The sequence below is a fragment of the Rhodanobacter sp. MP1X3 genome, assembly GCF_014207165.1.
Classification (GTDB): Bacteria; Pseudomonadota; Gammaproteobacteria; order Xanthomonadales; family Rhodanobacteraceae; genus Rhodanobacter.
Genome location: NZ_JACHCO010000002.1, coordinates 401,357 through 457,882 on the forward strand (window position 1 = coordinate 401,357; position 56,526 = coordinate 457,882).

The window sequence follows — 56,526 nt, forward strand, 5'->3', positions numbered from 1 at the left end:
TCTGTCTGGAAATGCAGGGTAGTCCAATGCCCATACCTTCGAGCTCGCCAGCCCTGACTCAACACCCCTTTTCGAAGTGGGCGTTTCAGAGGTGCGTCCGATCGCGCCGCGCACAAAGTCCGTTAAATGCTTTTGCATTCCGAGCTTCGATCATGGCGCTTTAAATAAGGTCGACGCGCCTGCACATGTCGATCCACCGGACACAATCCATCGAGCAATGCCAGTCATTGATGACGTCGCCACCAGTTGCCTTAGCGTGCTGAAACCCAGCCAAGCCCGAGGCTCTTTTGCAGTGACACGAAATCTTTCAGCAGATCGGCGCGTCCCTGGACGAGGTTTTGCTGTGCGGAGAATTGTGTACGTTGCGTATCCAGCAGATCGATCAGCGAGGAGGCACCCGCGTTGTAACGTTGGCGCATCAACGTCGCGGAGCGATCGGCTGATGCTTCGATCTGCTGCAAGCGAGCGACGCTTTCGCGTTGATGACCATAACGGGATAGCGCGTTGTTGGCGTCCTGCAACGCAGCGAGCACGGTTTGCGCATAGCGGGCGTTGGCTTCGTCGCGGCTCGCTTCGGCTTGACGAATACTGCTGCGCGTGCGTCCAAAGTCAAACACATTCCATTGCAGATAGGGCACGCCGAGCCAGGTGAGTGAGCTCCTTCGTGTCAGGTGTCCGGGATCGGCGGCGTTGGAGCCGACGAAACCCAACATCGTCACCCTGGGAAACAAATCGGCGGTGCGTTCGCCGATCTGCGCGTTGCTCGCGGCAAGCCGACGTTCGGCGGCGCGAATATCCGGGCGCTGCTGCAACATTCTTGCCGGATCGTCGATCGGCACAGTCGCGGGCATAACAGGCAAAGGTGCCGGTGCCGATAATTGGCGATCGAGTGCGCCGGGAGCTTGGCCGGTGAGCACGGCGAGTTGGTCGAGCGACTCGGTGATCTGCTGGTCCAGCGGAATGAGTGTCGCGCGGGTGTTTTCCACTTGCGTGGTTTGACGTTCGACATCGGCATCGCCGGCGACACCGCGCGCGCGTCGCTGCTGAATCAAGACGAGCGTTTGTTGTTGAAGTTCGGCCGATTGATTGGCCAACGTCAGGCGTTGCTGTTGGTCGCGCAGACCGATGTATGCCTGTGCCACTTCGGCAGCCAGCGACACCTGCGTATCGGCGAGATCGGCGTCGACGGCATCAGCCTGGGCCGAGGCAGCCTCGATCGCGCGGCGCGTGCCGCCGAACAGGTCCAACTCCCATGACGCGTCGAAGCCGGCGGTGTACAGCTGCAACGGACCTTGCCCCTGCGACGTGCGGATGGATTGCCCTGCTGGCGTCGTTTGGTTCGTATTGGTCTGCGATGTCTGCAGGCCGGACACATCTGGTTCCCGTGCACGTAGCGCGGCCGCATCGGCCGACACAGTCGGCAACGCTTCGGCACGCTGCTGTTGCAGCTGTGCACGCGACTCGCGCAAACGTGCCTGCGCCGCTTGCAAATCCTGGTTGTGCGCCAACGCCGCGTCGATCAATGCGCTCAGTTGCGCATCACCGAGCGTGTTCCACCATTGGCCTGGCGCATGCGCCGATGTGATGCCCGTCGCCGGTGTACGAACAAAAGTGTTGGCGTGCCCTGCGCCACCCGCCACGTCCGGCGCGCCGCGATAATCGGGGCCAACGGTGCAGCCTGGCAACGCCGCGAGCGAGGCGAGCAGCGCGAAGAACAGGACGCGTGAAACATATGAGTCGCTTGTATGCATGACTAAAATCCTTAGTGACCAGCGGCGGCTGGCGCGCCATAGCTGGGCGTCTTCAGCAGCAACGCGAGTGGAATACAGCACAGCAGTGCGATGCCCAGCACGTAGAAGACTTCGGAAAAGGTGATCACCATCGCTTGCTGCTGGATCTGCGCAGCAAGCTGGCCGAGCACGCGCATCTTTGCGTAAGCCATATCACCGGTTCGCGCAAACCAGCCGGCTGCGTTGGCGGCGAGACGATCCTGGCCCAACACCGAATTCGCCGTCAGCGATTCGCGGATGGTCGCCACATGAAACGTATTGCGCCGGTCGATCACGGTGCCGATGACGGCCAAGCCGATCGAGCCTCCGAGGTTGCGCGCCATGTTGTAAACACCGGCTGCGTCGCCGGCTTCCTCCCGGGTTACCGCTGCCATTGAGGCCTGGTTCAACGGCATGAACACCAGCATTTGGCCCGCGCCGCGAATCAACTGCGACCAGAAGAAATCATGACCGACGCTTTGCGCCGTCAAATGGATGTCCAACATGCAGCTCACCACGAAACACATCAGGCCGGTGATCACCATGATTCGAAAATCGACCTTGCCCAGCAGGCGCGGCAGCATCGGCATCATCAGAAAGGCCGGCACGCCGGAGACCAGCATCACCCAGCCCGATTGCTCTGCGTTGTATCCGGCGATCAAACCAAGGAATTGCGGTATCAGATAGATGACCGAATAGAACACCGCACCGACCACCAGCACGATAAGAATGACGCTGGCATAACGCGGATTGCGTAGCAGGCTCAAGCGCATTACCGGTCTCTTGGCGGTGAACTGCGAGATCGCGATCAGCACCATGCCGGCCAGCGACAACAGACTTAGCCAGACGATCATGTTGGACTCGAACCAACGTTCGCGCTGGCCTTCCTCCAACACCACCGTCAATGAGCTAAGGCCGGCCGAGAGTCCGGCGATACCCAGCCAGTCCGCCTGTTTAAGCGCATCCCATTGCGGATGATCCGGCGGCAGACCAAGCAACAGCAACGCGATCAGACCGATGCACACAGGCAAGTTGATGAAAAAGCACCAGCTCCAGCTGATGTTTTCCGTAAGCCAACCGCCTAGCACCGGGCCCAGCAATGGTCCGAGCAACACGATCAAACCAAAGAGCGTCATGCCGATCGGCAGCTGCGACATCGGCAGACGGCTGCGGATGATGGTTTGGCCGGTCGGAATCATCGCGCCACCGGTCAGGCCCTGGCCGATGCGGCCAATGATCATGGCCGTCAACGTGTGCGACAAGCCGCACATCATCGAGAACAGGATAAACAGCACCGCGGCGCCCAGCAGAAATTTGCGCAAACCGAATACGCGCGTCAACCAGGCGGCCAGCGGGATAATCACGATTTCCGACATCAGGTAACCAGTCGAAATCCAGGTGCCTTCCGTACCCGTGGCACCGATTTCACCCTGGATCTGCGGCAACGCGGAATTGGTGATGGAGATGTCGAGCGTGGCCATCAACGCGCCGAGCGAACCAGCGGCCACGGCGATCCAATCCGCGGCACTGGCACGTTCGGGGTGACTGGCCGGCATGGCTGCCGTCTCAGCCATGACTATTGCCTGCTGTCGTCACCGACTGATCGTCGTGCGCAGGGCGTGTATCCACGTCTACCGTCACCGACAAACCGGGAACCAGCAATTTCCGCGTATTCGCATCAGCATCGATGCGGATGCGCACCGGTACACGCTGCACGATCTTGGTGAAATTGCCGGTCGCGTTTTCAGGTGGCAGCAACGCAAACTGCGAACCGGTGCCCGGCGCGAAGCTGTCGACCACACCGTGCAGATCGGCGCCCGCCAACGCATCCACATGCAGACTCGCACGTTGACCTGCGCGCATCCGGCCGACCTGGGTCTCCTTGAAGTTGGCCGTGAGATAAATGCTCTGCACCGGCACGACGGTCATCATCCGCGTACCGGGTTGCGCGTACTGCCCCACGCGTACCGTGCGGTCACCGATGCGACCGGCCAGCGAACTGCGAATCAAGGTGTCTTGCATATCGAGCTGCGCCTGACGCGCCGATGCCTGCGCCACTTCCAGTTGCGCCTGCGCTTGCATGAGCTGAGCGTTGAGATCAGCCATTCGCGCTTGCGCCTGATCAAGCGCCGCAGCGTCGGCGGTCAGCGTTGCGCGCGCCTGATCACGGTTGGTGGTCAACACCGATAGCTGATCGCCGCTTTCGGCACCGGTTGTCGCCAGCGGTCCGTAGCGACGCACTTCGTCTTCGGCATGGCGGCTGTTGACCACTGCAACTTGTTGTTGCGCCTTTGCCTGTTCGATAGCAGCACGCTGCTGCGGAACGCCAGCCTGCGCGCGCAGGATATCCGCCTTGCGCGCATCGATCGTGGCCTGGGCTTGATCCAGCGCGGCCTGATATTGGCGACTATCGAGCCTCACCAATGGATCGCCGACCTTTACCGGAACGCTGTCGCCGACGTAGACGTCGGTGACATAGCCACTGACCTTCGGGGCGACAGTGACGCTGTCGGCCTGCAGGTAGGCATCGTCCGTGCTCTGGATAAAGCGGCCCACCAGCCACCAGTAAGCGAGGGCCAACACCGCCGCGAGGGCCAACACGACGCCGGCTGGCATGAGGAAGCGGCGTATTTTCGACGGGCGCGCGAGCGGAGCAGCACCTTTCGAGGCATCGGCGTCCGATGCAGATCCAGTCGTAGTGGGCATGGGGAGTCGTCCAAAAGTATTCCAAGTGGAATATTTATTCCGATTGGAATACTTTTGTCAAATGTTATTGTTGGAGCGCCAGCAGGAGAAAACTCGCATGAGAGCCAGCGCATGAGTCCAACCAAGCGTCCCCGTCGCCCCACGGCGGGCGGTTACGCACGTGGCGACGAAACGCGCCAGCGAATCATCGCCGCGGCTATCAAGCTGTTCGGCGAGCATGGTTTCGCCGGTGCTTCGACACGCGACATCGCCGCCGCCGCCGGGGTCAACGCGCCGGCACTGCAGTACTACTTCGAAAACAAGGAAGGCGTGTATCAGGCGTGCGCCGAATACATCACGAACGATCTCAGGGACCGCTTCGCGCCAGCCATGCGGCAAGCCAATGACATATTGAAGGGTAATGGCAACATGGATGCCCTGATCGATGCGTTCATCGGTATCCAGGCAGTGACCCTGGACAGCGTGCTTTTGCAACCGCATGTGTCGAAAAGACGACTCTTCGTTGCTCGAGAGCTCGCCGACGAAGAAGCCAATGTCGCTTCCAAACTGCTCCATCGACGATTGAAGCAGCCACTGAACAAGGTGACCCTGGCCTTGCTTTCGCGCATTACGGGCGCCAGCGTCAACGACTCCGTCACACGCATCCGGATGCTCACGCTCAAAGGCCAGATCATGCCGTTCTACCATCCTCCAGGGGCTTGCCTCGATCTGCTCGGATGGAAGGAGATCGACACGGCCAAGGGCGCATTGCTGAAAGCGACCGTACTGGAACAGACACGCACCTTGCTCAATAGCTGGCGTGTTGTATCGAGCGATTGAATCCGCAGAAAAGCGGACTCTAATCCACGTTCTTCTAAGTATCGAGACAGTGCAATTTGTAAAAGAATCGCGGACAGAAGCACAGCACCAATCCTTTAGCGCAGAATCAGCTTTTATGGCGGAACTCTCTTCCTATGGGGCTAATGATGATCAGGGCTTGGCTGACGTGCCTGGTGCTTCTTTGTTCAATAGTTCCACTCAGCACACTGGCTGCCGACTCTCCGACTGAAGCCATCGTTGCGCGATCAGACATAGCCATTTATCAGCCAAATATTCTTCCCTCTCAGGCCATGGGTCTCGGCAACGGGAAGCTGGGCGCAGCGTTCTGGGCGAAGGATGGCTTGACCGTACAGCTCAATCGGGCGGACACACTGCCGTACCGGCGATCATCTGGTCAGGTGAGCTTTCCCGATCTGCAACGACTCACCAGCGACAGAAGCTTTCGCGGCCGGGTGAATCTATACGACGGTGCGTTGGAAGAAAATGGTGGCGGCGTATCGCTACGCACATGGGTCGATCATTCGGCGGATCGGGTCATCGTCGACGTGCGCGGGCTGCCTCCCTCGTCTTTGCAACACATCCGCCTGCATCTGTGGGAGCCAAGAAATCCGATCGCTTCGACGCAGGGCGACATGGCTGTGCTGGCAGAGACATGGCTCGATGACAAGCTACCGGGCGCCTCGAATCGGCGTTTTGGTTCGGTCGCTGCCATTGAGGTCGCTAACGGGCGCGATTCAACGGCGAACGTCATCGACTCACGCACGGTTGAAGTCACAGCTCGCCCAACGATAGACGGCGCTTTGCGAGTCATCATTGCCGCACCCGCCTTTGATGAGCATCGAGCGTCCGCCGATGTCGTGCACGACGCACTCGGAGTACCCATTGATGCAAGCAGTACAACCGTTTGGTGGCACACTTTCTGGTCACATGCGCTGCTGATCCGGGCCGAATCCAGAGACGGCACGGCGCGCTATGCAGAAACCATGCGCATGCTTTATTTGTTTGCATCAGCCGCACATAACGGCGACAGCATTCCCGGATCACAGGCAGGTATAGCTGATCTGTTTTCTTCTGCCAAAGACGATCATTTTTGGGACCCTGCTGCGTTCTGGTTCTGGAATCTGCGCATGCAAGTCGGCGCCAACCTGGCATCGGGCGTCCCGCAACTCAATGCACCGGTATTCGCGTTGTATCGCAACAACCTGGATGCTATCCATCGCTGGACACTGGAACACATGGGCGGCCGTCCCGGCATATGTGTTCCGGAAACGATGCGATTCAATGGAAAGGGCGTGGAATACGAGAGCGATGGCTTGCGGCCATTCCCCATCACCACACATAGCTGCGATCTCAGTTGGTCCGCCAGTTCGAATGCGCGCACGCTATCGAGTGGTGCGGAGATCGGCCTTTGGGTATGGCGAACCTATTTGCAGACACGTGACCTGGCGTTTCTGCATGCAAACTATCCGCTGATGGCAGAGTCTGCGCGGTTTCTGCTCAGCTATCAGAAAGACGGTAAAGACGGGCAACTGCACACCTCACCATCGAACGCCCATGAAACGCAGATGGACGTCACCGATCCAACCACCGATCTGGCAGCCATCCATGCGCTTTACCCGGCTACGATTGCCGCAGCGCAGCTGCTACAACGAGATGCTGATCTCTCGGCGCAACTGAAGACTGCGTTGCAGAAAACACCTCCGCTACCTCTGGTAGGTGCATCTATCGTCGCCTCACCTTCCGCCGACGCGTTGCCCGCAGACAAGGTGATCGCCGCCAGTTATGAACCGACTGTGCCGTACAGCAATGGCGAAAATATCGGTCTGGAACCGGTATGGCCGTACGACCTGATCGGCATCGACAGCCCGCTGTTCAAGCTCGCACAACGTACTTATGCGCTACGCCCGTTTGTCCACGCCGCGGACTGGAGTCTGGATCCCATTCAAGCCGCGCGCCTTGGGCTGGGGACCGAAGTAGCCGACGCGATTTTCCAATTGGTGCAGCTATATCAGGTTTTTCCGAACGGCATGTCGGCCCTGGTACCCGGTGCGCCCGACGAGTTCTATATCGAGCAGTCCGGGGTGGTCGCACTCACCCTGTCAGAAGTGCTGGCCATACAGGACAGCGACGGACTGATACGCGTGGGACCGGCGATACCGCCTGGGTGGACGATCGCCGGATCGACGGCATTGCAAGGCGGTGCCATCGTTGATGTGCAGGCAATTGATGGCCAGGTAACAGCTTTCAGCCTGCGTGCCGGAGAGGACTCAACGCTGCATTTCCTGACGCCGTGGGAGGGACGTAAGCTGCAGATATTTGATAACGGCAAACCGGACAAGATCATCGATGGTGGCCGATTCACTCTCGCTGCTGCCGCCGGGCACGACTATCGTTTTGAGCTCGTCGGAAGCCATGTAAAACCCGCCTTCCATGGCGAACTGTCTGCCACTGTCAAAATACTCGGTCGGGCAAGCATCGGCCTGGGTCCACCCTGTTGCGCACCGCCCGCGGGGTACGACGGCTCATCCGATCAATGAGGTGAGACTCAACGCAAGTGTCGTGAATGTTTTGCGCCGGTCCAAGGCCGCGGCCCAGAGGGCGGAAACGCTTGTTCCGGAAAAACACCCGCCAGCCGCATCCTGCATGGAGTGATGCAAGACGTAGGCTTAAGCTGCCGCGTAGCGTTCCAGCCAATGCGCGTAAGGCGCCGGCAGCGTCCATGACGGACGTTCGATACCCAATGCGCGCGCGGCCTGGTACGGCCAGTGAGGATCGGCCAGATGCGCGCGGCCAACCATGACGAGATCGAGCTGACCGTCCTGAAGGACACGCTCGGCAAGTTCGGGTGTGCCGATGCCCCATGCCGAAGAAACAGGAAGATTCGCTTCACGACGAATCCGCTCTGCGATCGGCGCAAGGAACGCAGGTGCCCAGGGAATATTGGCCGAGGGTGTGGAGAAGCCGACACTGACACTGAGCATGTCCAGCCCACCCTGCTTGAAGCCTTTCGCCAGCTCGATGGATTCAGCCAGCGTCTCGTCGTCCCGTCCGTCGTACTCGATCACGCCAAAGCGGGCCGTGAGCGGCAGATGTCCAGGCCATACTTCCCTCACCGCAGCCAGCGTTTCAAGCAGAAAGCGGCTGCGATTTTCCAGGCTGCCACCATAAATGTCATCGCGCTGGTTGGAGTGCACGGAGAAGAAGCTTTGGCCCAGGTAGCCATGCGCGAAATGCAGCTCCAGCCATTCGAAGCCGGCATCGCGGGCACGCTTGGCTGCCGCGACGAAATCTGCACGTACGCGTGCAATGTCTTGCAGCGTCATGGCCTTTGGAACCTTCGGCAAATTGCCACCGAAGGCAATCGCCGAAGGCGCGATAGTCTCCCAGCCGCGCGGATCGTCAGCAACGATATGATCGTCGCCCTCCCAAGGCCGATTCGCGCTGGCTTTGCGGCCGGCGTGAGCGATCTGGATGCCAGGCACGGCACCGGCAGCCTTGATCGCCTCGACGACCGGTACAAACGCTCGCGCCTGCTCGTCGGTCCAGATGCCTGTGCATCCAGGGGTAATACGCCCCTCCGGTGAAACTGCTGTTGCTTCCACGATCACCAGACCGGCGCCGCCGCGCGCCAGCCCCGTCAGGTGCGCGCGATGCCAGTCGTTGATCAACCCGTCTTCGGCCGAGTATTGGCACATGGGCGGCACGGCAATGCGATTGCGCAAGGTGACGTCCTTGAGCTTGAACGGTTCGAACAATGAAGGCATCTGGAGGCTCCGAAAGTAATCTACGAATGTTCGATAATAGTCGAACTATCGAGTAATGGTCAAAAGCCGTACCATTTACCTTATGCGTCCGTACAAACACCCTACTGCTGACCAGTTCACGCTTGAGCGGATTTTTCACGCGCTCAGCGATCCCGCCCGACTGGAGATCGTTCGGCATCTGGCGCGCGTGGAAGCAGCCACCTGTGGGGAATTGGACGGGGGCCGCCCCAAGTCGAGCATGTCTCACCACTTCCGTATCCTGCGCGACGCAGGGCTGGTGCACACGCGCGCGGCCGGCGCTATCCACCAGAACACACTACGTCTTGCGGACCTGAATACCCGTTTTCCAGGATTGTTGAAAGCGATCCTCGCGCAGGCCCCCGAAAGCGGAATGGTTACCGCTGAGCGAAAACACAGTCTCTGATTCAGATGGCCGACGGAAGTGTGTTTAAGCGCACGCTGTTGTGCGAGCCTCAGAGAACATGGCTGTCGACGGCGTTGACCATCAGGCCAGCCAGGTCTTCGATGGCCATGTCGCCGCGAGTTGACGAACGAACGAGATGCAGCGGCGCTGCATTTAGTTTTGGAAGGCCAAACCGGCCGTCGAGACAAGCAACGCCGTCAGGGATATGGATCGCCGTGCGAGCCACCAAGCCGAGTCCCGCTTTCGCCGCGGCCCAGAGAGCAGAGACACTGGTACCGGACAAAACGATCCGCCAGCTACATCCGGCACGGTCAAGCGCATCAATGGCGCTCTGGCGAAACATACAAGGCTGCTCAAGCACGAGTAGCGGAAGCGGTTCGCGCTCGGGAAACTCCCATGTCGCGTTCGCGTACCAGTACACAGGAAGCGTGGCGATCAATTGACTACTCAGTCCGCCGTCATCGCCGAAGGTCAGAGCGAGGTCCAACGCGCCGTTTCGCAGAAGTTGCAGGAGGCGGTCGCTCTGCCCGACAAGAATATCGAGCTGCACCTTGGGATGTGCCGACGTGAACAGCGCGAGCGTTTGCGGCAGCCAGCTGTCGGCAAAGTCCTGCGGAACGCCAAGGCGAACTTTCCCGTGCAGCCCGGTACCACGGACTGTCAAAACGGCCTCGTCATTGAGTTCCAGCATCCGTCGCGCAAAGCCAAGCAGCTGTTCGCCCGACTCCGTTAGCTCCTGGCGTCGGCCGTTTTTTCGAAACAGCGGCTTCCCCAATCGTTCCTCCAGCGCACGCATCTGAATACTGACGGCGGATGGCGATCGATGGAGAAGCTCTGCGGCGCGGCCGAAACCGTCAAGGTCAACCGCTGCAACGAGCGTGCGCAGGGCGGCCAGATCAAGAATCATCGTTTAGCAAACCTCATCAATGACTTTAAAACCGCTCACTTTTATGGCGCAGCGGAACTGCACAGACTAGACCCTAGTTCAGCGGTCACGGAAGCCATTATGTTGCTAATGCAGTACCGATTCGATTTGGACAATGATCACGATATGGCCGCTCTACGTGAGCGAATTGCGGTGATCGGCTCCGGCTTCAATTCGCTCGACGGCCTAGTGCAAAAGGCTTTCCTCGTATCAAGTGTCACGCAAGGACGCCCCAATCGATACTCGCCGTTCTATGTCTGGCAGAACGCCGAAGCCATGCGTGCCTTCCTGCTCTCGGATGCATTCGCCCGCGTCTGTGCCAAGTATGGTCGCCCTGAGGTACCCACATGGATCGCCATCCATTCCAAAATGGGCGACCCATCCAAGCTACCGCAACACGCCACCCAGGAGTTCATATCGGTAGATCCGTCCACCGATCTCATGACGCTCATTTTGGATGAGCGTGTCAGGGCAGATGCCGCAGGACATGAGGCGGCTTTGCACTCGATCCATATCGGACTCGATACGACGACATGGCAACTGATCCGCACCTGCTTTTGGCATCAATCTCCCGACACCAAACCGGACGTGGACACCTACGACGTGGAATACCTCGCCTTCCCCCGCAACGAGTGCCGCAACCCATGAAACCAATCCGTGTCTATCTCAGCATGCTGGCAATCAGTCTGATCGGGGCGAACCTGACCGTGGCGTCTTCTCCCCTGCCCGTCAGTTCAAGCGACAATGCCGACCGGCAGGCGATCGAGGCATTGCTGGGAAACTACACCCGCTGTTTGACGGAGCGCGACGAGGCCGGTTTCCGGGCCCTACTTCTCGACGAGGAGATTCCATTTACCTCAGTGCAAGAGTCGACAGCTCCAGAGAAATCAGCAGACCTTCGTCATTACGAAAACTTTCGCCAGGCCGTCTTTGGCGGTAGTCAGCGGTATCGGCAAACGTTCTATAACGTCCGCATCGACCAGCATGGCCCGCTGGCCCAGGTCTCGCTCAACTTCCTGACTGAGCCGGTTACCCGTGATGGCAAGTCGTCGAAGTCTTTGCCTGGATGGAAAGTGCTGCAACTCCTGAAGATTGGCGATCGCTGGAAAATCGCCAGCGAGCTCTACACGTTCGAGGGTTAGCCGGCAAATGCCCTACAACGGCGCCAGTCAGTCACCTCGACTGGGCAACACCGTATTGCCAGGACCAAGCTGTGCTTGACTGCTGAATCTTGCATTGGCAAGTTGGGATGCACGAACGCGAACCTGGACATCTCAGTTGTCCTGCGTAGCCCAGTCCGCGTTCGACGAGCAGCTATCGAGAAGCAGCCACTATGACTTCCGCCGATACGTCCCCGTCAGCACCGGCTCCCAGTTGACGCCACCATCGAATGAGCTTTCCAGTGTCAGCTCATAGCTGCCATCTTCATGCAGCGCATAAATGTGCCGTGTCTGCCCGCGCAGCGAACTGCGCAGAAAGGACAACCGGTGGCCATCCCATTGCCCAGGCGCCGGCTCGGTCGGAACGAAGCCATAACTGTCGAACCAATACAAACTGTATTGATCGTGCGCCTGGCCCGCCACGAAAACCGCGTGCGCTGCCAGCGACGGTTTCCCTTCGCGTTCCTCGCGATAATCTTGTATCAACACGTTGCCACCCAGCACCAAGCGGGATTCCACCGCGCTGGCCGCCACCCCACCTGGACCCCAGCGCGTCTGCGCAATCTGTTCCTCGCCCGTCCATTCGCCGGCGAGTGCCTGCAAGACCTCTGACACCATTCTTCCTCCTTCAGCGATGCTTCGGACATCACATGTGCCGAAGCGACAGGCTTACACCATTGCGGTCAAAACCACGCCTCTATTCGATCAGGCAGCGATCGCGGGACAAATCAAGTAAGCCATTAAACCGCGAGTAATCAAACGTCCGAAGCCACCTTCAACAACAGCTTGCCCTTGTGGCTGCCGTCAAACAGTCGGTTGAGTACGACCGGCGCGTTCTCCAGACCATCGGCAACGGTTTCCTCAGCTTTGAGTTTGCCTTCGCGAATCCAGCCAGCAAGCGCATGGACGGCTTCCTTGGTTTTCGTGTAATCGAGAATCAGGAAACCTCGGACGATCAAGCGCTTCATCACGATCACGCCGAAATTGTCGCCGGGGCGACCGTCACTGTTATAGCCGGAGATCAGGCCGCACAGGGCCACGCGACCACCGATAACCATGCGTGACAACACGCTGGCCATGATCTCGCCACCCACGTTTTCGAAGTTGACGTGGATACCGTCAGGCGTGGCTTCTTTCAGCACCTGCTTCCAGCCCTCGGCCTTGTAGTCGACGGCGGCATCGAAGCCAAGCTCATCGACCAGATAACGGCATTTGTCCGCGCCACCGGCGATGCCGACCACACGTGCGCCCATGATCTTGCCGATCTGCCCGGCGATGGAACCGACGGAACCCGCCGCTGCCGACACGACCATCGTTTCGCCGGCCTGCACCGGCGCGATATCGGTCATGCCGTAATACGCGGTCACGCCGCTCATACCGCAGGCACCAAGCAAGGTCGGCAGCGGAATACCCGGGTCGGCAGGCAGGCGCACATAGCCCTTGGCGCTGTCATGGAAGACCAGAAAATCCTGCCAGCCGGTGATGCCTTGCACCAGATCGCCCTCGCTGTAGCGTGAGGAGCGCGACTTCACCACGCGGCCGATGCCAAGCCCGCGCATTACTTCGCCAATAGCCACCGGCGGCATGTACTGCGGGATATCACGCATCCACACGCGGTTGGTCGGGTCCATCGAGATGTACAGCACACGGACCTGTACCTCGCCGTCTTTCAGCTCGTCGAGCGACTGCTCGACCAGGTCGAAATTTTCGCGCTGCACGAGTCCCTCGGGGCGGGTTTTCAGGCGGAGCTGGCGGTTGATCGTGGACATGGGGATTACCTGTGTGGTGAATGGAGTAAACGCGGTGCGCTATTCAAACCGCTGAGGCACCACCGTCGATGCGGAACTCGGCGGCAGTGATATAGCGGCTTTCGTTGGAGGCGAGATACAGCACGGCATAGGCAACATCATCGACTTCGCCGAGCCGGCGCAAAGGCACGCCACGGGTGAGTTTCTTGATCGCCTCTTCCTCGCCAAGCTGCTCGAAGAACGGCTCGACGATGCCGGTACGGATAAACGATGGATGGATCGAGTTGCAGCGCACGTCCATCTTCTGGCGCGCACAGTCGAGCGCCACCGACTTGCTCAGCGATGCCACCGCCGCCTTGGATGCGTTGTAGACGGTGTAGTCGGGATCGATCTTGTACGCCGCCATCGATGAGATATTGATGATCGAGCCGGGCTGATGCTGGCGTAGCAGCGGCAGCGCGTACTTGCAGCCGAGGTAGACGGCATCGACATTGACGCCCATCACCCGATGCCACTCTTTCGGCTGCAGCGCTTCCACACCGCCGATCGCGCCGATACCGGCGTTATTGACGAGCACCGAGATACCGTCCATCGCTGAGTCAGCCTCCGCCAGTGCGCTTTGCCAGCGCTCTTCGTCGCGTACGTTCTGCGCAGCGGACCATGCCACGGTCTTGCCGTGCTCGGCATTGATGGCAGTCGCGACGGCGTACACCGCTTCCTCGTTGATATCGGTGAGAAAGACCTTGGCGCCGTGTCGTGCCAACAGGTGCGCCATCGCCGCACCAAGACCACCGGCTGCACCGGTGATAAAAGCCTTTTTCCCGGCAACGCGTTGTTCAATAAAAGATGTCATTAGGTTCCTTGATCTGGATGCGCATCAGAATTCGATCAACCAGCCGGCAGTTGCGCGCGGCTCAAAAAGTCATCGATGATTTCATCGACGATTCGGGGACATTCCAGCCCAGCCAGATGGGCCACGCCGGTAACCACACGAAACTCCGCACCGGGTATCGCAGCCGCCATGGCGCGGGTTTCTTCCACCGGGAAGGTGCGATCTTCAACACCTGCAAGCACCAGCACCGGCGTGCGGATCGTTCCGAACAAATCGATCTGACTGGGACGCTCAGGTACAACGCTGCGAATAGCCCAGTGCACCGAACGTCCATTGACACGCGCAACCGCCTCGCGGATGGCAAGAATGACTTCCGGACGTTCACGCTCCGTCGTCGGGCCCGCAAAAGCACGCAGCGGCACAAAAGATAGCCAGGACGGTATGCCGCCCAGTGTACGAACAAGCCGCACGAGCACCGCGTACTCGATCTTCTGGCGAAAGCCTGCCGCTGAGCCCGTGCAATTCATCAGCACTGCTGCACCCACACGATCCGGGTAAAGCGCCGCAAATGTGCCGCCAATCATGCCGCCCCATGAGTTACCGACGAAGTGGGCACGTGTGATGTTCAACGTGTCCAGTATCTGCTCAATGCACCGGGCACATTCTTCGAAAGTGAAGGTTCGCTGCAGGGCTTCGCTATCCCCATGTCCTGGCGGATCGATCAAAACCACCTGGAAGCGGTCCTTGAAATGCTCGGCCTGTGCGGCCCACATCGGCGCACTCATCAACAGACTCGGCCAGAATAGAATCGCCGGCCCGACACCGCCCACGGTCACCCGCAACCGTCCGAGACAAGTGGAGACATCCCTACTCTGAAAGGAGGCCATCGGATCAGACCGACAGGTAACCGCCATCCACATTCAGGATGGCACCGGTGGTGTAGGACGCCGCCGCTGAGGCGAGATACAGCACCGCACCAGCCATTTCGGATGGCTGTGCCACGCGGCGCATCGGCACGTGCGCCATCGCCTGCTTGAGGATCGCCGGCGTATTGACCAACACCGAGGCAAACTTGGTATCGGTCAGGCCTGGCAACAGCGCGTTGCAGCGCACGCTGCCCTCGGCACATTCCACCGCGAACGCCTTGGTCATCGAGATCACCGCGGCCTTGGTGATCGAATAGATGCCCTGCAGGTGGCCAGGCACCACGCCGTTGATCGAGGCGACGTTGACGATGGAGCCACCGCCGTTCTTCATCATCAGCCTGGCGCCGTGCGTGCACATGTAGAAATAGCCGCGAATGTTCACGTCGACGGTCTTCTGGAAAATCGACGGCTCGGTATCCAGAATGCTGCCAAAGTACGGATTCGTCGCCGCGTTGTTGACCAGTACATCGAGACGCCCGTGCTTTTCTTCAATCGCGGCGAACAGCGCCGTGATCTGATCCATCTCGCCGATATGGCAGGCCATCGCCTCGGCCGAACCACCGGCGGCCACGATCTGATCGACCACTGTCTGGCAGTCTGCCTGGCGTCGGCTGGAGACGATGGCATGCGCACCCTGTGCGGCCAGCAGCTTGACGATTTCCTCGCCGATACCGCGGCTGGCACCGGTAACAAGGGCAATCTTGCCGGAGAGGTCGAACAGTTCGGTGGCGCTCATGAGCAGGTGTCCTTGCGGTTGAAATACATTGTTTGTTGTCTGGACGTCTATCTGAATATCTGATGCGACTATCGATACGTGACCAGATCCCTGGAATCGGCACCTTCGAGATGCGGCCAACCGTTATAGCTGATCAAACTATGACGTTGCGCTCCGATGGAAATGCGACTGGTCGACGTGTTGGCCAGCGGCCAGCTCAGCGCAAAAGTATCCGCTACGGGCGCGCCGACCAGCGCATTGATGATGACGGCAATCGGACCGCCTGAAGTAAATGCCCAAATCGTGCGTGCCTCCTGTGCGGCCAGTGCTTGCAGGCCTTCCAACACTGCGCCGCGAAACACGGTCCAGCTGCGTACGTACTCGTGATCAAATTCGCCACTCGTCCAGCGCGCGGCGGCCTCGGCAAACATGTGCTGAAACGCGCGATGAGGGTTTTCAAATCGCGCCAGCTCGGCCAGCAGTGCGTCGTGCGAAGCGAGATCCGGACGATGGCGCGCCAGCATCTCTTCATGATCGAACTCGTCGAGCCCGGTGATCGTGATACGCGGTGCCGTAACACCGGCGGCCTCGACGCAAAGATCGGCCGTATGCGCGTGCCGACGCAGCGGCCCTACGACAACGAGATCAGGCACCTTGCCGGCTTGCTTCAACCAGCGGCCCAGCCGGCGCGACTGCTCTTCGCCCAGCGTCGACAGCCGATCGTAATCAGCGGTGCCAAAGCTGGCCTGGCCGTGACGAATAAGCAGCACATTCGCCATACTCAGAGACTCGATGCGGCGATGAGCTTGCGACAGCGCTGGCTCATATAGGCGACGGCCTGGCCGAAGCCGGCGAACTGCGGATTGGTGGTCTGGCCGAGCACGAAGCGGCGATAGATCTGCTGGATGATTACCGTGACGCGGAACAGACCGAACACTTCGTAGTACTCGAAGTTGTCCACGTTCCAGCCGGTGCGCTCGCCGTAATACGCCACCAGTTCGCGCCGTGTGAGCATGCCCGGCGCGTTGGTGGGCTGGCGCCGGAACGACTGAAATACCGGGTCGTCATCGGCCTCTATCCAGTAGCCCAGTGAGCAGCCCAGATCCATTAGCGGGTCGCCCAACGTGCTCAGCTCCCAGTCCAGCACGCCGACGATATCCAGCGGGTGTTCGGGATCGAGTACGACGTTGTCGAAACGGTAATCGTTGTGGATGACGCAGATGGCGGTTTCGCGTGCTGGCTGCTTTTCGGCGAGCCAGGCGAGCACGTCTTCACAGGAGTCGGTGTCGTCGTTCAGGGCCTTGCGCCAGCGATCGCTCCAGCCGCTGATCTGCCGGGCGATATAGCCTTCGCCCTTGCCCAGGCTGGCCAGCTCGGGCTGCGATGCATCGACCTGATGCAGTTCCACCAGCCGATCGATAAAGCCCTTGCATAGCTGGCGTACACCATCGGCATCCAGCCCGAATTCGGCCGGCAGGTCGCGGCGCAGGATGATGCCGCGCAGGCGTTCCATCACGTAGAAATCGTAGCCCAGCGTTGCCGGATCATCACTGATCGCCAGGATGGTCGGCACCTGCGGATAGTGCGGCTTCAGCGCCGCCATGACGCGCGCCTCGCGTAACATGTCATGCGCAGATTTGGCCTTCACTCCTGCTGGCGGGCGGCGCAGCACCAGCTCGCGCTCGCCGTACTTGATGAGATAGGTCAGGTTGGACGCGCCGCCGGAAAACTGCGAGATCGACGGCTCGCCGTGCAAGCCGTCGATGTGCTGCTTGAGAAACGCGTCAACCTTGCCGATATCCAGCTGGTCTTCATCGCGCACGCCGCGTGCCTGGTCGACCGCCGCCGTCATGCCCGGCTCCCCGATAACGAATGCCTTCCGGCCATCGCTGCACCCTGCGCACGCATTTCCAGCTTGGCGATCAGGCCGCGGTGCACTTCATCGGGACCATCGGCGAGACGGAGGATTCGCGCATTGGCGAATAGTGCGGTGATCGGAAAATCGTTCGACAGACCGGCTGCACCGTGGATCTGGATGGCGGCATCGGCGGCCTTTTGCGCCAGGTTCGGTACGATCACCTTGATCTGCGATATCTCGCTCATTGCCGCCTTGACCCCTTGCGTATCGATCAACCACGCCGCTTTCAGTGTCAGCAAACGTGCCTGTTCGATCGCCATGCGCAGATCGGCCACGATTTCCTTGTTGCCGCCCAGCTCGATCAACGGCTGGCCAAACGCCACGCGCGCACTGGCACGCTCGCACAGCAGCGAAAGTGCACGCTCGGATGCACCGATCGCACGCATGCAGTGGTGGATGCGGCCCGGTCCAAGGCGACCCTGCGCGATCTCGAAGCCGCGACCAGTGCCGAGAATCACGTGATCCAACGGCAGCCGTACATTCGTGAAGCTGACCTCGCCATGGCCGGACGGCTCGTCGTAGGCGTGAAATACCGGCAACATGCGCTCGACTTTCACACCTGGCGCATCGAGTGGGCAGACCACCATCGTATGGCGCTGGTGCGGCGGCGCATCGGGATGGCTGAGGCCCATGAAAATCACTACGCGGCAGTGCGGATGACCGATACCGGTCGACCACCATTTACGTCCATTGAGCACGATATGGTCGCCGTCAATCGTCGCCGTCGCCTGCATATTGGTGGCGTCTGACGACGCCACATCCGGCTCGGTCATGCAGAAGGCCGAGCGGATCTCGCCATCGAGCAAGGGTTTCAGCCAGCGCGACTTGTGCATGTCCGAACCGTAGCGCAGCAGCACCTCCATATTGCCGGTGTCCGGCGCACCACAGTTGAAGATTTCCGGCGCAATAAACGAGTGGCCCATGATCTCGGCCAACGGCGCGTAGTCGACGTTGCTGAGGCCGGCGCCGTACTCGGGCTCGGAGAGAAACAGATTCCACAGACCAGCCTCTTTCGCCTTGGCCTTGAGCGTCTCCATCACCGCAGGCTGTCGCCACTGGCGCCAGTCGCCGCTACCGGTCAACGCATTGGCGACGATGCTTTCGGCGGGGCCGACCTCGTCGCGCATGAAGCGATTGAGCGCCTCGGCCAGCGCGCGCGAACGCTCGGAATGTGCGAAATCCATCAAGCTTCTCCTGCCAACCTGCGTGAGTTATCAGCCAAGCGTACGCCGGTCGGCATCAATCAGTGATATGAATATCTTTTATATCCATCCATCAGCTCAGTTAATATGCTTGCTCGTGCAATGCAGCATGCCTGGATATCTCGCGAGCCACCCATGAATCGCCCCGACCTGCGGATGGATCTGAACTTGTTTCGGGTGCTGGATGCCATCCATACCCATGGCGGCATCAGCGCGGCAGCGCGCGCGTTGCACCTCACGCAGCCGGCGATCACCCATTCGCTCAACCGGCTGCGTGAGCTGTTCGGTGATCCGTTATTCGTGCGTCAGGGGAATCGGGTAGTGCCTACGCACAAGGCGCGCAGCGTGATGGCCGAAGTGCAGCTCCATCTACGCGGATTGCAGGCCACGACACAGATGCACGCGACCTTTCGCGCCGATGAGCTGGACATGACCTTCACCGTCGGCTTTCGCGACGTGCTGGAGTCCATCGTGTTTCCGCCGCTGCTGGCGCAGATCGCCACGCACGCGCCCAACGTTTTGATTGTCAGCCGCCGCATCCCCGCCACGAATGTCGATCGCGAACTCAGCGCGGGCACGATTGACCTGGTCGTCGACCGGCGCCTGCAAGCGGGTTCGCGTATTTGCAGCCAGCATCTGCTGGACGAGTCGATGGTGGTGGCGACACGCAAAGGCCATCCTTTAACGACCGGCGTGCTGCGCAAGAGTGACTATCTTGGCGCGCGACATGTCTCCGTCTCGCAACTGGGTGAAGCCGTGCCGCTCGATGTGCTGATGGCCCAGGACGGTCGGTCGCGTGATGTACGGCTGGTGTGCCAGCACTACTTTTCCGCCTGCCAGATCGCCTCGACCAGCGACCTCCTGCTGACTATGCCGAGCTCCTACGCCGACAGTTTCTCGCGACTGCTACCGATCACGATTCATCCCCTGCCGATCAAGCTCAAACCGATTCCGATACTCGCTTACTGGCATCAATCAAAAACCGACGACCGGGCACACCAATGGTTTCGTGAACTGGTGATCGCAACGATCAGCAGCTCATCGGAATTCCGTGACCGCTGACGAATGCACTCAGCGACTTATGAACCGTTGCCGGCTTTCGCCGGCAGCGGCTGACCGTTTCGGGTTTGTACCTGCTGCAACGGCTCGACCGTGACGTGACCGTGCCAGTCCTCGAAAACATCGGCGGCCTTTTTATCGACCTGCTCGGCGACCACGGTCGTCGGCGGACATTGCGACGCCTGATCCGGACCTATCGAACTACCAGCCAGATCAGCGGCATCAAACATGCCCTGCATGCAGTAGTTTGATCCGACACCTTTGTCTCGCAGCATGCGCATGCCATCGCGATAGCGCTCTTCGGCGCGGTTAGCCGCAGTGGCGTCGGCATAGGTTGGCCGCAAACTTTGCAGCAGCTTCTCTGAAGCGGCGATCTCCCGCGGTGACATGTGCTTTCGCAGCGTCGCGTAAGCCTCACTGAAGCGTTCGGTATGACGCTCGGCCGACAACTCTATCCAGGCCAGCGCCAACGGCCGATTCACCGGCTGATGATCGCCATTCAATGCCATCACGCCGAGCACGTACTGCGCCGGCTTGCTGGCCCAGGACGCTGCGGTCTGGAAAAACTTCTGTGCTTCGCCGTAGTTCTGCTCGCCGTAACTCTGCGAGGCAAGGCAGTAGTAGTAATCGGCGGGAAGAAATTTCTCCAGACCGATGATGCAACGCGCGCTCGCCAGTTGCGCATCCGTGACCGGTGGCTTTTCCGCATCCTGTGCGCCAGCTGCGCCAATCAAACCGAAGGCAAGCACGCCAATACTCAACCAGGCCATCAGGATTTTTCCGGCCTTGCCACTTCCATATCTGCGCGACATCACGGCTCCCCTCTTCTTTATCATTGGGTTTCGACCAGCCTCCCACGTTATAGGAGCATGATGAAGCTTTGAAGCTCCAGACCATGGACTGGTCAGATTCGGGACAGCGTGGGACAAGCAGCGCAAGCTCTTGCATCAAGCGACAGCAGGATCAAACGGCAGTCTGAAGGCCACCTATCGCATCGAAACTTGCTACGGTTATTCCGCTAATCTTGCTCAGACTCGTCTTCTGGACCAGGACTATAGAGTGATGAAGATCTGCGTCGCGGCAATGCTTGTCTCTTGCGTTTGGGCCGCCTGGCCAAACGTTTCGCTCGCACAGACAGCACCCCGCGTTGAGAATGCCGCTTTATTTGTAGCCGAGCATCTTGATGTCCTGTCCATTCCCAGTTCGATCTATACACGCAGGCGCCCAGGGGCCAACACTCTGAAGGATTACGGCTTCGTCCAGTTTGAAAAAGCTGACGGAGGAGTGAGATCCGTCGATCAGGAAAAGCAGAGGCTTTTCGGGATAAGAATCGTCGAGGACAACGGCGGCATCAAGGTGCTTTGCATCCAGGATGAAGCGCTGAACGAAGGCAGCTTTATCAGCCAAAACACGGTCGAGGTCAAACTTGGGCGAGACGGATTGTTCCATGGAACCGGCAGGGTGTCGCAAAGCGATCAGTGCCCTCCTTACCAGCACTGAGCGTCTGCGAAAGATCGAAAATCAAGCCAGCAATCGTTCGCACACGGCCTGATAGATCGCCGGCAATTGCTCGAGCTCCTGCACAGCCACGCACTCATCCACCTTGTGAATCGTCGCATTGATCGGCCCGACCTCAACGACTTCGGTGCCGAGCAGCGCGATGAAGCGGCCATCGGAAGTGCCGCCGCCAGTGCTTTGGTCGGGATCGAGCTGGCAGAGATCACGACACACGGCAACGACGGTCTCGCGCAGCTTCCCGCCGGGCGGCGTGAGAAACGGCTGACCGGAGAGTTGCCAGTCGATATGAAAGTCCAGACCGTGTCTGTGCAAAATCGCCTCGCTGCGCGCCTGCAGATCTTCGGCGCGGCTGGCGGTGCTGTAGCGGAAGTTGAATAGCGCGGTAAGCGTGCCGGGGATTACGTTGTTGGCGCCAGTGCCAGCGTTGAGGTTGGACACCTGCATCGAGGTCGGCGGAAAGTCGGCGTTGCCTTCATCCCAACGCTCGGCCGCCAGCTCCGCGAGCGCGGGGCCGAAGGCATGAATCGGGTTAAGCGCCTTTTCCGGATAGGCGACGTGGCCCTGAATACCGCGCACGGTCAGCGTGGCCGATAGCGAGCCTCGGCGACCCACACGGATCAGATCGCCCAGCTTTTCCTTCGCCGACGGCTCGCCCACAACACAGAATTCGATCCGTTCGTCATTGGCACGAAAATGCTCGATCACCTTGCGCACGCCGTCGATGGCTACTCCCTCTTCATCGCTGGTGATCAGCAGGCCAACGCGACCCAGGTGATCGGGATGCGCCACCACGAACTGCTCCAGCGCTACCACCATCGCTGCCACCGAGCCTTTCATGTCGGCGGCACCACGGCCATATAGACGGCCATCGACGATGGTCGGCTCGAATGGCGGACTCTGCCAGGATGTCTCCGGGCCGCTGGGCACCACGTCGGTGTGGCCAAGGAACATCAGCGTTGGACCCGATGCATCCGATCCGCGATGCGTGGCCCACAGATTGTCCACTTCGCCGTAACGCAGATTTTCAATAGTGAAGCCGACGCGGGCGAGCCGCTCGGCAATCAGCGCCTGACAACCGGCATCGTCGGGAGTTACCGAGCGGCGGCGGATGAGTTCGCAGGTGAGGTCCAGCACGTCGCTCATGTTTGTTTGATCGTTCATCATGAATGGTCAGTGTTTCGCTTTGCCCTTGCCAAGCAGGCGTTCGTAAATACCGCCGGTGAAACCGACGGCCACGCGACCGTCAGGAGCCACCGTAATCGGCTGCCGCAGGATCTCGGGGTGTTCGCGGATCAGCAAGGTCCACTCCGGATCACTGCCCGGATTGCGCCGCTGCTGCAGCAAACCTTTCCAGCCGTTGCCACCTCGATCGACCAGCGCATCCCAGCTACCCAGCGACGCAGCCCATGCCTTGAGCACAGGAGGCTCGGGACGCTCACGCTTAAGATCGACGAAGCGGTAATCCGGCCCGAAGCGATCGAGCCAGTGCCGTGCCTTGCCGCAGATGTCGGTGCCGTCGATGCCATAGAGCACAACGATGGCATCGGGCATCACTTCAGCCACCGAACAGCTCCTTGAACTTTTTCTCGGTGAAACCCGCGCTGACGCTGTCGCCTTTCACCACCACCGGACGCTTGACCAGCGCGGGGTAGTCCTTGATCAGCTTGAGCCAGTCGGCGTCGGTGCTGGCCGATTTCTGTGTGTCGGTAAGATCGCGCCAGGTATAACTGGCGCGATTGACCAGCTTCTCCCAGCCCAGCTGCTTGGCCCAGGCCTTCAGCGAAGCCGGCGCCACGGGATGCTCGCGGTAATCGGTAAAACTGTATTTGACCTTGTGCTGATCAAGCCAGGCGCGGGCCTTGCCGCAGGTGCTGCACTTTTCCAGGCCATAGAGTTCGACGCTCATTCGACACTCCTCAGAAGTTCATTGATACCCGTCTTGCTGCGGGTTTTCTCGTCCACTTGTTTGACGATGATGGCCGCGTACAGGCTGTGGCTACCGTCCTTCGCAGGCAGGCTGCCGGCCACCACGACGCTACCGGCCGGTACGCGGCCGTAGCTCACCTCGCCGGTGGCGCGGTTGTAGATGCGGGTGGACTGGCCGAGGAATACGCCCATGCCTATCACGCTGCCCTTCTCCACCACCACGCCCTCGACCACCTCGGAGCGCGCGCCCACAAAGCAGTTGTCCTCGATAATGGTGGGATTGGCCTGCAGCGGTTCCAGCACGCCGCCAATGCCAACACCGCCAGACAAATGCACGTGCGCACCGATCTGTGCGCAGGAGCCCACCGTCGCCCAGGTATCGATCATGCTGCCAGCACCCACGTAGGCGCCGATATTCACGTAGCTGGGCATCAGCACCGCATCTTTTGCGATGTGTGCGCCACGGCGTACCAATGCGCCCGGTACCACGCGCGCGCCCAGGCTCTGCAGTTCAGCATCATTGCCCTGCATGAAGCGCAGCGGCACCTTGTCGAATGCCATGGCCGCACCACCATCGACCACCACGTTGTCATTCAGGCGGAAGTACAACAACACGGCTTTCTTGATCCACTGATTGACCGTCCAGCCACCCTTGCCATCCGGCTCCGCAACACGCCGTTCGCCGGATTCGAGCAGGTCGATCACCTGACCGACGGCAGGGCGCAAATGGGTTTCGATTTCGGTTGTACCGAGTTCATTGCGACGCTCGAAGGCGTCATTGATCAGCGTTTCTATGGATTGCATATACGGAATTCACCGGCAGACGAAATAGAGTGACGATGCGGCGACCGTTCAGCAGTGAACGACTCCCAATCGACAGGCTTTCAAGAGTACACGCACCACCGGCGGCTTCCGCAAGAGCCAAGGCGAGGGGATTCAGCTGTACAGGCCAAATATTGCGGTGCATCGTCAAAAGCGCCCCGCTTACCCGGCTTGGCTAGCGCGGTCACGGGTATTCGCATCAACTCGGAGGGTAGTCCCACACACCCAAACAGCAACGGCGCGGACTGTGAAGTCCGCGCCGTTGCTGTTTTTCGAATTGGTGGGCGGTACAAGGATCGAACTTGTGACCCCTTCCATGTCAAGGAAGTGCTCTACCGCTGAGCTAACTGCCCGTTTCGCCGCGGCTGGCCGGGCGAGTTGCGTATTGTACGGTAGTGACGGACGCCCGACAACATCCTGATAGATGGCGCTCCATAGCCATCGGCCGGCTCAGCGCAGGGTCTTTTCGCGCAGCTTGTGGATCTGATCCCGTAGCTGGGCCGCGCTCTCGAACTCCAGATTCTGCGCATGTTTGTACATCTGCGCCTCGAGCTTCTTGAGCAGGGCCGAGGCCTGCTGTGCGCTCAGCGCGGCATAGTCGGCCGCTGGCTCGGCCACCGCACGTGCACGGGTAGCCGATTTGCTGCCGCGGCGATTGCCGGCCTCGCTGCGCGCACCCTCCATGATGTCCGCGATGCGCCGCACGATCGTGGTCGGCGTAATACCTTGTGACAGGTTCCATGCCACCTGCTTCTCGCGGCGACGGGCAGTTTCATCGATCGCCGCCTGCATCGAGCGGGTGATTGTGTCACCGTAGAGAATCGCCTTGCCACGCACGTTGCGCGCTGCTCGGCCGATGGTCTGGATCAGCGAACCGGTCGAACGCAGGAAGCCTTCCTTGTCCGCGTCGAGAATCGCCACCAGCGATACCTCGGGCATATCCAGGCCTTCGCGCAACAGGTTGATGCCGACCAGCACGTCGAACTCGCCCAGGCGCAGATCACGGATGATCTCGCTGCGCTCGACCGTCTCGATATCCGAATGCAGATAGCGCACGCGTACGTTCTGCTCGCTGAGGTATTCGGTGAGATTTTCGGCCATGCGCTTGGTCAGCGTGGTCACCAGGATACGATCGCCCAGCGCCACACGCTTGTGCACTTCGCCCAGCAGATCATCGACCTGCGTGCGCACCGGGCGCACCTCCACTTCCGGATCGACCAGACCGGTCGGGCGTACCAGCAGCTCGACCACCGCATCGCCGGATTTTTCCAGTTCGTAGGTGCGCGGCGTGGCGGACACATAGATGGCACGGGGCACGCGCTGCTCCCACTCCTCGAAGCGCAGCGGGCGATTGTCCATCGCCGACGGCATGCGGAAACCGAACTCGACCAGGGTCTCCTTGCGCGAACGGTCACCTTTGAACATCGCGCCGATCTGCGGCACGGAGACATGCGACTCATCCACCACCAGCAGACCATCGGCCGGCAAGTAATCGAACAGCGTCGGCGGCGGCTCGCCCGGCGCGCGACGGGTGAGGTGGCGCGAATAGTTTTCGATGCCCTGGCAGTAACCCACCTCGGTCATCATCTCGATGTCGAAGCGGGTGCGTTGGTCGAGCCGCTGCGCCTCGACCAACTTGTTGTCCCGATAGAGCTGCTCCAGCCGATCCTTCAGTTCGAGCTTGATCGTCTCGATCGCATTGAGCACGCTCTCGCGCGTGCTGGCGTAATGTGTACGTGGATAAACCGTATAACGCTGCACCTTACGGATCGTTTCGCCGGTCAGCGGATCGAACAGCGCCATGTTTTCCACTTCGCCATCGAACAGCTCGATGCGCAGCGCCTCGATTTCCGATTCAGCCGGAAACACGTCGATGATTTCGCCGCGCACACGATAAGTGCCGCGACGCAGCTCCATCTCGTTGCGGGTGTATTGCAGCTCGGTCAGCTGATGGATCAGCTTGCGCTGGTCGATCCGCTCGCCCTTGGCCAGGATCAACCGCAACGACAGATAATCTTCCGGATTACCCAGACCATAAATCGCCGACACCGTGGCAACGATGATGGAATCCTTGCGCGATAGCAGCGCCTTGGTCGCCGACAGTCGCATCTGCTCGATATGCTCATTGATCGAGGCATCCTTCTCGATGAAGGTATCCGACGCCACCACGTAAGCTTCCGGCTGGTAGTAGTCGTAATAGCTGACGAAATATTCCACCGCGTTGTTCGGGAAGAACTCCTTGAACTCGCCATACAGCTGCGCCGCCAGCGTCTTGTTCGGCGCCATCACGATGGTCGGCTTCTGCACCCGCTCGATCACGTTGGCAATGGTGTAGGTCTTGCCCGACCCGGTCACGCCCAGGAGCGTCTGCGCCGCGAGTCCGGCTTCGAAGCCCTCGCTCAATAGCTGGATGGCCTGTGGCTGGTCGCCGGCAGGCTGGTAGGGAGAAACGAGCTGGAAGCGATCAGTCATGGACTACACATAAGGGCCAGAGGGCACATTTTAAATTGGCCCTGCTGACACATGTTGTCAGTAGATGCCCACAGCATCGGGATTGTTTGGCTGCTTGGTGCCATTTTCCTGACCGATAGCATGGCTGACTCGGGCAACGCAGGAGCGACGCCATGTCTACACACTGGCATTTTTGTTGGCGCGACGGAAAAAATCGCCACGGGCAGCGTGGCGCCACGTTGATCGAGCAAATCATGGTGCTCGTCATCATCGCGTCACTGGCCGGCATGGCCACACCTCCCTTGCGCAGAATGCTGACCCGCAATCAGCTTCAGACCGCCCAGATCGATTTCATCGCAGCGCTGCAGTACGCCCGCGAAACAGCAGTCACCAGCGGCAAGCAAACGCTGTTCTGCCCAACGATCGACGGCGCGCACTGCAGCGACACGATCCGATGGGACAGCGGCTGGCTACTCGCACACGACGCCAACCTGGACAATCAGCCCGATGACGCGCTGATTTACAGCAGCCGTGGCTATGCCGGCAAACTGGCCATCCTGAGTAGCACGGGGCGACGCTTTGTGCGCTTTCACGCGGACGGCAGCGCCAGCGGGAGCAATCTCACGCTGCTGTTCTGCAGCCCGGCCAGTACCGAGAACGTGCTGAGCGTGGTGATCGCCAACTCCGGGCGCGTGCGAGGGGCTCCCGCCACGCCGACGCAGGCTGCCAGCTGCGCGCAGATGCATTGACGGGCAACGTCCCTGGACAACAAAAAAACGGCTTGTGCGCCGGCTTTCTGAAAATATATGGCGATACTGGCTGCGTATCGGCAGCACTTCGGGCATCAGAGTTTTCTGCGGTCCGCGACATACTTCGGCGTCACCGTTTCCTTCTTATCCGAACACTACCCCTCATTAGGTCAGATCGTTGAACAACGATGTGCGACGTATAGCGAACTGTTTGTCGATGCGATTGGGCAAGACCGACTCGATGAGATACGCGCTTACGTACAGCAGCAGCGGGCATGGAGCTCTACTCGATTCCAGTCGGCGATCGAAACAGAGCTACAGCGGGCAACAACCATCAGGCCACACGGTCGTCCCCCAAGGAATTCGCAGAATGCATGATGTCTCTGACCCCTTTGTTGCTCCAACTGCTCCGGCTGGTGTCGACGGGTACGACCGGTTTCGGGTCGGTGACTCCGGCAGCTCAAGTGTTCGCGGTCAATGAACTGCAACCGCTGCAGACGCGCTCCCTGCAGCTCAACGAGTGGATAGGACAGCAGGCGGTGACGTTCGACGGCTACAAAGTTGCCGGTTTGCCTGTCAATGGAATGGTCGCGACCAGCTAGCGCAGATGTTGTCAACGAGCCTACCGACCATTTTTCTCCTACGCTTCAGCCATATTTACTTACATGGATTCGATGGAGACGTGAAAATTTGATTGGTTGGTAAAACTTGAATCATGCCCCCGACATAGTTTGAAGAACTGTGATCAAGAAGACCCTTGTCGTAGACCCAAAATATTACGACATCTTTCATATATTTGTAGCCGGATAATTTAGGGAAAAGACGGCTTAAATTAATTTCATTAGTCACGGATGAATTGGTGGGTATTAGAACGTCTTTTCCTGGAAAATCCTCTATGTAAGTTACTTGACTGAAAGCCTGGCCACTCATTTGCCCAGCCGCATAGGCGATCAAGCCTATGGCGTGTTCGCCCCAGGGAAGATATGCAAGCTGTGTATTTACTGGCGATTCTGAACAGTTCCAAACACTCATTTTTAAGCGAACGTTATCGTGTTCTATTCGCACGCTATCTGCGCGGACGTAAAATTTTTCTCCAGCGCTAGCAGTCATCGATATAGTAAAAATTATTAAAATAAGCGCTGACCTAAATGCGCTAATATTCATAAAATCCTCTCTGAAGCGTAAGTGCTGATACCGCCTAAAAGTCCAATCGGATCGCTATGTAGATATCGCCCTATCGCCTGCTCGTACATACGGGACATGTTGTAGTTCGTGCCCGTCTCTGCGTCATACCACTGGCCGGGGTGGCGCAGGTTGAGTGCGTATCCCGTCGATGTCGGCGACTGCTCCCCAAACAGATTACGCTGATAGGCTATGAATAGCGGCCAACAGGTGTCAAATTATCCACGTGACGCTTTGCTTTATTGTTATCTCGCGCTGTCGTTTTCTGAATATCTATTTGGCCAATTTTTTCAAATTACGAAGCTGCTCTTTTGCATCTTCATCGCCCATAGCTTGAGCGATTGAAAGCCAATATGCGCTCCAACGAACGTTTTTTCTATTTTTATAGCTTATTCCGAGATTGTAAGCGGCTTCGGCGCTACCCGATGAGGTCGCTTTTTTATACCAAAATCGAGCCTTTTCAAAATTCTTTCTCAGCCCGTCGCCTTCATCGTAAATATTTGCCAAATTGACCTGCGCTTGTATATTGCCTAGGCGAGCCGCTTCTAAAAAAAGATGCACTGACTTAGTTCTCTCACCGGTCTCGTATAAGAGACAAGCGCTTTCTAATTTTTCGCGAGCCTCTTCTATTTTCATATTCATAGCAAATATTCCTTCGTCACTGAGTATCGACTTAATTTGCGAGCGCCGCCGCAGCCGCGACAATTGCCGCCACCACTAGGGCCGTTAGGCCCGCTTTTTCTGCCGGCACCGGATCAAATTTTTGGCCATTGCCTTCAGAGCCGTCGTTTGGAGGACAGACGTAAGGCGGGCGCTTCTTATAGGTTTTTTTCCCTGTTTGAGGATTTTTTTGCCATCCCCATCCCGGATTTGCGGGGTCATCCTTCCAGTGTTTCCCCGGGTTGCTGGTGCCACCTGGCCCACCAGACCAACCGCGCTCACCGCCGTTGTTGGCTAATCCCATTGGATCGAAGCCATCCAGCGGTTCATTTTCCACATACGCATACGTGCTGATACCGCCATCCAAGCCGATCGGATCGCTCTGCAAATAGCGCCCTGTCGCCGACTCATACGTGCGGAACATGTTGTAATTCGTCCCGCTCTCCGCGTCGTAGTACTGCCCAGCAAAGCGCAGATTCAACACATAGCCGGTACTGCTGATCGGTTGCTGCTCACCAAAGGGGTTACCCGCATAGGCCCAAGACCAGATGACCGTACCCGCGCTGTTGGTCACGGCTCTGGGCGTAGCGAGTTGGTCAGCCACCACATAGTTGACCGTGCTAGACGTGACGCTACCGCTGCCAGTGGTGTCCACGGTGGCCACCGGCAGATCGCCCAGCCAAATGTAGTCGCGGCTGCTCGCACCATAGTTGGCGAGGACGTGTCCGGCTTGGTCGTAGTCGAAGCGCAGACTGGCGGCCGATGTGTACACCCGCTGCCCGAGGGCGTTGTAGAGGTAGGTACCGACCGTCGCGCCGTTAGCCTGGGCGAGCGCGATGCGTTGACGTGAGTCGTAAGCAAAACCGTAGGTCTGGCCGCCTATCACGCTGCCGGTGGTGTTGCCGTTGGCGTCGTTGGCGCGGGGGGCGCTGCCGATACTGGCGAGTTGATGCGTGCCGCTGGTGTAGCTGTACGTCCCCGTCGCCAGACCGGAAGCGGTCTTGCTCAGCCGGTCGCCGGTTGGATTGTAGGTATAGCTCTCCAGTACACCGCTGCTGTTGGTGATGCTGGTGATGCTGGTGAGGTGATACAGCGGGTCGTATTGATAGCTCTCGGTCGCCGGATTGGCACCGGGGGCGTTGCCCAGGGCGGTGATATCGCCCATCGCATCCCGAGCAAAATGCAGCGCCAAGGCGGGACTCGTCAGATCGGTGAGTCGGTAGTTGGCATCGTAGGCACGCGTCACAACCTGGCCGTTGCCCAGCGTGTAGCCGCTGATCGGACCGAACGGCAGCCAGCTGACACTGCTGACCACGGTGGGCGATGCGGACGTGCTGCCGCTGGGCGTGACCTGGACACCGCTGATGCGGCCATTGGTGTTGTAGGCGTAGCTGATCGCCGTGCCATCGGGCGTGGTCTCGCCGCTCAGTCGGTCCGCCGCGGTGTAACGGTACGACGTGCTGTCGGCCTTCCCCGAGACCACCTGCGTCTTCTGGATGATATTGCCGCGCGCGTCGTAGCAGTAGGTGGTACTGACGGCGTTCTCCACCACGCGAGTTGGCCGACCGATGTATGCAGAGGTCGCACAGCCTGTGACGCTGTTGGCCTCGTCGTAGGTGTAGGTGACGTTGGCCGTGGTGTCCGTGTAGCTGGTGCCAGTTTTACGGTCGAGGGCATCGTAGGTGGATGTCGCCACCACGCCCTTAGCATCCGTATGGGTCAGTGCATTGCCGGCTGCGTCGAAGGTCGATGAACTAGCGCCGCTGTCCGGACTTTGCAGCGCAGTGAGGTTGCTGAGTCCGTCATGGGTATAGCTGGTGACCAGACTCGAGGGATCGGTGACGCTGGTGACGCGGTCCAACGCATCCTGGCTCACCGTCGTGGTGGTGTTCGCCGTCGCGGTGTCGGTGCCGTTGTAGTTATCGATGGTACTTTTCAGACGATTGAGCGCGTCGTAGCTCTGCTGGCGCTGGATACTTAGGCCATCCGCGCTGTGCGTCAGGTTGCCGTTGGCGTCGTAGCTATCGCTGTAGCCCGCGTTGAAGACGGTCTGGCTCAGCCCATCGATCACCGCCGTGAGCTGACCCAGCGCGTTGTAGCTGCGCGACAGGCTATGCACGACGGTGCCAGAGGCGGTACTGATCTGTTCCGCGATTTTGTTACCGGCCGCATCCAGCGTGTAGTGGATATCGTTGCCCTGCGCGTCGGTGATGTCGGTCAGTCGGTGCGCGCTGTCATAGCCGAAGGTGGTGACCACCCCATCGGGATCGGTAATGGTCTGCACCTCGCCGTAAGGCATGTACGTGAACGTGGCGGCCGAGCCGCCCACGCTGCGCGAGGCCAGCCAGCCGCGCGGCGTGTAGGTCATATCGGTGTTGACCCCGTTGGGGTCGGTGACGCGCGTCACGCGACCCGCACCGTCGTAGGAGGCGTAAGTGGTGACGTGGCCTAGCGCATCGGTGATCTGATACAGATCGCCCGCCTGATAACAGGCACTGCCCGGCGTACCGCAGTTCGTTGCACTGCTGGTCGTGTAATAGCTGTAGATCGTGGTCTGGCTCAGGTCGGTGCGCGGGCCGGTCGCGGTGAGTTGCAGGCCGATCAGCGGACACTGGCTGCTGACCGCGGTGCAGTAGGTGTAGGTCCAATGACGCACCCCGGCAGGAACAGTCCCCGTGGCGGCACAGGTATAGGAGGAGGAGGCAGAATTGGTTGGATCGACCTCGCATCGCGCCAGCGTCTGGCCGAGCGCGTTGTAGACCCAACTCGTGGCAGCAACGGCAGACCCGCTGGCGTTCTGAACCGTGCGCGTCAGAGGGACGCGATTCACATCATCCCAGCCGGTAGTAATGGTCCGTTGATTGGGTGACCCGGAGGCATCGACTTCGACATCAAGCAAACCGTCGTTGTCGTAAGTGGTGGTGGTGAGATTACCGTTGAAGTCAGTGGTTGAGGCGGGATAGCCGTTCGTGTCGAAAGTCGCCGCGGCGTTGGGTTGACCGCAGTCGTATCCGCAAGCCGCACTGACCGCGCTGGTGTGTATCGAGTTGTTGATGGTGGCGAAGTTCAACGTGGCCTGGGCGCCGGTCGGATAGGTCACCGTCGCGGCGTTGCTACCGTAGCTGACTTGCGTTAGTTCGACGCTGGTTCCCAAGCGCGACATCGTCGCGCGTCCTTGCGCGTCATAACCAATGCTGGTCAGGCGTGTTTGGGATTCGTCGATATCGCCGGTGAGCGCGTTGGGCTGGCTAACATCGCTTGTCAGTGCACTTTCGTTGTAGACGTATTGCTTGTACGTCGTATCTGGGTAGGTGACTTTATTCAGATTACCGATGCCGTCATAGCCATAGGTGAGCACGCCAGTGTCGGGCATGGTCACGGTGGTCATGTTGCCTTGGGTGTTATACGTGAAGTTCAGCGAACGTCCACGGGGATCGGTCACCATCAGCAACAAGCCAGCTCGAGGCGCAACGCTCGCTGGTGTGGAGGATGTGCTGTAAGTCAGCGTAGTGACCTGTCCATCCGGAGTGGTGATGGACACCAGGTTGCCGTTGGCATCGTAGCTTTCCAGATTACGCGTTGCGGCCACGAAATAGGTCCATGCGCTCGGGTTGCCAGACGCATCCGTTTGCTCAGTCAGACGATCAGCGACGTCAAGATCGGCGACCCATTGGCTCCCCTGAAGCGTAAAAAAGAGCGCCCGCCCATCGGGGCGCAGGATTGTTACACCGGCGAAGCTTCCGTTCTGCAGATATTGGAGGCTCCGATCAAAGCTGTGCCGCCAGTTCATGCCGATATGGGAAGGAGTTACATTAACGTTGCTGTTGTAATAGCGGTGAAAACTGAGTGCGCCGAGCGATGCATCGTTTTCGTCGCGATACTCGTTGCCTGTCCCGAGGTTAATGGGGTCGCCAGCACAATTGCATGGCGGTCCCAAGCTCTTTTGGCCGCTGGTCTGAGACGGTAAGCCAATGAAATCAAGGTAAGAGTGGTCGTACAGTCCAAAGGGAGCTGTATAGAGAAATATGTACCCGTAATAACCAAAACTGGGGTCTCTAGATACAGTGCACGGTTCAACAAGCATGCCACCGTCATTGACACCATAGGTAGCCTGATCTTCTGAAATCTCTGATTGACACGCAGATAACGCTGCAGCTTGTGGGCCGATCAGGTTTTGGGCGCGAGACGCAGAAGGGAAAAAACCAAAACAACACCAACAGATCAGGATGAGTGTGAATCGTCGAACCCGGGACCACGAATCGCGCGTACGTCGATAGAGCGAGGCTAGTTGCATAAAGAAAACCATGTTTATTCTTTGTCCCAAAGTGAATGCCTGTGCCGGGTCTGCGTGAAGTCGTTTGCGATAACGCCAACTGCCAGGCAACTTCCTTGCTTGTTACATGACCTTCGTCTCTTCATATAAGACCAGCCATAAGCCCGCTGTAAGTCATCGCCGAGGTGGCATGCATCGCGGCACACAGAAACAGGCCAAACGGCAGTCCCCAACGCGTCCACTTGCGTGACATACAGCCCTTCCTTGCGCGATCGTTTTTGGTCAATGGATTGTGTTCGACAGAGTTTTATCACGCGGGCGTCGACTCACTGAACCCTCGTCGAGTCATGATGCCTCTGCGCTGCCCCGTCCCTTTGGTTGCCTGTCAATAGTGACATCGCGCTGCGCAAAAGTCTGTGGTGCCCACTCATAAGGGGCAAATTATCCAGAGGTGCCACGCCCGACTTCTTGTAGGCACTGGCAACACTCTTGCATTGATCCCTTTGTCCGAACAAAAGGGGGGATCCACATGTTCAAGCACATCAGCCTCTCTCTATCCCTATGCCTGCTCGCCATGGGGCTCAACAGCCTTCTCGTCACACCGAGTGACGCGCAGCAACAGCCTCAACAAAGCGCACAGAACGTCACAAATGGCTCGACCACGCTCATCGAGCAAGGCAGCTACGTTAACCGCGAGGGGTATTCAGTCCATAAGCCGGCGCACACCGTATCGGGCGCAGTGCCTGCCGGTGCGTCTGCTCAATGCCGCGATGGCAGCTACAGCTCCTGCCGGTGCGTCTGCTCAATGCCGCGATGGCAGCTACAGCTTCAGCATGAACCATCGCGGGACGTGTTCGCATCATGGTGGGGTGGCGCGTTGGCTGTGAGCTCTTGATCAATAGACGCGCGCGATATGGTGTTGCTGGTCGTCAGCACGACGCAATCCAACGAACGCCCCATATGGGCTGCATGTTCGCGTGCCTGCGCTTCGGTGTTGAAGTGATGAGGCTTCAGCTTGCGCCCTTGATGAAAACCGCACACCACAAACGTTGTTCCATCCATTGCCATCTCCCGTGATCTGGTTCGAGCTTGCACGGCGAATGTGTCAGGAGATGCGACAGCGACGAGCCCGGTCAATAGACGCTGCATACGGAACCCGTTGCAGGAGTGGGTTCAAGATCTTCCCATTCAAACCGTGTGGCCAGATACAACCCGACCGTACAGACGTCCGTGCTGTGGGTGACTCGTATGGCATCGAACAAATCGCGCTCACTGCAACTGAAGTGGCCACACCAGTGCGCGAGGCTCAGGGGATTACCATGGTTGATCGGCGCATCCATCAAGCCGCTACAAGCTTGAGCATGGGTGCAGGCTTGGCGTATCGCGCCAGCAGGATACTCGAATAAGGCGTCTCCAGAGCGACGGTGACCGCCTCGCCCGATTGTCCGTGAATCAACCGCGCCAGCTCTCGACCATCTTTGATGGCCGCGGCCGCGGTGAGCTGCTTTATCAGCAGTTCGCAGTCGCGATAAACGCCCCACAATCCGTTCGATTCTTCTTTGATGGTGAAGATGACGCTCATCTGCGGCAACCTCGCTGGCGGCCTTGTCTCAGGATCGCATCACATTGCGCCGTGGCAACGAACCGGACTAGCAGCGGATAGCCTGATGTCGTGTAGGGGAAACCTGATTCCGGGCATGAAAATGGTGCCCTTCCCTAGGCACCATTGCGCTTCCCTCTGCATAAGCGCCCCGCTAGTCCTTACGCCTGACATCGCCAATTGGCGATGTGCCTGACATCCCAGTCAGCGGGTCTTGCGAGACGTGACTAGATTGCGCGCACTCCGCGTCTCCGTGAATCAGCAGATAACGCGAAAGTTTGTAGGGTTTTGCTGACGCGTCGAATCAGGAGCACTCGAGTAAGCGAAATGAGCGACATGGATCTTGCCGAACTTGCAATGCCAGTCATCCTGACGGCGCAGCCGTGCTGTTTTCTTCCGACTCACAATCCAACAGAGGGCCTGTCTGATCGTTGCACTTCGTGCGTAAGCCGTTCGGCCGTCACGAAGTGACCCGGTATATCGACAAAGCTTTCGCGCTTGCGATCGAAAAACAAACGTATCGGGTGGCTAGATCAAGTACCTCGCGCCAACCTCACACGAGACGCAAGAAATTGCGCTATATTCCAGCGAACCATCGGACGCATACCTCCGATGGATTCCGGGGGAATCGTGAGAATAGCTCTGTTGCTGGTCGCTTTCGCGATCGGTCTGTTTTGGTACTTCGTGCCCGCACTCGTCGCAACAAGTCGAAGAAATCCAAACGCATCAGCCATCTTTATACTCAATTTGTGTTTTGGCTGGAGCCTCATCGGCTGGGCCATTGCATTGAGACGGGCATGTGCTGCAACGCCAAGTCAGCTTGCCCCGTCACTCACCATGAAACGACCCGCTGCCAACTCATGTTGCCAGATGAACAGGTTGATCGAATTACGCACTCGGGAAGGGCCGGTATTGATGGGCTCTCGTCCTGATGTGGGACGCGTAGACTTGTCTCATGAAGCGCAAACGTAACCTGGCATTCCTCGTCCTGATCGCCGCAACGATTGCGATATTGGCTGTGGGCTTTTATCTGGGCATCACGCATCAAGAAGCGCGGCCGTCTGATAACTCGGCGCCCGGTGCGGGCCCCTGATGTAGTGCGCGTTATTTCGTGAGACTAGCGGTATCCGTCCTGCCGCCTTGCCCCGACAGCTCTAACGCAGCAAATCCTTTTCTTTTGATCTGCTGACCGACTGGTCACCAGTCGCAGCGCCGCTACGTGTAGATGACAACCGGCGAGAGGCAGGCTTGAGCGCCATATGGCGTGTCATACACAATACGCGCGGGGAACAATAATGCGATGAGGTGTGCCGGTGGACGCTCCGCTGAAGGCGCTTTTTATCGACCGCGATCCGACGTTGTCAGCAGCGGTCGCGGACTCGCTAGCCGGATTAAAGAGCATTGCATTGCTCCAGGCCGGCAGCTTCGATCTCGCGGAAAGCCATCTAGATCAGGGCAATTTGGATGTCTTGATTATCGATATTCGAGTGCGCAGGACCGGCACAGGTGCAGATTTCATTGCGCGCTTTGCTGAGCTCCACCCGCACGCCGGCATTGTTCTGGTTTCGGCGGACCCAAAATATTACACGCACTACTATCCGCCCTATTCCGTATGCCTGCAGAAGCCTTACGGCGTCGACGACTTGGTAGATGCCATTGTGTCGGCTATCGATCGAGCGCCGCGCGTGTAACTAGAGATTGCCTCGATAGTCGGCTCCAGCAGACGTTACAGCGTCGCTTGCGCCTGTCCTGTGCGGACCTTGTAGCGCCAGATGCCAAACGGCTGGCGTGAGCATGTGCCATCAGTTCACTGGCGCCCATTCACGACGCGCATAAACTGTCTGGACCAACCCCTAGTCGCCGTGAGGCGATCGCTGTCCCGCGAAGCTTCCCCAAGCATGCACAGATGGATAAGGACCCGCTTCGGCGGGTCTTTTTTGTTGGGTCGATCAATAGCTGCGTCGGCAGATAGCTGACGTCTGCATAGCGCGCAGAGAGCCTGGTTAATACTGCTCTGGCCCCCCCCATAAGGTGAGCGGCGATGATGCAACGGGCCGGTGATTTAGGCGACTCTTGCGATGAAAGTCGAATGGATTTACACCGTGATTTACACAAACGTGCAAAGAAAAGGCCCTGCATTTCTGCAAGGCCTTGATTTTCTTGGCGCCCGAAGCTGGACTCGAACCAGCGACCCCCTGATTAACAGTCAAGTGCTCTAACCAGCTGAGCTATTCGGGCGTGAGCTGCGTAGTTTGTAGATCGTGCGGCGAGCTGTCAAGCCATGATGACCGGATCGCCGCATACTTTCAGGCCGTGCGCACGTGATAACACGGCACGTAAGCCGCCCCGCCCGGCAGCTTCATGCGGTGTTGCTCGACGAACGCCTGCAGCAACTTGTCCAGCGCCCGCATGATGTCGGCATCGCCGTCGATATCGAATGGGCCGAACTGCTCGATCGCCTTGACGCCCTCTTCTTTGACGTTGCCCGCGACAATGCCGGAAAAGGCGCGTCGTAGGTCCGCCGCCAGCTCGTGGCGTGGTCGATCGCGATGGATCTGCAGCGCGCGCATGGCTTCGTGGGTGGGACGAAACGGAATCTGGAATGCGAACGGAATCTGCAGCGCCCAGTTGAAGAAAAACGCATCCTTCGTATCCAGACGATGCTTGCGTACCTTATCGATGCCCTTGACCATCGCGCGCGCCACGGCCGGTGGATCATCCACGATGATCTGGTAGTGCTGCGCCACCTCGTCACCGAGCGCCAGCCGCAGGAAACGGTCGATCTGCTCGAAATACGCGGCCGACTGACGCGGTCCGGTGAAGATCAGCGGAAACGGCACGCCGGCATTGTCCGGATGCAACAGGATGCCCAGCAGATAAAGAATTTCCTCCGCCGTACCAACGCCACCAGGAAACACAATGATGCCGTGGCCCATGCGGACGAACGCTTCGAGGCGCTTCTCGATATCCGGCATGATCACCAGATGGTTGACGATCGGGTTGGGCGATTCGGCGGCGATGATGCCTGGCTCGGTGATGCCGATATAGCGGTTGTGCCGGCGACGCTGCTTGGCATGCGCAATGGTCGCGCCCTTCATCGGCCCCTTCATGGCGCCGGGGCCGCAGCCGGTGCAGATATCCAGCCCGCGCAGGCCAAGCTGGTAACCCACCAGCTTGGTGTAGTCGTACTCTTCGCGCGAAATCGAATGGCCGCCCCAGCAGACCACCAGATTGGGATCGACATGCGGCTTCAGGATGCGCGCGTTGCGCAGGATCTCGAACACGCCCTGGGTCAATCCGGCAGTACCGTCCAGATCGACGCCGGTCTGTTCCAGTTGGGTCGACACATAGACGATGTCGCGCACCACCGCCACCAGCAATTCGTTGATGCCGCGGATGATCTGGCCATCCACGAACGATTGCGCGGGCGCGTTGCTGAGCTCGATCTTGATGCCGCGATCCTGCTGCAACACCTGGATGTCGAAATCCGGGTACTGCTCCAGAATCGCCCGCGGGTCGTCACTGATGCTGCCGGATGTCAGCACCGCCAGAGCACAACGACGCAGCAGTGCATGCAGGCCCGAATCGCTGACGCCGCGCAACCGTGCCACTTCGTTACGGGAAAGAATATCCAGCCCGCCTATCGGCGAAATACGCGCGCTGACGGTATTGCCGGCGCCCACGGCACTGGGTTGAACTGTATTCATCACATCGCTCCTTTACGGCTGAACACCTCAGCCTGACTCCGATTGCGGAGCCGACCGCGTAGCATCCCGCGTCAATTGATTGTGGTCAAGAACAACGCCGGAAGCTGCTGCACCATCAACAAAGGCTGACTGCCCACAAGGTCTGCCGATCAAAAGCGATCAACGGACAGTTGCGCTGTACCGCAATCGTTTAGAACTATTCGAACCACCAAAACGACAATGCCCCCGCGTTAGCGAGGGCATTGTGCGATTACTGCATCAGCCAAGCGGTTGACTTGACTCTTAGAACGATGCGCCGAACGTCACAAAGAACGTACGACCTTCCAGCAGCGAGTAGTAAGGCTCCGAGGCATACAACGTCGTACCGTTCACGTCCTTGATCTTGTCCGGATTGGACGCGAGGAATGCACTGATGTTGTTGGCATTGGTGAGTGCCTGGCGATCCGTGATGTTGAACAAGTTGAGTTTGATGTATGGCTTGTGGATGAAGGACGAAAAGTCGTCGAAGTTCCAGCCTGCATTGAAATTGAGCGTGGCATAACCGCCGACTTTCTGCGTGTTGGACCAGTCGCCCCAGATCGGGCCACGATATTTCTCATCCAGGCTTGCCCAGAACGGTCCCTGGTTATAGCTGACGCGAACGTAGCCGATGTTTTTCGGCGTATTCAGCAGCGTCTTACCCTCGGTGTTATAGATACCGTCACCGGACGTGTTGAGGTTGGCTTCCAGCGTCGACTTGGTATAGGTATAGGAACCGTACAACGTCCAGTTCGGCGTGACCTTGTAGCTGGCTTCGGTATTGAGCCCTCGGTTGTGGACTACGGGCAAGGACAGGTAAACGGTCGCGAAGGTAACCTCATCGAAGCCGGAAATCTGCTTGTTATTGAGATTGGACGCATAGGCATCCACGTTGGCCGAGAACTTATCGTCGTAGTAGCGCCAGCCAAGATCAGCCGTGGTTGCGGTTTCAGGCTTGTTGACGAGGTTGCTGGCCGGAGTGGTTTGACCAGGCGCATTCGCCACGGCGGCGTTTTGCAGAATGGCACCATTGATCGGTGCACGGAACGTTTTGCCGATACCGAAATAAAATTGGTTCTGCTCGTTCAGCTGATACTTCACACCCGCCGTCGGGCTCCATTTGTGATACGTCGCGTTGGCATCGTCCACACCGTATTGCGTGTAGCCACTTCGCACCGAGCCCGGATACTCATAGTCAAAACCAGTGCGCTTTTCTGACAGGAAAGACGTGCCGGCAGTGAATGTCCAGAAATCATTCGGCGTCCATGTGTCCGTGGCAAAAGCCTTGCGGGTTTCCGTTGTCGTGTATTCGTTGTAGAGCTTCTGGATGCTGCCATTCGGGTAGCGAATCAGGTCGGTCAACCCCTGGATATCAGAGGGCACACCTGTGGTCGGATTCACCGGGGTGAAGGCTTCACTCTGCTCCTGGCGCGGACGCTCGTACCAGAAGCCGTACTCAAGGCTATTGTTCTCGCCGAAGTCCTGGTTGAACTTGGCGATGACGCCGGGGCGCAAGGTGTACGTGTTGCTGATCGAATACGCCAAGGCCTTGTTGTTCTTGCCACCCACAACGCCGTTGCCGTTCAGATCCTGATTGCTGTACTGGTACAAATTGAGCGGCGACGTCGATTCCGTGAAAACGGAACCGCCGCCGGCGCCGCCGTTGCCATACTGGAAGTAAGGCACTACGGACAGGTGCAGGCTGTCACTCAGCTTGAACTCACCGTCCAGACTCACCAACCAGTTGCTGAAAGGATTGGTATGCAACTTGTAGAAGTTGGTGTCGGTCGCCGTCAGCAGCGTCGCGTCATAGTTCTGGTGATAGTTCTGCTGAGCCTGTGCCTTGGTCAGGCTTGCGTACTCGATATTGGATTCACGGTTGTACTGGAAAGACCCCGATAGGGAGTTGTTGTCATCGATGGTCCATATGGATTTGCCATCCACCTTGGTTACGTTCTGGTAGCCGGGGCCACGCCACATATCGGCCTGGTTGTTGGAATAGGACAACCACGAGCGCACGGGGCCGGTATCACCGGTATTCAGACGAACGAAAGTGCGACGGTAATCGTTGCTGCCAAACGTCTGCGTCACGTCCAGACCAGCCTTGTGCGACGGGTCGATGGTGGCCCAGGCGATGGAACCGCCTGCGGCGCCGCTGATCGGCGTATCCACATCGGGATAACCCTGCAGCACGGTGATGTCGCCGATGTTTTCGGTGTCGCCGTACTCGGTCGAATAGATTTTGTAGTTACCGCTGTCGTTGATCGGTGCACCGTTGACGGTGGTACCGATTTCGTCACTGGTGAAGCCGCGAATGCTGTAGTTGCCGTTGGCCAGACCACTGAAGTCGTCAGTGGACGCATTGACGCCCGGAATGCTGTCGATCAACTGCACGAACGTGGCGCCTGGCGCCGCATGAACGATGGCATCACGGGTAATCGTCGAAACAGCCTTCGGCGCTGTCTGCACCGACATCAAGCCACCACCAAGCGACAGAGATTTCCCCTCCACCTGCACCGCCGACAATTGCTGCACGCGCTTGGTGTCGTTGGACGTTGTGGTGTTCGACGTGCTGGAGACACCGACGCGCTGCGCGGACTGGGTGGTGGTATCAGTGTTTGCAGCCTGATCAGTGGCTGTTTGCGCCATCACAGCGCCAGCAGTCATGAAACAGGCAAGCGCAATCGCTGCGGAAAGGTGGTTTCGCTTCATTGAATTTATCCCTTATTGAGTCATTAATTAGTTGGTGCGGGGCGTGAATCGCGCGATGACCGTTGCCAGCGATTGCCCATTTCTCACAAAAACACGCGTCACTCGCCATGCTGAATTTGCGCAGTTAAAAAACGTATTCGTCTGGTATCACCAGCGCTTGCGCATTTTCTTGAAGCTCGTAACGACGTTCCCCAGAATCTTTAGAAGTGCAATCACGCCATAATCACATGCAAATTTTACAACGTCTTTACAAAACTTTCAGTCTGCTTATGATCGTAAAATATTGCGAATCCGCCATCCGCCCTTTCTCCTGGCGCAGGCGCACAACCGCCCCATCAAGCCTTCGGCCAAGTCAAATTCAGGAGAGATGCGTCAGGTCCGCGTCGGCGGGTTTCGCATGAACTTGCTAGAAGCAACTCAGGCCGAGTGTGTGACTCGGCTATCGATCAGCGAATGCGAGCACTTAATAGCGAGGCGAATAGCTAGGCCGTCTTGCCCAAGTAGCGTGTCCGCTTGGCGGGCTTGAGCTTGGCCAGATCCAGCATGACCAGACCGTCGACGCATCCGGAAAAGCCGGGGTCCTCGCCGAAATCGAGAAACTGGACGCCATCGGCGTCGACCAGATCGACGTATTGGCGATACAGCACCGGCAGGCTGACGCCAAGCGCATCCAGATGATGTTTGAGCTTGCCCAGACCAGCCGATGCATCGAGGCCGTGCAACGCCTGCTGCACGCCTTGAGTGACATCGGTCGAGATGACAAACGGCTGACGTGCCTCGGCCAGGCCCGGCGCACCAAAATAATGCCGATGCGCGGCCACAATCCACTCGCGCGCTTCGCGCGGCATGCTGACTGACATGCTGACCGGGCCGAACATGTAACGCAGATCCGGATGGCGTTGAAGGTAGAGCCCGATGCCTTGCCATAACTGATCGAGCGCGCGCGATCGCCAGTAAGCCGGTGCCACGAAGCTGCGGCCCAACTCCAGTCCCTGCGTCAGGCGTGACTCCAGCGCCGGCGAATAATGGAACAGGCTGGATGTATACAGCCCGGCCATGCCGCGCTCGGCTAACAGTCGGCCACCGTGACCGAAGCGATAGGAGCCGACGATGCGCAGCGCCTTGGTATCCCACAGCACCAGATGCTCGTAATGCGGATCGTAGGCATCCAGATCACGACGCGTGCCGGTGCCCTCACCAACCTTGCGAAACGTCAATTCGCGCAACCGGCCGATTTCACGCATCACCGCGCTATTGAGGGCGCCCTTGAACAACCACGCCTGTTTGCCATCGGCAAGATCGGCGAGCTTTTCCGACTGCATCAATTCGGCAGCGACTTGATCCACCGGTTCCGGATGCGCCAGCGGTACCTGACCGCCAAAGATCAGCCCGCGATGCTGGCCGACGCGATACACATGCCGACGCATCAGTTTCGCGGCTTGCTCGGATGAGCCGCCACTGCGCAGCTCCAGCTCGTCGGCGCTCACCAGCGCGCCGATACTGAATCCGATGCGTCGACTACCCGCGGCCACCGCCTCGCGCGGCAGCATGGCGGTGCTCAGTGGCTTGGCCAGCATCGACAAGCCATAGAACATGGCTGAATTGCGTGCAGCGACGTGAATCGGCAATACCGGCACCTTGCGGCGCATCGCCAGCTTCGCGAACCCGTCCGACCAGCGGCCATCACGTACGCCGCCAGCACGCACTCGCGATACTTCGCCGGCAGGAAATACAATCAGCGCCTGACCTTCATCGAGCGCGCGATAAATGCCGCGCAGTCGAGATGTCGCCCCCTTGCCGAAAACATCGACGGGCAACAGCAATTTTTTCAGCTGCGGAACAACGGCTAGCCAGTCATTGCCGAGGATGCGCACATCGCTGCGCACCGAGCCCACCAGTTGCAGCACCGCCAGTGCGTCCTGCATACCCAGCGGATGATTGGCCACTACCAGCAAGCCACCGTCCACCGGAATATTTTCGCGCTCGCGCGGGCTCACGTGATAACTGGTGCCAAGCATATCCAGCACGCGCTCGACGAAATCAAAACCTTCAGCGGCACCGACTTTGTCGAGGACCCGATTGAAACCGTCCTCGTCGGCCAGTCGCCCGAGCATGTCTGCCATCGGGCGGCGAATTCTGGGGTGCAACGCGAGCCAGGGCAACCGCTCGGTAAGGGTCTGTTCGATAGAGAGCATGACCGTGTCCTCAGGTTTTCGCACATCCTGAAGATCAATTGTTACAAGAGCCGGTCACGCTGATGCGAATCGGAAGTTAATTCGCTGTTTCGGTCACAAACTTACGTGCATGAAGGACGCGACACCGGACATGAACATCTGCACCGATAGCGCAATCAGCAGCATGCCCATCACCCGCTCCAGTGCCGTGAGCACGCTCTCGCCCAGCCATCGGAAAAGATAGGTGGCACTCAGCAAAATCAGCGAAGTGGCCAGCCACGCCAGCACCAGAGCGGTAACCCAGTCGGCGGTACGGCCTGGCTGCGTATTGGTCAGCAGCAGCAACGCCGCCATCGCCGACGGACCAGCCACGCCGGGAATCGCCATCGGCACGATAAACGGCTCACCCTCACCCGGCTTGCCAAAGATGCCGCCGCCATCGGCCGGAGGAAACACCATGCGAATACCGATGAGGAACAGCACAATGCCACCGGCGATGCTGATCGAATCAGGCTTCAGCTGCAGCAGCTTGAGGATGTGCTGGCCGCCAAACAGGAATACCAGCAGCACGCCCAGCGCAATCAGCAGTTCGCGCACCATCACTGCGCGCCGACGCTTGGGCGGCACGTCCTTCAGCAAGCTCAAAAAGAACGGGATATTGCCCAGCGGGTCCATGATCAGAAACAGCATGATCCCCGCCGACAACGTGGTCATCTCCGTTTCCATCGTGAATCATCCCCCTTGAGGTCATCACAGGATAACCGTTACCGCATCGATCACACCGATGGGTGTTTCAGTCGGCGCGCATGTCCAGCATCGAACCACGCGATTCAACAGACTGTGCGCTTAGTAGATAGACGGCGGCCGCCGCCGCGGCATCGGGCAGCGGCCGCTGCATGATGTCTTCGCCAAAATACGCCTGTCGCCGCAACGCCGTGCGCATCGGCGGTGGGAGCAAGGCATTCACGCGCATCGGGCTGGCATCCGTCTCCTGATGAAGAATGGCCACAAACCGTTCCAGCGCCGCCTTCGACACGCCGTACGCACCCCAGTGTGCGCGCTGCAGCAGCTCGGGATCGTCCAGCACGAACACCACCGAACTATCGCTTGCCTGCGTCAGCAACGGCATACAAGCCTGAGTCAGCGCAAACGGCGCGGAGACGTTGACGTGCATCGCGCGCAGCCAGTCGTCCGGTTTGTGCATCGCAATCGGGCTCAGACCGGCAAAGCTGGCCGCCGCGTGGACAATGCCGTCGAGCCGACCAAAGTCACGCTGCAGCCCATCGGCCAGGGCTTCGTATTCACGCGGCGTGGCCGATTCCATATCGAGCGGATGAATCACCGGCTCGCTCAGACCTTCGGCAAGCATGGCGTCGTAGAGCTGCTCCAACTGGCGCTTGCGCTTGCCGGTGATGACCACCGTGGCGCCCGCACGCGCTGCCGCGCGCGATACCGCTGCGCCAAGACCACCGTAGGCACCGGTGACCACCACCACGCGATCGCTCAACACATCGGCAGCCGGCGCCCAGTCGGCCGGCAATCGGGAAACCGGTAACGTCATTAATTCGCTATCCCGGCGACGTCGTTGGCCATGCGCGCCAGCTCACCGGCAGCGTTCAAGTCTTCGACGATATCGCAACCGCCGATCAGCTCGCCTTGAATAAACAGCTGCGGAAACGTAGGCCAGTTGGCAAAGTGCGGCAAGCCCGAGCGCAGCTGTGGATCCGCCAATATGTTGACCGTGTGGAAATCGGCACCCGCCTTGGTGAGTGCTTTCGCCGCACGGCTGGAGAAGCCGCACATGGGAAACTGCGGCGTGCCTTTCATGAAAAGCACGATGGGATGCTCGGCCAAGATCGTCTGGATTCGCTCGTTAATGTCCATAGCTTCGCGTTTCATCTTTACAATGCAGGCAGATCGGTATTGTACCAGTCACCCACTGGCCGCCGTCTGCTGAACCGGTCAATCTCCCCCAGCCACCGCTAAGGAGCCACTCATGGCGATCGAACTGCCCCCGCTTCCGTATGAAAAGAATGCGCTTGAGCCCCATATTTCCGCCGAAACACTGGAATATCACTACGGCAAGCATCATCAGGCCTACGTGACCAATCTCAACAAGCTGATCGAAGGCACCGAGTTTGCCGACGCCAAGCTGGAAGACATCATCAAGAAATCCTCCGGCGGCGTGTTCAACAACGCCGCGCAGATCTGGAACCACACGTTCTACTGGCACTCGATGAGCCCCAAAGGCGGTGGTGCCCCCACCGGCAAGCTCGCCGACGCGATCGACAAGGCCTTTGGTTCGTTCGACAAGTTCAAGGAAGAGTTCAGCAAATCCGCCGCCGGCAATTTCGGCTCGGGCTGGACCTGGCTGGTGCAACGTCCGGATGGCTCACTCGGCATCGTCAATACGTCGAACGCCGCAACGCCGATCACCGGCAGCGACAAGCCGCTGTTCACCACCGACGTGTGGGAACACGCTTACTACATCGATTACCGCAATGCCCGTCCGAAGTACGTCGAGGCGTTCTGGAATCTGGTGAACTGGGAATTTGCGGCCAGCAACCTGGCTTGATTCACAAGTCCATCGCTTGAGACAAAGACGGAGCCCCTGCGGCTCCGTTTTTTCATTGCATGGATGTCAAAAGCCGGCGAGGCTGCGTTTTATCGAAGTGCCTGTACGGTGTGCGCCGCCTGCTCCACTCGACCCAACGCCTTAGCCAGCTCCGTCAATCGCACAGCAAGCTCGCTCGCATCCGGCGCGCAGAGCGTGGCATGCCCGACCTTGCGGCCCGGTCGTGCCTGCTTGCCATAGTCGTGCCAGTGCGCGTCGATGGCGCGTAGCACCGGCGCAGCGTCGGGCAGATCACCGATCCAGTTGAACATTGCCGATGCACCACGAGCGCCGGTGTCGCCCAGCGGCAGGTCGAGCACCGCACGTACGTGGTTCTCAAACTGGCTGGTATGTGCGCCCTCGATCGTCCAATGGCCAGAGTTATGCACCCGTGGCGCCATTTCGTTGCCCAGCAACTCGCCGTCTTTCACGAAGAGTTCGAGAGCGAACACGCCGACGTAATCCAGCCGCTCGGCCAGCATTTGCGCCAGCGCGGTGGCGCGTTGCTGCAACTGTGCAATGTCCAACGCGGGCGCCAGACTCATCGAGAGCACGCCATCGACATGCCAGTTTTGCGTTAATGGCCACGTGCCGAATGCGCCGTCGCGACCACGCACAGCGATCACCGACAGCTCTCGCTCGAACGGCACGAAGGCTTCCAGGATCAGTCCATGCGTCGACGCCTGCGCGCCCAGCGCCGTCCACGCCGTGTCAGCATCAGCGATGCTTTTCAGCCGGAACTGACCCTTGCCGTCATAACCCAGCCGCCGCGTCTTGAGGATCGCCGGCGCGCCGACCTTGGCCAACGCCTGATCCAGCGCCTCACGTGAATCGACGGCCATGAATTCGGGCGTCTGCAAGCCACATTCGCGGAACAGGGTTTTCTCGGCCAGCCTGTCCTGCGCGATGGCCAATGCCTGCGGCGAAGGAAAGACGGCAACGCGCTCGGCCAACCAGCGGGCCGTCTCAGCCGGCACGTTCTCGAAATCGAAGGTGACCACATCGACCTTCGCGGCAAACGCTTCCAGCGCCGCGTAATCCGTCCAGTCGGCAACCACCAGCGGAGCGACTTGTCCCGCACACGCTTCCGCCGAGCTATCCACCACCAAGGTTTTTACGCCCAGCGGCGCGGCCGCCAACGCCAGCATGCGCGCCAGCTGACCACCACCCAGAACCCCGAGCACCCGCTGTTTGCGATCAGTCACTGCCGCGGATCCGGCTGATCGAGTACCGCCTGCGTCTGCCTGGCACGCCACGCGTCCAGCGCCGTGGCAAGTTCGGGGTCATGCAAGGCCAGCACGGAAACGGCCAGCAAACCAGCATTTACCGCACCCGCCCGACCGATTGCCAGCGTACCCACGGGAATACCGGCCGGCATCTGCGCAATCGAAAGCAGCGAATCCATGCCATTGAGCGCTTTCGACTGCACCGGCACGCCAAGCACGGGTAATCGCGTTTTCGCCGCCAGCATGCCAGGCAGATGTGCGGCCCCGCCGGCACCGGCGATGATCACCTGGATACCCCGGCCAACCGCTTCTTCGGCATAACGAAACAGCAAATCGGGCGTGCGGTGCGCCGACACCACGCGCACTTCGTGCGACACACCCAGCTCTTCCAGCACGCTGGCCGCGTGCTGCATGGTGTCCCAGTCAGAGCGCGAGCCCATCACTACGCCTATGCGCAGCGGATTGGTTGTCGATGTCATGGCCGGGCCGTCCAAAAACGGTTATCGTACAAGCTTTCCCCTGCTCCGGCACACCCTGCGAACCCGCCATGGACAAGCGTCTACTCGATATTTTGTGCTGCCCGGTGAGCAAGACACCGGTTCGACTGCTGAGCAAGCATGAGCTTGATGCGCTCAACGGTGCCGTCGTCGCCGGCCAGGTCGATTCGGTCACCGGCGTACCCGTTCGCGAGAAGATTTCCGAGGCCCTGATCACCACCGATCGCAAGGTGATCTATCGCATCGAGGACGGCATCCCGGTGATGTTGCCCGAGGAAGGCATCGGCACCACCCAGCTGACCGACTTCCCTGCTGGCGCCTGATTCGTTTGGGGTACAGTTCTCGGTTCTGCTATATGTGCATGACACGCCGCCCGGTTTGGCCTATCGTCAGCCTCAGGGCGGGCCGTCAGACTCTCACCGCGTGCTTTATGATTGCGTGCAGCAATACCCCAAGGCGTGGCGATGAACGAAGTCAGTGACTCTTCAAAGATCGTCAATCTCGGCCCGCGCCTGGATCCATCCAGCGAACGGGTTGGAGAGCTATTGAATGCTGTCCGCGCCATCGCCAATCGGCGGTTGCAGCAGTGGGTCAACAATACCTTCGAACAAGTCGACGACGCACTGTTCGATCTGGCCGAGAAAGCGGAAAACAATGCCGCCCAGATGCACTACTTCGACGGCATGCGCGATGTACGCAAACGCCGGCCATTGGTGGAACGCCATTTTCTGGCGGCCATCAACCGTGAGCTGGGCGAGCTGACCCATCCGAAGTCGCCATCAACATTCGCCTCACCGATGCCATCCAATAACGGAGTGGAGCTGTCGCTGGTGGCTGACAACGAACTCGAAGAGTCGCTGGCGATCACCAGCATGATCAGCAAGAACGACTCGCGCTTGTCGCGCGATCTGTTTGCGGTCAACCAGCGGTTGTCGGTCATCTGCGGCGGCCACAAGATCGACGATGCCAGCAATCCGGTGGCGCCTGCGTTTCTCTCGCAGGCATTTCGTCAGGCACTGCGCGAACTCACCGCGGATATGCGCGTCAAGCTGATCATCTACAAGCTGTTCGATCGGTATGTACTGTCGTCGCTGGAAGAGCTCTATCAGGAAATCAACGACGAGCTGGTTGATGCCGGCGTGCTGCCGCAGCTGCGGCATGAGCTTGTGCGCGGCAGCAGCCATGGCCGCACCAGTACGGCGAAAGCCTCGGGCGATGAGGTCGCGACCAGATCAGTCGCCGCGACGGAAGAGTCCGGTGAAATACCGAACGACCTGCTGCAAACCCTCCACGCCTTATTCAGTGCACGCCGCGCACCAGCCAGTGCCGGATTCGGCAACGGAACCAGCGGCGTTGGCGGCGCAGGCTCCACGCCAACCGGACCGTTGCCTTCAGCGCATGAATTGCTTGGCGCGCTGAGCGTGCTGCAGAGCCAGATCGCCAGCGCCGGTCCGTTGCCGCAGACAATGTCTGATCACGACGCCGCCGATCTCAGCCGCGAAGTGATGCAACTGAAGGCACAACTCCTGAACCAGGTGGGTGCGCTGCGCGGCGAGCGCCCCAGCCATGTCGCCACCATCGATGAGGACACCATCGACCTGGTCGGCATGCTGTTCGAATTCATTCTGGAAGACCGCAACCTGCCTGCCGAGATGCAGGTAATGCTGGCACGTCTGCAGATTCCCTACCTCAAGGCCGCCATTCTCGACCGCAAGATGTTCGCCCATCGTCAGCATCCGGCGCGTCGACTGCTTGACGGATTGGCCGAACAGGCCAAGGGCTGGTCGGAAGAGTCCGATCGCGATCGCCGCCTGCATGAAAAAGTCAAAGTGATCGTCGAGAAGCTGCTGCACGAGTTCGACGATGACATGAGCATCTTCGACCGGCTGCTGGTCGATTTGCAGCAATTCCACGACGTCAACAAGCGCCGCTCCGAACTCGCCGAGCAGCGTGTTGCCGAGTCCACCCGCGGCCGCGAAAAACTCGAGCAGGCCCGTCGACGTGCGGCGCGTGAAATCATCGATCGCATCGGCCAGCACCAGCTGCCACCGCTGGTGCATGGCGTGCTCGCACGGGCTTGGGCCAATCATCTGGTGCTGACCCTGCTGCGACAGGGCGAAGCATCGAACGAGTTCAGGAGTGCGCTGCATTTTGTCGATGACTTCATCGCCAGCACGAGGCTTGCAAACGATGCTGAAAGCCGAAAGCTGCTCCGTGAGATGCTGCCAGGGATAGAGCGCTCGCTGCGTCTTGGCCTGGCCAACGTGGCCTTTCAGGAACAGGACATCGAGCGATTGCTCGGCCAACTGCACGCCTATTACCGCCAGCAGCTCGGTGAAACGCTCGACGAGCCTGAAGGCGTACCCGTGGAAGAGGACACCGTCATGCGGACGATGCCCGATACGATCCAACCCATCGTCGATCAGGACGCCAAGGTAGGTACCAGTCACGACGTCGATTCGGTGATGGTGCCGCTAGACAGCCCGGAGTGGCATCAGGTACAGGCGCTTCAGCCGGGTACCTGGCTGGAATTCAGCAACACCGACCAGGCCATGGAACGCGCCAAGCTCTCGTGGATCAGCCCGATGACCGGCCGCTATCTTTTCGTCAATCGCCGCGGTCTGAAAGTGGCAGACTATGCGCCAGAGGAACTGGCGGTATTGCTGGCCGATGGCCACGCCATAGTGCTCGCGGCCAATGCCTTGTTCGACCGCGCCATGAGTTCGATTGTCGGCCGCCTGAGTCAGCCAGAGAACCCCGCCCAGTGAGTTCAGCACCATCGTTCGACCCGCCCTCTGCTGCCCAAATTTCCGCCGACATCGAACGCGCCTTCGCCGAAGATCTAGGGCCCGGCGACGCTACCGCTGAATTACTACCGGCCGGTGCGCAAGCCCAGGCCGAGTTGACCTGCCGCGAAAGCGCCGTCATTGCGGGCATCCCTTGGTTCGAGGCCTGCTTCCGCCGGATGGACCCCTCCGTGCAGATCGACTGGCATACGGCCGACGGCCAGCGCGTTGCGCCCGGCGCCGTGATCTGCCGCTTGTCCGGAAAAGCGCGGGCCCTGGTCAGCGCCGAGCGTACGGCGCTGAACTTCCTCCAGTTGCTGTCCGGCACTGCCACGCAAGCCGCCGCCTATGTCGCCGCGCTGGCAAGCACGACAACACGCTTGCTGGACACCCGGAAAACCGTACCCGGCATGCGTCTTGCGCAGAAATACGCGGTGCGCTGCGGCGGTGGCTACAACCAGCGGATGGGTTTGTACGACGCCATTCTGGTCAAGGAAAACCACATCATTGCCGCTGGCAGCATTGCCGCCGCGGTAGATGCCGCGCGCCAGCTTCATCCGACATTGATGCTGGAAGTCGAGGTGGAAAATCTCAGCGAGCTGGCGCAAGCGATCGACGCTCGCGTGGACCGGATCATGCTGGACAATTTCCCGCTGCCGCTGATGGCGGAAGCCGTGCAGTTCACGGCCGGGCGCGTGCCGCTTGAAGTGTCCGGCAATGTCGGACTCGAAACGATCGCAGCATTTGCTCATACTGGTGTGGATTTCATTTCCGTCGGCGCGCTGACCAAACATGTCCGGGCGATCGACCTGTCCTTGCGGCTGCGCCTGGACTGATCTCCAGCCGTCGCCTTGCGCGCAGCTCACCACGCCCACACACTGCAGGCATGAGCGACGTCGAAAACATGTTGGCGCTGTTGGCTTTTTGCGCCATCGTTGTGCTGTGGCTGAAGTTGACCGCCGCCCGCGAGCGAGCGGTGAACGAAGCACGCCGGCAATGCCAGCAACATGGACTGCAGTTGCTCGATGAAAGCGTCGGTCTGCGGGCTGTGCGCCTGCGTCGCGTCAATGGGCTGCGCAGGGTCGAACGCGGCTATGCCTTTGAAGTCAGCATCGATGGGGATGACCGCGAGCCGGGCCGACTCTGGATGATCGGTGATGCCTTGAGCGGCCTCAGCCTCCCAACGATCGAACTGGCTTCTGCCGAATCGATCGTGGCATCCGCGCTGGCCAAGGCATCGAGCAATGTCGTGCCACTGCATCCTGGCCGTCGACCGGACGACCGGCTTCATTAGCGCTATCTGCGGCGACTACGCAAGACTCCAGACCGAAGTACTCCGCAGACAGCGTGTTCCCCGCGAATATTATTTGACCACGCGCAAATGCGGTGCACCGCGCTTGGGCTTGTCGCCACCCTGCTGCTCTGCACTTGGCGCCGGCGGTGCGTCATCGGGAACATCCGGCGGTGGATTATCGCCACCCTCTTCAGCCGGAAACATCATGCCCTGCCCATTTTCCTGGGCATAGAGTGCCAACACGGCTTGCACTGGAATATTGATCGTCTGGCTGACGCCGGAGAATCGAGCCGAGAAGCTGATCCACTCGTTGCCCAGATCCAGATTGGCCACCGCACGCATCGCCAGGTTCAGCACGACCTGCCCGTTCTTGATCACCTGCGGCGGCACGCGTACGCCTTCGACGGCGGCATCGACCAGTACGTAGGGAGTGAGGTCGTTATCGCTGATCCAGTCGTAGATCGCCCGCAGCAAGTACGGACGATTCGAGCTCATCGATGTGGGTTCATTCTTGCTCATGGAGTTGCCGCATGCCTTTTTCCTGATCGGTCATGCTGCGCGCAAAACCCTGACTATGAAACAAACGTTCGCCGTAATCGATGATCGGCTTGCCTTCGCGACCCAGCTCGACGCCGAGCCACGACAGTCGCCAGATCACCGGCGCCACCAGGCAATCGACCAGGCTCATTTCCGGATTGAGAAAGAATTTCGATGCCTTGAACAGCGGCAGGCTGGCCAGCAAATGTTGGCGCAACCGTTTGCGCGCTGCATCCGCTGGACGCCCGCCGGCACGGATAACGTCCACTTCGCTCAGCCAGTCCTTCTCGATGCGCACCGCGGCCACGCGCAGGCGCGCGCGCGACAGCGGGTCGATCGGCATCAGTGGCGGGTGCGGATAACGCTCGTCCAGATATTCGCACACCATCGATGTGTCAAACAGGGTCAGATCGCGATCGACCAGCGTCGGCGTGGTGACATACGGATTCAGATCGATCAGATCTTCCGGCGGCTTGGCATGATCCACCAGCACACGTTCATAGCTCACGCCTTTGGCGGCCAGTACGAGCCTTGCCCGATGACACTGGATGTCATCGGCGGTGGTGTAAAGCGTCAATACGTTACGCGAGCGGGCGCTCTGAACCATGCGCGTTTCCCTATCGGTTAGACGACTACGGCGGCTCGTGGCCGCCGCAATCGGATGATGCCCATCCGGTTTAATGGACGTCTTTCCAGTATTCCTTGTTGAGCACGTATGCCAGCAGGGTGAAGAACGCCAGGAACAGCACCACCCAGATGCCGTAGTGGGCACGCTGCAAAGCGGCTGGCTCCGAGGCGTACTCCAGGAAGCTGGTCAGATCGCGCATCGACTGCTGGTACTGCGCCGGCGTCATCGTGCCCGGGTGCGAGATCTCCAGCTTTTCCACCACGTCGGTAGTACCCGGCTTCATCACCGCGGTCTGCAGACCCTGCAATTCGGCCAGCGGAAACGGCATGGCGGCGTTGGGCAGTACCGTATTGTTCCAGCCGATCGGGCTATGCGGATCGAGGTAGAACGAATTGAGGTAGGTATAAACCCAGTCCTCACCCTTGGCACTGACTTCCAGCGACAGATCTGGTGGCGCCTTGCCGAACCACTTGGTGGCCGAGTCGGCCGGCATGTGCGAGATCACCTGGTCGTCGAACTTGCCACCGGTGAAATTGAGGTTCTGCATCACGTCCTGCTCGGACAGATTCAAATCCTCTGCGATACGTGAATAGCGCACGTACTTCAGCGAGTGACAGCCGACGCAGTAGTTGAAGAACAGCTTTGCACCGCGCTGCAGCGACGCCTGATCGCGCACACTGGCACCGGACGTCATCAGGGCGGATTCTTCCGCCGCCTGCGCCGACACGCTGCCGAGCAGCAGTCCGAACGCCATGGCCACCGCAGACAAAAAACGCTTGCTCAGGTACCGCTGCTTCATCAGGGGCCGCCGCTTCATGAGGATCGTTGGATTAGTCATGCCCGGTCACCCGCTCCGGCACCGGCTTGGTCTTTTCCCAGCCGAAGTGCGTGTAAGCCCACAGGAACGGGAAGAAGCCGAAGTAGATAAACGTCATCACGCGGCCAAACAGATTTTCCCAGGTGGTGAGGTCGACGTTGCCGAACCACTCCGGGATCACTTCGGCCGTTATACCTGTGCCGACTGCACCCAGTCCCAGGAAAGCGACCACAAACAAGCCCAGTGCGACCTTGTAACCGGTACCGCGATAGCGGATCGAGCGAACCTGGCCACGATCGAACCACGGCAGGAAGAACAGCACCGCAATCGCACCGAACATCGCCAGCACACCCCATACGGCGGTGCCGAAGAATGACGGAATCATCCGCACGATCGCGTAGAACGGCGTGAAGTACCAAACCGGCTTGATCTCGGCCGGCGTGACCAGATTGTTGGCCATGATCGAGTTGTCGTGCTCGAGGAACCAGCCACCGAAGGTCGGCGCAAAGAAGATGATGAAGGCCGCGATCATCAGCAGGAAGCCGATGCCGACCAGATCGTGCACCGTGTAATACGGGTGGAACGGGACACCGTCAGCCGGCTTGGTCGCATCCCAGCGATTGCCCTTCGGGCCATGCTTGATGTCAACACCGTCGGGATTGTTCGAACCCACTTCGTGCAGCGCAAAGATGTGCAACACAACCAAAAGCAGCAGCACGATCGGCAGCGCGATCACATGCAATGCAAAGAAGCGGTTGAGCGTGGCATCAGCCGGCAGGAAGTCGCCCATGATCCACTCGACCAAGGTACTGCCGATTACCGGAATGGTGCCGAACAGCGAGATGATCACCTTGGCGCCCCAGAACGACATGTTGCCCCACGGCAGCACGTAGCCCATGAAGGCCTCGGCCATCAGCACCAGGAAGATCAGCATGCCCAGCAGCCAGACCATCTCGCGCGGTTTCTTGTACGAGCCGTACATGAGGCCGCGGAACATGTGCAGAAATACCACCACGAAGAACAGCGACGCACCGGTGGAGTGCATGTAGCGGATCAGCCAGCCCCACTCCACGTCGCGCATGATGTACTGCACAGAGTCGAACGCACCCGCCGCACTCGGGTTGTAGTTCATCGTGAGAAAGATGCCGGTGAGGATCTGGTTGACCAGCACCACGATCGCCAGCACGCCGAAGTAGTACCAAAGATTGAAATTCTTCGGTGCGTAGTATTCGGTCATGTGCTTGCGATAGAACGGTGCAAGCCCGGGCGCCCGATCGCCGACCCAGTCGCCGATGTTGGTGAACACGTTGGCCATTACGCAGCCCCCTTGGGATCGACGCCAATCTGGATGGTCGTATCGTCAATGAAGTGATACGGGGGGATCTGCATGTTCTTCGGTGCTGGCACGCCCTGATAGACGCGGCCGGCCATGTCATAGCGCGAATGATGGCAGGGGCAGTAGTAGCCGCCCTTCCAGTTCGGATCGAATGGCTCGGGTTTCATCTCGCCCACATACCCCGGCACGCAGCCCAGGTGAGTGCAGATGCCGATCATCACCAGCCACTCGGGCTTGATCGAGCGGGACTCATTCTGCGCGTACTTGGGTTGCTGCTGCGCCGAACTGCCGTCCGACTTGGGATCGACCAGGCGCGAATCCTGCGTCGGCAGGGTCGCCAGCTGATCCTTGGTGCGATTGACGATGAATACCGGCAAGCTGCGCCAGCCGACGATCAGCTGCTGACCACTTTCGATCTTGGCTAGCGACTGGGTGACCGGAGCACCGGCAGCCTTGGCGCGAGCGCTGGGTTCCCATGACTTGATGAAGGGTACTGCCACCGAGACGACCCCAACACCCCCGACCACCGCGGTGGCTGCTGTCAGGAAACGGCGGCGGCCGTGGTCGACAACTTCATTCGCCATCAGGCTCTCCGGAAGTGTTCTAAGGATGGGGTTTGGGACCCCTCAAAAATCGCGTTAGTGTAGCGTCAGGCCTTCACCCATACAATAAAACCGCACACCCGGCGACGTCGATCCGCCGTGAACATTCGCCACGACTCGCCGGGAATCTCTTTTCGACATGAAACATGCCGCCGGCACACTCGCCTTCATCGCTCGCTTCGTCATCCTGGGGCTGGCGGTAGCGTTTGTCATCGGGCTGTTCTGGCCCGGTAGCGGCGAGCGCCTGCGCACACGCTTTGGTTTGTCCACGACGGCGCCGGTGCAGCAGGCCAGTCCGGCGCGTTCCGGCATGGGTCCGGTCTCGTATGCCGATGCCGTGGCGGTCGCCGCGCCGTCGGTGGTGAACATCTACGCCAACAAGATCGTCACCGAGCAGGCGTTGAAGATGTACAACAACCCGGTGCTGCAA

56 protein-coding genes and 2 tRNA genes (1 of these 58 running past the window's edge) are annotated in these 56,526 nt (G+C 59.4%); 18 read left to right on the forward strand and 40 right to left on the reverse strand.

Going from position 1 to position 56,526, the window contains the following annotated elements; all coding sequences use genetic code 11:
- Positions 1-251: 251 nt before the first annotated feature.
- From HDE79_RS08320 to HDE79_RS08330, 3 genes are read right to left on the reverse strand one after another with little or no spacing between them, the layout of a single operon-like run.
- Positions 252-1,751 (reverse strand): efflux transporter outer membrane subunit, encoded by a 1,500-nt coding sequence (locus HDE79_RS08320; RefSeq protein ID WP_184601470.1) that lies wholly within the window; start codon positions 1,749-1,751, stop codon positions 252-254.
- A gap of 11 nt (positions 1,752-1,762) precedes the next feature.
- Positions 1,763-3,343, reverse strand: coding sequence for an MDR family MFS transporter (locus HDE79_RS08325; protein ID WP_184601471.1), 1,581 nt, complete (start codon positions 3,341-3,343; stop codon positions 1,763-1,765).
- Positions 3,336-4,475 carry an HlyD family secretion protein gene (locus HDE79_RS08330; RefSeq protein WP_184601472.1) on the reverse strand — a complete coding sequence of 380 codons (1,140 nt, stop codon included), beginning with the start codon at positions 4,473-4,475 and terminating at the stop codon, positions 3,336-3,338. The genes HDE79_RS08325 and HDE79_RS08330 overlap by 8 nt, the downstream gene beginning before the upstream one ends.
- Positions 4,476-4,586: 111 nt before the next feature.
- Between HDE79_RS08330 and HDE79_RS08335 the strand changes: the two genes are divergently transcribed.
- Together HDE79_RS08335 and HDE79_RS08340 are read left to right on the forward strand one after the other, a co-directional pair.
- A complete protein-coding gene (locus HDE79_RS08335; RefSeq protein WP_184601473.1) occupies positions 4,587-5,294 on the forward strand; it encodes a CerR family C-terminal domain-containing protein in 708 nt (235 codons plus the stop codon).
- 290 nt (positions 5,295-5,584) lie between these two features.
- The gene (locus HDE79_RS08340; RefSeq protein ID WP_184601474.1) at positions 5,585-7,831 is read left to right on the forward strand and encodes a glycoside hydrolase; all 2,247 of its coding nucleotides are present in this window, start codon (positions 5,585-5,587) and stop codon (positions 7,829-7,831) included.
- A gap of 129 nt (positions 7,832-7,960) precedes the next feature.
- On the opposite strand, the gene HDE79_RS08345 is transcribed toward HDE79_RS08340, so the two are convergent.
- Complete coding sequence (locus tag HDE79_RS08345; protein WP_184601475.1) at positions 7,961-9,058, reverse strand: NADH:flavin oxidoreductase/NADH oxidase; 1,098 nt, start codon at positions 9,056-9,058, stop codon at positions 7,961-7,963.
- Between the two features lie 55 nt (positions 9,059-9,113).
- Here HDE79_RS08345 and HDE79_RS08350 point away from each other — a divergent pair, with 55 nt between their 5' ends.
- Positions 9,114-9,482: a helix-turn-helix domain-containing protein gene (locus tag HDE79_RS08350; RefSeq protein WP_255483544.1), complete on the forward strand. Its 369-nt coding sequence runs from the start codon at positions 9,114-9,116 to the stop codon at positions 9,480-9,482.
- 49 nt (positions 9,483-9,531) lie between these two features.
- Here HDE79_RS08350 and HDE79_RS08355 read toward each other — a convergent pair whose 3' ends face one another.
- Positions 9,532-10,257, reverse strand: a complete 726-nt coding sequence (locus HDE79_RS08355; protein ID WP_255488333.1) for a LysR substrate-binding domain-containing protein — start codon at positions 10,255-10,257, stop codon at positions 9,532-9,534.
- A 48-nt stretch (positions 10,258-10,305) separates the two neighbouring features.
- Between HDE79_RS08355 and HDE79_RS08360 the strand changes: the two genes are divergently transcribed.
- Both HDE79_RS08360 and HDE79_RS08365 read left to right on the forward strand, forming a co-directional pair.
- Entirely contained in the window at positions 10,306-11,055 is a 750-nt protein-coding gene (locus HDE79_RS08360; protein ID WP_184601477.1) for a DUF4865 family protein, read from the forward strand.
- Positions 11,052-11,549 (forward strand): nuclear transport factor 2 family protein, encoded by a 498-nt coding sequence (locus tag HDE79_RS08365; RefSeq protein WP_184601478.1) that lies wholly within the window; start codon positions 11,052-11,054, stop codon positions 11,547-11,549. The genes HDE79_RS08360 and HDE79_RS08365 overlap by 4 nt, the downstream gene beginning before the upstream one ends.
- A gap of 189 nt (positions 11,550-11,738) precedes the next feature.
- On the opposite strand, the gene HDE79_RS08370 is transcribed toward HDE79_RS08365, so the two are convergent.
- From HDE79_RS08370 to HDE79_RS08405, 8 genes are all read right to left on the reverse strand, one after another.
- Positions 11,739-12,185, reverse strand: coding sequence for a DUF1579 family protein (locus HDE79_RS08370; protein ID WP_184601479.1), 447 nt, complete (start codon positions 12,183-12,185; stop codon positions 11,739-11,741).
- Positions 12,186-12,322: 137 nt separating this feature from the next.
- Positions 12,323-13,336: an NADP-dependent oxidoreductase gene (locus HDE79_RS08375; RefSeq protein ID WP_184601480.1), complete on the reverse strand. Its 1,014-nt coding sequence runs from the start codon at positions 13,334-13,336 to the stop codon at positions 12,323-12,325.
- Positions 13,337-13,379: 43 nt separating this feature from the next.
- Complete coding sequence (locus HDE79_RS08380) at positions 13,380-14,168, reverse strand: SDR family oxidoreductase (RefSeq protein ID WP_184601481.1); 789 nt, start codon at positions 14,166-14,168, stop codon at positions 13,380-13,382.
- A gap of 35 nt (positions 14,169-14,203) precedes the next feature.
- A complete protein-coding gene (locus HDE79_RS08385; protein ID WP_343205929.1) occupies positions 14,204-15,067 on the reverse strand; it encodes an alpha/beta hydrolase in 864 nt (287 codons plus the stop codon).
- Positions 15,039-15,809 (reverse strand): SDR family oxidoreductase, encoded by a 771-nt coding sequence (locus HDE79_RS08390; RefSeq protein WP_184601483.1) that lies wholly within the window; start codon positions 15,807-15,809, stop codon positions 15,039-15,041. Before HDE79_RS08390 ends, HDE79_RS08385 begins: the two co-directional genes overlap by 29 nt.
- A gap of 68 nt (positions 15,810-15,877) precedes the next feature.
- Positions 15,878-16,567 (reverse strand): histidine phosphatase family protein, encoded by a 690-nt coding sequence (locus HDE79_RS08395; protein ID WP_184601484.1) that lies wholly within the window; start codon positions 16,565-16,567, stop codon positions 15,878-15,880.
- Between the two features lie 2 nt (positions 16,568-16,569).
- Complete coding sequence (locus HDE79_RS08400) at positions 16,570-17,640, reverse strand: phosphotransferase family protein (protein WP_184601485.1); 1,071 nt, start codon at positions 17,638-17,640, stop codon at positions 16,570-16,572.
- Positions 17,637-18,890 (reverse strand): acyl-CoA dehydrogenase family protein, encoded by a 1,254-nt coding sequence (locus HDE79_RS08405; protein WP_184601486.1) that lies wholly within the window; start codon positions 18,888-18,890, stop codon positions 17,637-17,639. The genes HDE79_RS08400 and HDE79_RS08405 overlap by 4 nt, the downstream gene beginning before the upstream one ends.
- 153 nt (positions 18,891-19,043) lie before the next feature.
- Between HDE79_RS08405 and HDE79_RS08410 the strand changes: the two genes are divergently transcribed.
- Positions 19,044-19,970 carry a LysR family transcriptional regulator gene (locus HDE79_RS08410; RefSeq protein ID WP_184601487.1) on the forward strand — a complete coding sequence of 309 codons (927 nt, stop codon included), beginning with the start codon at positions 19,044-19,046 and terminating at the stop codon, positions 19,968-19,970.
- A gap of 17 nt (positions 19,971-19,987) precedes the next feature.
- Here the strand turns inward: HDE79_RS08410 and HDE79_RS08415 are convergent, their stop codons facing one another.
- On the reverse strand, positions 19,988-20,779 hold the full coding sequence (locus tag HDE79_RS08415) for a hypothetical protein (protein ID WP_184601488.1): 792 nt from the start codon (positions 20,777-20,779) through the stop codon (positions 19,988-19,990).
- A 250-nt stretch (positions 20,780-21,029) separates the two neighbouring features.
- Here HDE79_RS08415 and HDE79_RS08420 point away from each other — a divergent pair, with 250 nt between their 5' ends.
- A complete protein-coding gene (locus tag HDE79_RS08420; protein WP_184601489.1) occupies positions 21,030-21,467 on the forward strand; it encodes a hypothetical protein in 438 nt (145 codons plus the stop codon).
- Positions 21,468-21,488: 21 nt separating this feature from the next.
- Here the strand turns inward: HDE79_RS08420 and dapE are convergent, their stop codons facing one another.
- From dapE to uvrB, 6 genes are all read right to left on the reverse strand, one after another.
- A complete protein-coding gene (gene dapE / locus HDE79_RS08425) occupies positions 21,489-22,628 on the reverse strand; it encodes a succinyl-diaminopimelate desuccinylase (protein ID WP_184601490.1) in 1,140 nt (379 codons plus the stop codon).
- A 27-nt stretch (positions 22,629-22,655) separates the two neighbouring features.
- Positions 22,656-23,048 carry an ArsC/Spx/MgsR family protein gene (locus HDE79_RS08430; RefSeq protein WP_343205930.1) on the reverse strand — a complete coding sequence of 131 codons (393 nt, stop codon included), beginning with the start codon at positions 23,046-23,048 and terminating at the stop codon, positions 22,656-22,658.
- Positions 23,041-23,391, reverse strand: a complete 351-nt coding sequence (locus HDE79_RS08435) for a Spx/MgsR family RNA polymerase-binding regulatory protein (protein ID WP_184601491.1) — start codon at positions 23,389-23,391, stop codon at positions 23,041-23,043. The genes HDE79_RS08430 and HDE79_RS08435 overlap by 8 nt, the downstream gene beginning before the upstream one ends.
- The gene (dapD, locus tag HDE79_RS08440) at positions 23,388-24,215 is read right to left on the reverse strand and encodes a 2,3,4,5-tetrahydropyridine-2,6-dicarboxylate N-succinyltransferase (protein ID WP_184601492.1); all 828 of its coding nucleotides are present in this window, start codon (positions 24,213-24,215) and stop codon (positions 23,388-23,390) included. Before dapD ends, HDE79_RS08435 begins: the two co-directional genes overlap by 4 nt.
- Before the next feature lie 296 nt (positions 24,216-24,511).
- A tRNA-Val gene (locus tag HDE79_RS08445) sits at positions 24,512-24,586 on the reverse strand.
- Between the two features lie 97 nt (positions 24,587-24,683).
- Complete coding sequence (gene uvrB / locus HDE79_RS08450; RefSeq protein ID WP_184601493.1) at positions 24,684-26,705, reverse strand: excinuclease ABC subunit UvrB; 2,022 nt, start codon at positions 26,703-26,705, stop codon at positions 24,684-24,686.
- Positions 26,706-26,857: 152 nt separating this feature from the next.
- On the opposite strand from uvrB, the gene HDE79_RS08455 reads away from it, so the two are divergent.
- Together HDE79_RS08455 and HDE79_RS08460 are read left to right on the forward strand one after the other, a co-directional pair.
- Positions 26,858-27,433: a GspH/FimT family pseudopilin gene (locus HDE79_RS08455; RefSeq protein ID WP_255488334.1), complete on the forward strand. Its 576-nt coding sequence runs from the start codon at positions 26,858-26,860 to the stop codon at positions 27,431-27,433.
- Between the two features lie 377 nt (positions 27,434-27,810).
- Positions 27,811-28,035: a hypothetical protein gene (locus HDE79_RS08460; protein ID WP_184601494.1), complete on the forward strand. Its 225-nt coding sequence runs from the start codon at positions 27,811-27,813 to the stop codon at positions 28,033-28,035.
- 55 nt (positions 28,036-28,090) lie between these two features.
- Here HDE79_RS08460 and HDE79_RS08465 read toward each other — a convergent pair whose 3' ends face one another.
- From HDE79_RS08465 to HDE79_RS08480, 4 genes are all read right to left on the reverse strand, one after another.
- Positions 28,091-28,597 carry a hypothetical protein gene (locus HDE79_RS08465; protein WP_184601495.1) on the reverse strand — a complete coding sequence of 169 codons (507 nt, stop codon included), beginning with the start codon at positions 28,595-28,597 and terminating at the stop codon, positions 28,091-28,093.
- Positions 28,594-28,809, reverse strand: a complete 216-nt coding sequence (locus tag HDE79_RS08470; RefSeq protein WP_184601643.1) for an RHS repeat-associated core domain-containing protein — start codon at positions 28,807-28,809, stop codon at positions 28,594-28,596. The genes HDE79_RS08465 and HDE79_RS08470 overlap by 4 nt, the downstream gene beginning before the upstream one ends.
- 79 nt (positions 28,810-28,888) lie before the next feature.
- Entirely contained in the window at positions 28,889-29,257 is a 369-nt protein-coding gene (locus tag HDE79_RS08475) for a tetratricopeptide repeat protein (protein ID WP_184601496.1), read from the reverse strand.
- 31 nt (positions 29,258-29,288) lie between these two features.
- A complete protein-coding gene (locus HDE79_RS08480) occupies positions 29,289-32,864 on the reverse strand; it encodes an RHS repeat protein (protein ID WP_184601497.1) in 3,576 nt (1,191 codons plus the stop codon).
- Positions 32,865-34,198: 1,334 nt separating this feature from the next.
- Here HDE79_RS08480 and HDE79_RS22210 point away from each other — a divergent pair.
- A complete protein-coding gene (locus HDE79_RS22210; protein WP_343205931.1) occupies positions 34,199-34,435 on the forward strand; it encodes a DUF3761 domain-containing protein in 237 nt (78 codons plus the stop codon).
- Here the strand turns inward: HDE79_RS22210 and HDE79_RS21805 are convergent.
- Both HDE79_RS21805 and HDE79_RS08490 read right to left on the reverse strand, forming a co-directional pair.
- Positions 34,377-34,610, reverse strand: a complete 234-nt coding sequence (locus HDE79_RS21805; protein ID WP_221440107.1) for a hypothetical protein — start codon at positions 34,608-34,610, stop codon at positions 34,377-34,379. The two genes, HDE79_RS22210 and HDE79_RS21805, sit on opposite strands and share 59 nt — an antisense overlap.
- 277 nt (positions 34,611-34,887) lie before the next feature.
- Entirely contained in the window at positions 34,888-35,130 is a 243-nt protein-coding gene (locus HDE79_RS08490; RefSeq protein WP_184601498.1) for a hypothetical protein, read from the reverse strand.
- 973 nt (positions 35,131-36,103) lie between these two features.
- Between HDE79_RS08490 and HDE79_RS08500 the strand changes: the two genes are divergently transcribed.
- Both HDE79_RS08500 and HDE79_RS08505 read left to right on the forward strand, forming a co-directional pair.
- Positions 36,104-36,241, forward strand: a complete 138-nt coding sequence (locus HDE79_RS08500) for a hypothetical protein (RefSeq protein WP_184601500.1) — start codon at positions 36,104-36,106, stop codon at positions 36,239-36,241.
- A gap of 220 nt (positions 36,242-36,461) precedes the next feature.
- Entirely contained in the window at positions 36,462-36,839 is a 378-nt protein-coding gene (locus HDE79_RS08505; protein WP_184601501.1) for a hypothetical protein, read from the forward strand.
- Between the two features lie 470 nt (positions 36,840-37,309).
- On the opposite strand, the gene HDE79_RS08510 is transcribed toward HDE79_RS08505, so the two are convergent.
- The 7 genes from HDE79_RS08510 to grxD all read right to left on the reverse strand — a co-directional run bounded on the left by HDE79_RS08510 (position 37,310) and on the right by grxD (position 45,643).
- Positions 37,310-37,386: transfer RNA gene (locus HDE79_RS08510), tRNA-Asn, on the reverse strand.
- Between the two features lie 68 nt (positions 37,387-37,454).
- On the reverse strand, positions 37,455-38,855 hold the full coding sequence (ppnN, locus tag HDE79_RS08515; RefSeq protein WP_184601502.1) for a nucleotide 5'-monophosphate nucleosidase PpnN: 1,401 nt from the start codon (positions 38,853-38,855) through the stop codon (positions 37,455-37,457).
- 282 nt (positions 38,856-39,137) lie between these two features.
- Positions 39,138-41,585 (reverse strand): TonB-dependent receptor, encoded by a 2,448-nt coding sequence (locus tag HDE79_RS08520; protein WP_184601503.1) that lies wholly within the window; start codon positions 41,583-41,585, stop codon positions 39,138-39,140.
- 482 nt (positions 41,586-42,067) lie between these two features.
- Positions 42,068-43,780, reverse strand: coding sequence for a lysophospholipid acyltransferase family protein (locus HDE79_RS08525; RefSeq protein WP_184601504.1), 1,713 nt, complete (start codon positions 43,778-43,780; stop codon positions 42,068-42,070).
- A gap of 93 nt (positions 43,781-43,873) precedes the next feature.
- Positions 43,874-44,473 carry a YhgN family NAAT transporter gene (locus HDE79_RS08530; RefSeq protein WP_184601505.1) on the reverse strand — a complete coding sequence of 200 codons (600 nt, stop codon included), beginning with the start codon at positions 44,471-44,473 and terminating at the stop codon, positions 43,874-43,876.
- 79 nt (positions 44,474-44,552) lie between these two features.
- Complete coding sequence (locus HDE79_RS08535) at positions 44,553-45,320, reverse strand: SDR family NAD(P)-dependent oxidoreductase (protein WP_184601506.1); 768 nt, start codon at positions 45,318-45,320, stop codon at positions 44,553-44,555.
- Positions 45,320-45,643: a Grx4 family monothiol glutaredoxin gene (grxD, locus tag HDE79_RS08540; protein ID WP_184601645.1), complete on the reverse strand. Its 324-nt coding sequence runs from the start codon at positions 45,641-45,643 to the stop codon at positions 45,320-45,322. Before grxD ends, HDE79_RS08535 begins: the two co-directional genes overlap by 1 nt.
- A gap of 112 nt (positions 45,644-45,755) precedes the next feature.
- Between grxD and HDE79_RS08545 the strand changes: the two genes are divergently transcribed.
- Positions 45,756-46,334 (forward strand): Fe-Mn family superoxide dismutase, encoded by a 579-nt coding sequence (locus HDE79_RS08545; protein ID WP_184601507.1) that lies wholly within the window; start codon positions 45,756-45,758, stop codon positions 46,332-46,334.
- Between the two features lie 89 nt (positions 46,335-46,423).
- Here the strand turns inward: HDE79_RS08545 and HDE79_RS08550 are convergent, their stop codons facing one another.
- Together HDE79_RS08550 and purE are read right to left on the reverse strand one after the other, a co-directional pair.
- A complete protein-coding gene (locus HDE79_RS08550) occupies positions 46,424-47,578 on the reverse strand; it encodes a 5-(carboxyamino)imidazole ribonucleotide synthase (RefSeq protein WP_184601508.1) in 1,155 nt (384 codons plus the stop codon).
- Positions 47,575-48,078: a 5-(carboxyamino)imidazole ribonucleotide mutase gene (gene purE, locus HDE79_RS08555; RefSeq protein WP_184601509.1), complete on the reverse strand. Its 504-nt coding sequence runs from the start codon at positions 48,076-48,078 to the stop codon at positions 47,575-47,577. Before purE ends, HDE79_RS08550 begins: the two co-directional genes overlap by 4 nt.
- A 68-nt stretch (positions 48,079-48,146) precedes the next feature.
- On the opposite strand from purE, the gene HDE79_RS08560 reads away from it, so the two are divergent.
- The 4 genes from HDE79_RS08560 to HDE79_RS08575 all read left to right on the forward strand — a co-directional run bounded on the left by HDE79_RS08560 (position 48,147) and on the right by HDE79_RS08575 (position 52,176).
- A complete protein-coding gene (locus tag HDE79_RS08560) occupies positions 48,147-48,419 on the forward strand; it encodes a Trm112 family protein (protein ID WP_184601510.1) in 273 nt (90 codons plus the stop codon).
- Between the two features lie 141 nt (positions 48,420-48,560).
- Entirely contained in the window at positions 48,561-50,864 is a 2,304-nt protein-coding gene (locus HDE79_RS08565) for a DUF1631 domain-containing protein (RefSeq protein ID WP_184601511.1), read from the forward strand.
- Positions 50,861-51,718 (forward strand): carboxylating nicotinate-nucleotide diphosphorylase, encoded by an 858-nt coding sequence (gene nadC / locus HDE79_RS08570; RefSeq protein WP_184601512.1) that lies wholly within the window; start codon positions 50,861-50,863, stop codon positions 51,716-51,718. Before HDE79_RS08565 ends, nadC begins: the two co-directional genes overlap by 4 nt.
- A 50-nt stretch (positions 51,719-51,768) precedes the next feature.
- Positions 51,769-52,176: a DUF3301 domain-containing protein gene (locus tag HDE79_RS08575; protein ID WP_184601513.1), complete on the forward strand. Its 408-nt coding sequence runs from the start codon at positions 51,769-51,771 to the stop codon at positions 52,174-52,176.
- 69 nt (positions 52,177-52,245) lie between these two features.
- Here HDE79_RS08575 and HDE79_RS08580 read toward each other — a convergent pair whose 3' ends face one another.
- The 5 genes from HDE79_RS08580 to petA form a co-directional block, all read right to left on the reverse strand.
- A complete protein-coding gene (locus HDE79_RS08580) occupies positions 52,246-52,695 on the reverse strand; it encodes a ClpXP protease specificity-enhancing factor (RefSeq protein ID WP_255483540.1) in 450 nt (149 codons plus the stop codon).
- Positions 52,682-53,320, reverse strand: a complete 639-nt coding sequence (locus tag HDE79_RS08585; protein ID WP_184601514.1) for a glutathione S-transferase N-terminal domain-containing protein — start codon at positions 53,318-53,320, stop codon at positions 52,682-52,684. Before HDE79_RS08585 ends, HDE79_RS08580 begins: the two co-directional genes overlap by 14 nt.
- A 70-nt stretch (positions 53,321-53,390) precedes the next feature.
- Entirely contained in the window at positions 53,391-54,140 is a 750-nt protein-coding gene (locus HDE79_RS08590) for a cytochrome c1 (protein WP_184601647.1), read from the reverse strand.
- A 31-nt stretch (positions 54,141-54,171) separates the two neighbouring features.
- Complete coding sequence (locus HDE79_RS08595; RefSeq protein WP_184601515.1) at positions 54,172-55,473, reverse strand: cytochrome bc complex cytochrome b subunit; 1,302 nt, start codon at positions 55,471-55,473, stop codon at positions 54,172-54,174.
- Positions 55,473-56,078, reverse strand: a complete 606-nt coding sequence (petA, locus tag HDE79_RS08600; protein ID WP_184601516.1) for a ubiquinol-cytochrome c reductase iron-sulfur subunit — start codon at positions 56,076-56,078, stop codon at positions 55,473-55,475. The genes HDE79_RS08595 and petA overlap by 1 nt, the downstream gene beginning before the upstream one ends.
- A 157-nt stretch (positions 56,079-56,235) precedes the next feature.
- On the opposite strand from petA, the gene HDE79_RS08605 reads away from it, so the two are divergent.
- Positions 56,236-56,526, forward strand: partial view of a trypsin-like peptidase domain-containing protein gene (locus HDE79_RS08605; protein ID WP_184601517.1) — the 5' portion only. Its footprint extends 891 nt past the window's final position; 291 of the gene's 1,182 nt are visible here — the first part of the coding sequence; the start codon lies at positions 56,236-56,238; its stop codon lies beyond the right edge, outside the window.

Bases quoted from the DNA above. Each gene is read 5' to 3' on its own strand.
- HDE79_RS08320 (WP_184601470.1), bottom strand. From the start codon at position 1,751: ATGCATACAAGCGACTCATATGTTTCACGCGTCCTGTTCTTCGCGCTG.
- HDE79_RS08325 (WP_184601471.1), bottom strand. From the start codon at position 3,343: ATGGCTGAGACGGCAGCCATGCCGGCCAGTCACCCCGAACGTGCCAGT.
- HDE79_RS08330 (WP_184601472.1), bottom strand. From the start codon at position 4,475: ATGCCCACTACGACTGGATCTGCATCGGACGCCGATGCCTCGAAAGGT.
- HDE79_RS08335 (WP_184601473.1), top strand. From the start codon at position 4,587: ATGAGTCCAACCAAGCGTCCCCGTCGCCCCACGGCGGGCGGTTACGCA.
- HDE79_RS08340 (WP_184601474.1), top strand. From the start codon at position 5,585: ATGGGTCTCGGCAACGGGAAGCTGGGCGCAGCGTTCTGGGCGAAGGAT.
- HDE79_RS08345 (WP_184601475.1), bottom strand. From the start codon at position 9,058: ATGCCTTCATTGTTCGAACCGTTCAAGCTCAAGGACGTCACCTTGCGC.
- HDE79_RS08350 (WP_255483544.1), top strand. From the start codon at position 9,114: ATGGTCAAAAGCCGTACCATTTACCTTATGCGTCCGTACAAACACCCT.
- HDE79_RS08360 (WP_184601477.1), top strand. From the start codon at position 10,306: ATGGAGAAGCTCTGCGGCGCGGCCGAAACCGTCAAGGTCAACCGCTGC.
- HDE79_RS08365 (WP_184601478.1), top strand. From the start codon at position 11,052: ATGAAACCAATCCGTGTCTATCTCAGCATGCTGGCAATCAGTCTGATC.
- HDE79_RS08370 (WP_184601479.1), bottom strand. From the start codon at position 12,185: ATGGTGTCAGAGGTCTTGCAGGCACTCGCCGGCGAATGGACGGGCGAG.
- HDE79_RS08375 (WP_184601480.1), bottom strand. From the start codon at position 13,336: ATGTCCACGATCAACCGCCAGCTCCGCCTGAAAACCCGCCCCGAGGGA.
- HDE79_RS08380 (WP_184601481.1), bottom strand. From the start codon at position 14,168: ATGACATCTTTTATTGAACAACGCGTTGCCGGGAAAAAGGCTTTTATC.
- HDE79_RS08385 (WP_343205929.1), bottom strand. From the start codon at position 15,067: ATGTGGATGGCGGTTACCTGTCGGTCTGATCCGATGGCCTCCTTTCAG.
- HDE79_RS08390 (WP_184601483.1), bottom strand. From the start codon at position 15,809: ATGAGCGCCACCGAACTGTTCGACCTCTCCGGCAAGATTGCCCTTGTT.
- HDE79_RS08395 (WP_184601484.1), bottom strand. From the start codon at position 16,567: ATGGCGAATGTGCTGCTTATTCGTCACGGCCAGGCCAGCTTTGGCACC.
- HDE79_RS08400 (WP_184601485.1), bottom strand. From the start codon at position 17,640: ATGACGGCGGCGGTCGACCAGGCACGCGGCGTGCGCGATGAAGACCAG.
- HDE79_RS08405 (WP_184601486.1), bottom strand. From the start codon at position 18,890: ATGGATTTCGCACATTCCGAGCGTTCGCGCGCGCTGGCCGAGGCGCTC.
- HDE79_RS08410 (WP_184601487.1), top strand. From the start codon at position 19,044: ATGAATCGCCCCGACCTGCGGATGGATCTGAACTTGTTTCGGGTGCTG.
- HDE79_RS08415 (WP_184601488.1), bottom strand. From the start codon at position 20,779: ATGTCGCGCAGATATGGAAGTGGCAAGGCCGGAAAAATCCTGATGGCC.
- HDE79_RS08420 (WP_184601489.1), top strand. From the start codon at position 21,030: ATGAAGATCTGCGTCGCGGCAATGCTTGTCTCTTGCGTTTGGGCCGCC.
- dapE (WP_184601490.1), bottom strand. From the start codon at position 22,628: ATGAGCGACGTGCTGGACCTCACCTGCGAACTCATCCGCCGCCGCTCG.
- HDE79_RS08435 (WP_184601491.1), bottom strand. From the start codon at position 23,391: ATGAGCGTCGAACTCTATGGCCTGGAAAAGTGCAGCACCTGCGGCAAG.
- dapD (WP_184601492.1), bottom strand. From the start codon at position 24,215: ATGCAATCCATAGAAACGCTGATCAATGACGCCTTCGAGCGTCGCAAT.
- uvrB (WP_184601493.1), bottom strand. From the start codon at position 26,705: ATGACTGATCGCTTCCAGCTCGTTTCTCCCTACCAGCCTGCCGGCGAC.
- HDE79_RS08455 (WP_255488334.1), top strand. From the start codon at position 26,858: ATGTCTACACACTGGCATTTTTGTTGGCGCGACGGAAAAAATCGCCAC.
- HDE79_RS08460 (WP_184601494.1), top strand. From the start codon at position 27,811: ATGTCTCTGACCCCTTTGTTGCTCCAACTGCTCCGGCTGGTGTCGACG.
- HDE79_RS08465 (WP_184601495.1), bottom strand. From the start codon at position 28,597: ATGAATATTAGCGCATTTAGGTCAGCGCTTATTTTAATAATTTTTACT.
- HDE79_RS08475 (WP_184601496.1), bottom strand. From the start codon at position 29,257: ATGAATATGAAAATAGAAGAGGCTCGCGAAAAATTAGAAAGCGCTTGT.
- HDE79_RS22210 (WP_343205931.1), top strand. From the start codon at position 34,199: ATGGCTCGACCACGCTCATCGAGCAAGGCAGCTACGTTAACCGCGAGG.
- HDE79_RS21805 (WP_221440107.1), bottom strand. From the start codon at position 34,610: ATGGATGGAACAACGTTTGTGGTGTGCGGTTTTCATCAAGGGCGCAAG.
- HDE79_RS08490 (WP_184601498.1), bottom strand. From the start codon at position 35,130: ATGAGCGTCATCTTCACCATCAAAGAAGAATCGAACGGATTGTGGGGC.
- HDE79_RS08500 (WP_184601500.1), top strand. From the start codon at position 36,104: ATGAAGCGCAAACGTAACCTGGCATTCCTCGTCCTGATCGCCGCAACG.
- ppnN (WP_184601502.1), bottom strand. From the start codon at position 38,855: ATGAATACAGTTCAACCCAGTGCCGTGGGCGCCGGCAATACCGTCAGC.
- HDE79_RS08520 (WP_184601503.1), bottom strand. From the start codon at position 41,585: ATGAAGCGAAACCACCTTTCCGCAGCGATTGCGCTTGCCTGTTTCATG.
- HDE79_RS08525 (WP_184601504.1), bottom strand. From the start codon at position 43,780: ATGCTCTCTATCGAACAGACCCTTACCGAGCGGTTGCCCTGGCTCGCG.
- HDE79_RS08530 (WP_184601505.1), bottom strand. From the start codon at position 44,473: ATGACCACGTTGTCGGCGGGGATCATGCTGTTTCTGATCATGGACCCG.
- HDE79_RS08535 (WP_184601506.1), bottom strand. From the start codon at position 45,320: ATGACGTTACCGGTTTCCCGATTGCCGGCCGACTGGGCGCCGGCTGCC.
- grxD (WP_184601645.1), bottom strand. From the start codon at position 45,643: ATGGACATTAACGAGCGAATCCAGACGATCTTGGCCGAGCATCCCATC.
- HDE79_RS08545 (WP_184601507.1), top strand. From the start codon at position 45,756: ATGGCGATCGAACTGCCCCCGCTTCCGTATGAAAAGAATGCGCTTGAG.
- purE (WP_184601509.1), bottom strand. From the start codon at position 48,078: ATGACATCGACAACCAATCCGCTGCGCATAGGCGTAGTGATGGGCTCG.
- HDE79_RS08560 (WP_184601510.1), top strand. From the start codon at position 48,147: ATGGACAAGCGTCTACTCGATATTTTGTGCTGCCCGGTGAGCAAGACA.
- HDE79_RS08565 (WP_184601511.1), top strand. From the start codon at position 48,561: ATGAACGAAGTCAGTGACTCTTCAAAGATCGTCAATCTCGGCCCGCGC.
- HDE79_RS08575 (WP_184601513.1), top strand. From the start codon at position 51,769: ATGAGCGACGTCGAAAACATGTTGGCGCTGTTGGCTTTTTGCGCCATC.
- HDE79_RS08580 (WP_255483540.1), bottom strand. From the start codon at position 52,695: ATGAGCAAGAATGAACCCACATCGATGAGCTCGAATCGTCCGTACTTG.
- HDE79_RS08585 (WP_184601514.1), bottom strand. From the start codon at position 53,320: ATGGTTCAGAGCGCCCGCTCGCGTAACGTATTGACGCTTTACACCACC.
- HDE79_RS08590 (WP_184601647.1), bottom strand. From the start codon at position 54,140: ATGAAGCAGCGGTACCTGAGCAAGCGTTTTTTGTCTGCGGTGGCCATG.
- HDE79_RS08595 (WP_184601515.1), bottom strand. From the start codon at position 55,473: ATGGCCAACGTGTTCACCAACATCGGCGACTGGGTCGGCGATCGGGCG.
- petA (WP_184601516.1), bottom strand. From the start codon at position 56,078: ATGGCGAATGAAGTTGTCGACCACGGCCGCCGCCGTTTCCTGACAGCA.